This window comes from Aeribacillus sp. JST-2 (genome assembly GCF_056032925.1).
In genome coordinates, this window is sequence record NZ_JBVVUU010000014.1 from 1 (window position 1) to 57,671 (window position 57,671).

Annotated in this window: 44 protein-coding genes, 1 other RNA gene, 4 pseudogenes and 3 CRISPR repeat arrays (1 of these 52 running past the window's edge); of the genes and pseudogenes, 39 read left to right on the forward strand and 10 right to left on the reverse strand. The window is 39.7% G+C overall.

Translation table 11 applies throughout. From position 1 onward, the window contains the following. Positions 1 to 112: 112 nt before the first annotated feature. The 11 genes and pseudogenes from AC0KTX_RS09145 to AC0KTX_RS09195 form a co-directional block, all read left to right on the forward strand. Positions 113 to 265 (forward strand): annotated as a pseudogene (locus tag AC0KTX_RS09145) (type I-B CRISPR-associated endonuclease Cas1b); the annotation flags it as partial. A gap of 1 nt (position 266) precedes the next feature. Beyond that, positions 267 to 530 (forward strand): CRISPR-associated endonuclease Cas2, encoded by a 264-nt coding sequence (gene cas2 / locus AC0KTX_RS09150; RefSeq protein WP_474251905.1) that lies wholly within the window; start codon positions 267 to 269, stop codon positions 528 to 530. 173 nt (positions 531 to 703) lie between these two features. Beyond that, positions 704 to 1,255: a CRISPR direct-repeat array (repeat unit 29 nt). Positions 1,256 to 1,352: 97 nt separating this feature from the next. Continuing rightward, positions 1,353 to 3,261: direct repeats of the CRISPR family, unit length 29 nt; unit sequence GTTTTATCTGAACGTAGTGGGATATAAAG. Positions 3,262 to 3,296: 35 nt separating this feature from the next. Continuing rightward, positions 3,297 to 3,674: a MurR/RpiR family transcriptional regulator gene (locus AC0KTX_RS09155; protein WP_474251958.1), complete on the forward strand. Its 378-nt coding sequence runs from the start codon at positions 3,297 to 3,299 to the stop codon at positions 3,672 to 3,674. 147 nt (positions 3,675 to 3,821) lie between these two features. Next, a complete protein-coding gene (locus tag AC0KTX_RS09160) occupies positions 3,822 to 4,826 on the forward strand; it encodes a LacI family DNA-binding transcriptional regulator (RefSeq protein WP_474251906.1) in 1,005 nt (334 codons plus the stop codon). A 284-nt stretch (positions 4,827 to 5,110) separates the two neighbouring features. Beyond that, positions 5,111 to 6,121 carry a C-terminal binding protein gene (locus AC0KTX_RS09165; protein WP_474251907.1) on the forward strand — a complete coding sequence of 337 codons (1,011 nt, stop codon included), beginning with the start codon at positions 5,111 to 5,113 and terminating at the stop codon, positions 6,119 to 6,121. Further along, complete coding sequence (locus AC0KTX_RS09170) at positions 6,118 to 7,020, forward strand: dihydrodipicolinate synthase family protein (RefSeq protein WP_474251908.1); 903 nt, start codon at positions 6,118 to 6,120, stop codon at positions 7,018 to 7,020. The genes AC0KTX_RS09165 and AC0KTX_RS09170 overlap by 4 nt, the downstream gene beginning before the upstream one ends. 115 nt (positions 7,021 to 7,135) lie before the next feature. Continuing rightward, positions 7,136 to 7,807 carry a 6-phospho-3-hexuloisomerase gene (gene hxlB / locus AC0KTX_RS09175; protein ID WP_474251909.1) on the forward strand — a complete coding sequence of 224 codons (672 nt, stop codon included), beginning with the start codon at positions 7,136 to 7,138 and terminating at the stop codon, positions 7,805 to 7,807. Positions 7,808 to 7,842: 35 nt separating this feature from the next. After that, the gene (gene allD / locus AC0KTX_RS09180; protein WP_474251910.1) at positions 7,843 to 8,856 is read left to right on the forward strand and encodes an ureidoglycolate dehydrogenase; all 1,014 of its coding nucleotides are present in this window, start codon (positions 7,843 to 7,845) and stop codon (positions 8,854 to 8,856) included. Between the two features lie 713 nt (positions 8,857 to 9,569). Next, entirely contained in the window at positions 9,570 to 10,619 is a 1,050-nt protein-coding gene (locus AC0KTX_RS09185; RefSeq protein ID WP_474251911.1) for a TRAP transporter substrate-binding protein, read from the forward strand. Between the two features lie 26 nt (positions 10,620 to 10,645). Continuing rightward, positions 10,646 to 11,161: a TRAP transporter small permease gene (locus AC0KTX_RS09190; protein ID WP_474251912.1), complete on the forward strand. Its 516-nt coding sequence runs from the start codon at positions 10,646 to 10,648 to the stop codon at positions 11,159 to 11,161. Beyond that, the gene (locus tag AC0KTX_RS09195; RefSeq protein ID WP_474251913.1) at positions 11,158 to 12,432 is read left to right on the forward strand and encodes a TRAP transporter large permease; all 1,275 of its coding nucleotides are present in this window, start codon (positions 11,158 to 11,160) and stop codon (positions 12,430 to 12,432) included. The genes AC0KTX_RS09190 and AC0KTX_RS09195 overlap by 4 nt, the downstream gene beginning before the upstream one ends. Before the next feature lie 531 nt (positions 12,433 to 12,963). Here AC0KTX_RS09195 and AC0KTX_RS09200 read toward each other — a convergent pair. The 5 genes from AC0KTX_RS09200 to AC0KTX_RS09220 all read right to left on the reverse strand — a co-directional run bounded on the left by AC0KTX_RS09200 (position 12,964) and on the right by AC0KTX_RS09220 (position 18,494). Beyond that, positions 12,964 to 13,818, reverse strand: coding sequence for a Cof-type HAD-IIB family hydrolase (locus AC0KTX_RS09200; RefSeq protein ID WP_474251914.1), 855 nt, complete (start codon positions 13,816 to 13,818; stop codon positions 12,964 to 12,966). A gap of 121 nt (positions 13,819 to 13,939) precedes the next feature. Next, positions 13,940 to 14,839 (reverse strand): N-acetylmuramic acid 6-phosphate etherase, encoded by a 900-nt coding sequence (gene murQ, locus AC0KTX_RS09205; RefSeq protein ID WP_474251915.1) that lies wholly within the window; start codon positions 14,837 to 14,839, stop codon positions 13,940 to 13,942. A gap of 66 nt (positions 14,840 to 14,905) precedes the next feature. Then, entirely contained in the window at positions 14,906 to 15,967 is a 1,062-nt protein-coding gene (locus AC0KTX_RS09210; RefSeq protein ID WP_474251916.1) for a DUF871 domain-containing protein, read from the reverse strand. 163 nt (positions 15,968 to 16,130) lie between these two features. Beyond that, positions 16,131 to 17,531, reverse strand: coding sequence for a PTS transporter subunit EIIC (locus AC0KTX_RS09215; protein WP_474251917.1), 1,401 nt, complete (start codon positions 17,529 to 17,531; stop codon positions 16,131 to 16,133). 105 nt (positions 17,532 to 17,636) lie between these two features. Beyond that, positions 17,637 to 18,494, reverse strand: coding sequence for a MurR/RpiR family transcriptional regulator (locus AC0KTX_RS09220; protein ID WP_474251918.1), 858 nt, complete (start codon positions 18,492 to 18,494; stop codon positions 17,637 to 17,639). 1,383 nt (positions 18,495 to 19,877) lie between these two features. On the opposite strand from AC0KTX_RS09220, the gene cas3 reads away from it, so the two are divergent. The 9 genes and pseudogenes from cas3 to AC0KTX_RS09265 form a co-directional block, all read left to right on the forward strand. Continuing rightward, positions 19,878 to 22,307, forward strand: coding sequence for a CRISPR-associated helicase Cas3' (gene cas3, locus AC0KTX_RS09225; protein ID WP_474251919.1), 2,430 nt, complete (start codon positions 19,878 to 19,880; stop codon positions 22,305 to 22,307). A 428-nt stretch (positions 22,308 to 22,735) separates the two neighbouring features. After that, complete coding sequence (gene cas5c / locus AC0KTX_RS09230; protein WP_474251920.1) at positions 22,736 to 23,455, forward strand: type I-C CRISPR-associated protein Cas5c; 720 nt, start codon at positions 22,736 to 22,738, stop codon at positions 23,453 to 23,455. Next, positions 23,452 to 25,350, forward strand: coding sequence for a type I-C CRISPR-associated protein Cas8c/Csd1 (gene cas8c / locus AC0KTX_RS09235; protein ID WP_474251921.1), 1,899 nt, complete (start codon positions 23,452 to 23,454; stop codon positions 25,348 to 25,350). Before cas5c ends, cas8c begins: the two co-directional genes overlap by 4 nt. Position 25,351: 1 nt before the next feature. Next, the gene (gene cas7c, locus AC0KTX_RS09240) at positions 25,352 to 26,203 is read left to right on the forward strand and encodes a type I-C CRISPR-associated protein Cas7/Csd2 (protein WP_474251922.1); all 852 of its coding nucleotides are present in this window, start codon (positions 25,352 to 25,354) and stop codon (positions 26,201 to 26,203) included. Further along, positions 26,193 to 26,852: a CRISPR-associated protein Cas4 gene (gene cas4, locus AC0KTX_RS09245; RefSeq protein ID WP_130158742.1), complete on the forward strand. Its 660-nt coding sequence runs from the start codon at positions 26,193 to 26,195 to the stop codon at positions 26,850 to 26,852. Before cas7c ends, cas4 begins: the two co-directional genes overlap by 11 nt. Further along, positions 26,849 to 27,950: pseudogene (gene cas1 / locus AC0KTX_RS09250) on the forward strand (CRISPR-associated endonuclease Cas1). Before cas4 ends, cas1 begins: the two are co-directional and overlap by 4 nt. A gap of 9 nt (positions 27,951 to 27,959) precedes the next feature. Further along, the gene (cas2, locus tag AC0KTX_RS09255) at positions 27,960 to 28,250 is read left to right on the forward strand and encodes a CRISPR-associated endonuclease Cas2 (protein ID WP_474251923.1); all 291 of its coding nucleotides are present in this window, start codon (positions 27,960 to 27,962) and stop codon (positions 28,248 to 28,250) included. 169 nt (positions 28,251 to 28,419) lie between these two features. Continuing rightward, positions 28,420 to 32,612: direct repeats of the CRISPR family, unit length 32 nt; unit sequence GTCGCATCCTTTATGGATGCGTGGATTGAAAT. A gap of 1,065 nt (positions 32,613 to 33,677) precedes the next feature. Next, positions 33,678 to 34,019, forward strand: coding sequence for a transposase (locus tag AC0KTX_RS09260; protein WP_474251924.1), 342 nt, complete (start codon positions 33,678 to 33,680; stop codon positions 34,017 to 34,019). 171 nt (positions 34,020 to 34,190) lie between these two features. Then, positions 34,191 to 34,589: pseudogene (locus AC0KTX_RS09265) on the forward strand (amino acid permease); the annotation flags it as partial. A gap of 597 nt (positions 34,590 to 35,186) precedes the next feature. On the opposite strand, the gene yvfG reads toward AC0KTX_RS09265, so the two are convergent. Further along, positions 35,187 to 35,402 carry a protein YvfG gene (gene yvfG, locus AC0KTX_RS09270; protein ID WP_474251925.1) on the reverse strand — a complete coding sequence of 72 codons (216 nt, stop codon included), beginning with the start codon at positions 35,400 to 35,402 and terminating at the stop codon, positions 35,187 to 35,189. 257 nt (positions 35,403 to 35,659) lie between these two features. Between yvfG and AC0KTX_RS09275 the strand changes: the two genes are divergently transcribed. From AC0KTX_RS09275 to ssrA, 12 genes are all read left to right on the forward strand, one after another. After that, entirely contained in the window at positions 35,660 to 35,911 is a 252-nt protein-coding gene (locus AC0KTX_RS09275; RefSeq protein WP_474251926.1) for a glutaredoxin family protein, read from the forward strand. 121 nt (positions 35,912 to 36,032) lie between these two features. Next, positions 36,033 to 37,055, forward strand: a complete 1,023-nt coding sequence (locus AC0KTX_RS09280) for a sugar-binding transcriptional regulator (RefSeq protein WP_474251927.1) — start codon at positions 36,033 to 36,035, stop codon at positions 37,053 to 37,055. Positions 37,056 to 37,103: 48 nt separating this feature from the next. Further along, entirely contained in the window at positions 37,104 to 38,111 is a 1,008-nt protein-coding gene (gene gap, locus AC0KTX_RS09285) for a type I glyceraldehyde-3-phosphate dehydrogenase (RefSeq protein WP_474251928.1), read from the forward strand. Between the two features lie 131 nt (positions 38,112 to 38,242). Then, positions 38,243 to 39,427, forward strand: a complete 1,185-nt coding sequence (locus AC0KTX_RS09290; RefSeq protein ID WP_474251929.1) for a phosphoglycerate kinase — start codon at positions 38,243 to 38,245, stop codon at positions 39,425 to 39,427. A 28-nt stretch (positions 39,428 to 39,455) separates the two neighbouring features. Further along, the gene (gene tpiA, locus AC0KTX_RS09295; RefSeq protein ID WP_474251930.1) at positions 39,456 to 40,217 is read left to right on the forward strand and encodes a triose-phosphate isomerase; all 762 of its coding nucleotides are present in this window, start codon (positions 39,456 to 39,458) and stop codon (positions 40,215 to 40,217) included. After that, on the forward strand, positions 40,210 to 41,745 hold the full coding sequence (gene gpmI, locus AC0KTX_RS09300; RefSeq protein WP_474251931.1) for a 2,3-bisphosphoglycerate-independent phosphoglycerate mutase: 1,536 nt from the start codon (positions 40,210 to 40,212) through the stop codon (positions 41,743 to 41,745). The genes tpiA and gpmI overlap by 8 nt, the downstream gene beginning before the upstream one ends. Positions 41,746 to 41,789: 44 nt before the next feature. Further along, positions 41,790 to 43,082, forward strand: a complete 1,293-nt coding sequence (gene eno / locus AC0KTX_RS09305; protein WP_474251932.1) for a phosphopyruvate hydratase — start codon at positions 41,790 to 41,792, stop codon at positions 43,080 to 43,082. Positions 43,083 to 43,231: 149 nt separating this feature from the next. Then, positions 43,232 to 43,465, forward strand: coding sequence for a preprotein translocase subunit SecG (gene secG / locus AC0KTX_RS09310; RefSeq protein ID WP_474251933.1), 234 nt, complete (start codon positions 43,232 to 43,234; stop codon positions 43,463 to 43,465). A gap of 133 nt (positions 43,466 to 43,598) precedes the next feature. Beyond that, positions 43,599 to 44,339, forward strand: coding sequence for an alpha/beta hydrolase (locus AC0KTX_RS09315; RefSeq protein ID WP_474251934.1), 741 nt, complete (start codon positions 43,599 to 43,601; stop codon positions 44,337 to 44,339). Positions 44,340 to 44,357: 18 nt separating this feature from the next. After that, on the forward strand, positions 44,358 to 46,652 hold the full coding sequence (rnr, locus tag AC0KTX_RS09320; RefSeq protein ID WP_474251935.1) for a ribonuclease R: 2,295 nt from the start codon (positions 44,358 to 44,360) through the stop codon (positions 46,650 to 46,652). 126 nt (positions 46,653 to 46,778) lie between these two features. Continuing rightward, the gene (gene smpB, locus AC0KTX_RS09325; RefSeq protein WP_474251936.1) at positions 46,779 to 47,252 is read left to right on the forward strand and encodes an SsrA-binding protein SmpB; all 474 of its coding nucleotides are present in this window, start codon (positions 46,779 to 46,781) and stop codon (positions 47,250 to 47,252) included. 114 nt (positions 47,253 to 47,366) lie between these two features. Continuing rightward, positions 47,367 to 47,719, forward strand: a transfer-messenger RNA (tmRNA) gene (gene ssrA / locus AC0KTX_RS09330). Between the two features lie 505 nt (positions 47,720 to 48,224). Here ssrA and AC0KTX_RS09335 read toward each other — a convergent pair. Then, entirely contained in the window at positions 48,225 to 48,773 is a 549-nt protein-coding gene (locus AC0KTX_RS09335) for a hypothetical protein (RefSeq protein ID WP_474251937.1), read from the reverse strand. Positions 48,774 to 49,108: 335 nt separating this feature from the next. Between AC0KTX_RS09335 and AC0KTX_RS09340 the strand changes: the two genes are divergently transcribed. Further along, complete coding sequence (locus tag AC0KTX_RS09340) at positions 49,109 to 49,291, forward strand: hypothetical protein (protein WP_474251938.1); 183 nt, start codon at positions 49,109 to 49,111, stop codon at positions 49,289 to 49,291. 631 nt (positions 49,292 to 49,922) lie between these two features. On the opposite strand, the pseudogene AC0KTX_RS09345 reads toward AC0KTX_RS09340, so the two are convergent. Together AC0KTX_RS09345 and purU are read right to left on the reverse strand one after the other, a co-directional pair. Further along, positions 49,923 to 50,123, reverse strand: a pseudogene (locus tag AC0KTX_RS09345) (hypothetical protein); the annotation flags it as partial. A gap of 64 nt (positions 50,124 to 50,187) precedes the next feature. Continuing rightward, positions 50,188 to 51,087, reverse strand: coding sequence for a formyltetrahydrofolate deformylase (gene purU, locus AC0KTX_RS09350; RefSeq protein WP_474251939.1), 900 nt, complete (start codon positions 51,085 to 51,087; stop codon positions 50,188 to 50,190). Positions 51,088 to 51,322: 235 nt separating this feature from the next. Here purU and AC0KTX_RS09355 point away from each other — a divergent pair, with 235 nt between their 5' ends. From AC0KTX_RS09355 to AC0KTX_RS09375, 5 genes are all read left to right on the forward strand, one after another. Further along, the gene (locus tag AC0KTX_RS09355) at positions 51,323 to 51,634 is read left to right on the forward strand and encodes a MerR family transcriptional regulator (protein WP_474251940.1); all 312 of its coding nucleotides are present in this window, start codon (positions 51,323 to 51,325) and stop codon (positions 51,632 to 51,634) included. Between the two features lie 221 nt (positions 51,635 to 51,855). Further along, the gene (fumC, locus tag AC0KTX_RS09360; RefSeq protein ID WP_474251959.1) at positions 51,856 to 53,232 is read left to right on the forward strand and encodes a class II fumarate hydratase; all 1,377 of its coding nucleotides are present in this window, start codon (positions 51,856 to 51,858) and stop codon (positions 53,230 to 53,232) included. Positions 53,233 to 53,324: 92 nt separating this feature from the next. Next, positions 53,325 to 54,257 carry a bile acid:sodium symporter family protein gene (locus AC0KTX_RS09365; RefSeq protein WP_474251941.1) on the forward strand — a complete coding sequence of 311 codons (933 nt, stop codon included), beginning with the start codon at positions 53,325 to 53,327 and terminating at the stop codon, positions 54,255 to 54,257. Positions 54,258 to 54,479: 222 nt separating this feature from the next. Continuing rightward, positions 54,480 to 55,235, forward strand: a complete 756-nt coding sequence (locus AC0KTX_RS09370; RefSeq protein ID WP_474251942.1) for a FixH family protein — start codon at positions 54,480 to 54,482, stop codon at positions 55,233 to 55,235. 72 nt (positions 55,236 to 55,307) lie between these two features. Continuing rightward, entirely contained in the window at positions 55,308 to 56,639 is a 1,332-nt protein-coding gene (locus tag AC0KTX_RS09375) for a TrkH family potassium uptake protein (RefSeq protein ID WP_474251943.1), read from the forward strand. 196 nt (positions 56,640 to 56,835) lie between these two features. Here AC0KTX_RS09375 and AC0KTX_RS09380 read toward each other — a convergent pair whose 3' ends face one another. Beyond that, positions 56,836 to 57,051 carry a hypothetical protein gene (locus AC0KTX_RS09380; protein WP_474251944.1) on the reverse strand — a complete coding sequence of 72 codons (216 nt, stop codon included), beginning with the start codon at positions 57,049 to 57,051 and terminating at the stop codon, positions 56,836 to 56,838. A 331-nt stretch (positions 57,052 to 57,382) separates the two neighbouring features. Between AC0KTX_RS09380 and AC0KTX_RS09385 the strand changes: the two genes are divergently transcribed. Continuing rightward, positions 57,383 to 57,671: the 5' portion of an iron chelate uptake ABC transporter family permease subunit gene (locus tag AC0KTX_RS09385; protein ID WP_474251960.1), read on the forward strand. 41 nt of this gene lie beyond the right edge of the window; only the first 289 of its 330 coding nucleotides appear in the window; it begins with the start codon at positions 57,383 to 57,385; its stop codon lies off the right edge, out of view.

A 57,671-nucleotide genomic window follows, 5' to 3' on the forward strand; every position in this document is an offset into this window, starting at 1 on the left:
CGTCAATGTAAGATATACACATATTTAAGAAATAATGTTAGAAACTTTGTCGAAAAATATTTTTTTGACACCCCTGAGACGGCTACAACCGTTGATATATCAACATTTATAGAGGGAGTGGATGAATAAATTGCAAACAACCGTCAAACATCGGCAGTTAAACCGAAATGTTTCTTATCAGTATTTTATTCGTTTGGAATGCTATAAGCTGATCAAGCATTTTATTGGCGACAAACAATACAACCCTTTAAAAGCGTGGTGGTAATATGTACGTTATTATTACTTACGATGTAGCTGAAGATAGAGTTGCAAAGGTGCACAAAAAACTGAAAGAATATTTAATATGGACGCAAAATTCTGTATTCGAAGGTGATATTACAAGAAGCCTGCTCAAAAAATGTTTGTTTGAATTGGAAAATTTAATTGTAGATAGTGCTGACTCGATAAACGTTTATGAGATTGAAAACCCAAAGAATTTAAAAAAATATTCATACGGTATTGACAAATCATTTAGTGATATGTTTATTTGAAAATGCAGTGCATCGATGTTTTTGGGAAAAGCATATCAACCGTTGAATTTGCAGTGTTTGCGCTGTCTTTTTTGCAAGGGAAGAAAAAAAGACCGACGGTGTACTGCAAATTTCCGATTTGAAAAGTTCCCAAAATATTGATATAACTGCTTTCTTAAGCACTTTTTCGAAGGGTTTTATCTGAACGTAGTGGGATATAAATCCCAATGCAAGTGATAAAACGGAAAGTGACCGTATGTTTTATCTGAACGTAGTGGGATATAAATTGCTTTTTTGCGTATATGATTTTATGAGTAACTCCGGTTTTATCTGAACGTAGTGGGATATAAATATGGGAAAGCGGTTCGTGTTATTCGAAATGTTTATCTTCGTTTTATCTGAACGTAGTGGGATATAAATTTGTATAACCGTAAATCAATGCATGCAGGTATTTTGTTTTATCTGAACGTAGTGGGATATAAATTTGAATTGGTACTATAATAGTCATTAGATAACCAAGTTTTATCTGAACGTAGTGGGATATAAATGGCGAACATTGCAAGTTCTGCCGGGCAAAAGCGCAATGGTTTTATCTGAACGTAGTGGGATATAAATTTTCTCATATTAGAAGAATCAGAGATTCGATTGTTGTTTTATCTGAACGTAGTGGGATATAAATGATCAAGCAATTCAACGAATTGGCTCATGAAGATGATGTTTTATCTGAACGTAGTGGGATATAAATCGACAACGATTCGCGCAAAATGTGGAAACAATCGTGTTTTATCTGAACGTAGTGGATATAAATAATTTTGCACTGCCGATAATTCTTGTTTTATCTACGTTTTATCTGAACGTAGTGGGATATAAATCGACAACGATTCGCGCAAAATGTGGAAACAATCGTGTTTTATCTGAACGTAGTGGGATATAAATAATTTTGCACTGCCGATAATTCTTGTTTTATCTACGTTTTATCTGAACGTAGTGGGATATAAATAGATTTTCCCGCAATCTATTTCTTCATCAAATTCAACGTTTTATCTGAACGTAGTGGGATATAAATTTACGTTAATCCAACCCGAACTGTGCTTTGCTTTGGTTTTATCTGAACGTAGTGGGATATAAATTTGATAAGCGACGTGAGAATCTTAACGCCACTGTCAGTTTTATCTGAACGTAGTGGGATATAAAGCTTTTACAAAAGGAACACCGGCGCTAATACCGGTGTAAGTTTTATCTGAACGTAGTGGGATATAAAGGCTCAACATGTGGGTGCAGGCAAGGGTAACAGAGCGTTTTATCTGAACGTAGTGGGATATAAAGTTTGTAAAAGGGGAAGCTAAAACAGATGATAAATGGGTTTTATCTGAACGTAGTGGGATATAAAGAGTCAATGATGATGTTGATATGGATGCAGCTATTCAGTTTTATCTGAACGTAGTGGGATATAAAGGATTTCAACGCACCAGGAGCCGTGAAAAAAGGGGAAGTTTTATCTGAACGTAGTGGGATATAAAGTTCTTCCACACTTTCCTTGAAGCGATAGAACCATTCGTTTTATCTGAACGTAGTGGGATATAAAGTCATCGGTTTTGATCGTGATTGTTTCGCCAAATGGCGTTTTATCTGAACGTAGTGGGATATAAAGTTCGTAATGATGCCTTTACGCGATAAAGGAATACTGTTTTATCTGAACGTAGTGGGATATAAAGCAATACAACTTTTCGAAAGATGTGAACCCAAACGCTCGTTTTATCTGAACGTAGTGGGATATAAAGTTTTTGGGAATATTCCGAATACAACAAACCGAAACCTGTTTTATCTGAACGTAGTGGGATATAAAGACGTTTTCAAAATACCACACGCGAGGGATTTCGCCCGTTTTATCTGAACGTAGTGGGATATAAAGAGCGCTTATGATCGAAAAGGCACACCGTGAAAAACGGTTTTATCTGAACGTAGTGGGATATAAAGAATCCGCATATAGAAGCACAATTCCTTTTATCTTCGTTTTATCTGAACGTAGTGGGATATAAAAGCAGACACCTTCTGCTATGAATAGTCGGTATGTCGAGTTTTATCTGAACGTAGTGGGATATAAAACCGTTTCGAATCCATCACCTTGAACGAATTCCTCAGTTTTATCTGAACGTAGTGGGATATAAAAGTGGTATTCGGCAACGCCGGTTTCGGTGATGTAAACGTTTTATCTGAACGTAGTGGGATATAAAAAACAAATGCGAAATCGCATGCGGATACAGTCGCAATGTTTTATCTGAACGTAGTGGGATATAAAGGATGAAATGGTTTTGCTAGATATGTTCGGCGAAATAGTTTTATCTGAACGTAGTGGGATATAAAGAAATCAAAAACGAAAATTCCAAACAAAGCAAATTCGTTTTATCTGAACGTAGTGGGATATAAAGATGGAACGTTTGAAGATAAAATTGACACTTTTTCGTTTTATCTGAACGTAGTGGGATATAAAGTGGCCTGCAATAACAAATAAAATCACACTATCATCGTTTTATCTGAACGTAGTGGGATATAAAGTCAATAAATGGATAAAGAACATGCCGACAGTTGATCCGTTTTATCTGAACGTAGTGGGATATAAAGTGTTTATTTTCAAATGTGGTGCCAAAACTCATAATCGTTTTATCTGAACGTAGTGGGATATAAAGTCGTTCGTGCCGATGCCGGGCGTCGAGGACAGCTACGTTTTATCTGAACGTAGTGGGGTATAAAGCACTGATGATCCGTGGTTGATTCAGAAGAATCGGTATAAAATGTGATGCCAAACAGGACAGCCATTTCCAAGCGATGAGTGCAGCATTATTGACAAAAGAAGATTGTGCAATCGGCATTTCGGTTTCTGGAAGTACGAAGGATACGATTTATAGCTTGGAAATAGCCAAAAGAGCTGGAGCGAAAATTATTTGTATGACAAGCAATGGGAAATCACCCATTACGAAACTAGCCGATGTGGTTCATCTCATGTCGTCGAAGGAGAGTCCGTTAGAAGGAATTTCAATTATCTCGCAAATTGCCCAATTATCGGTAATTGACGTATTATGCGCAGCGATTATTCACAGAAGGGAACACATTGCGAGAAAGGTTCGCGAAATCACAGCAAAAACGGTATCGGAAAAATTATATTAACAGAGAAAGTGAAAAACGAGTGTTCAATATTAGGAAAAAAATCCAAAAAAACTATTGAAAAGCGCTTTCATTTTATTTATAATATCACTAAACCGGTTTACTAAACCGATTTAGTGATTTTTTTCAAAAGGATAAGGAAGACGCAAAATGAAAAGAACAACAATCGCAGATGTGGCAAAGCGTGCGAATGTTTCCAAAAGCACGGTTTCCCAATATTTAAATGGACGATATGAATACATGGGAGAAGAAACGAAAAAAAAGATTGAAGAAGCCATTAAAGAACTAAAATTTCAACCTAATATTGTGGCAAGAAGTTTAAAACAAAAGAAAACATCAACTATCGGCGTCATCGTGGCGAATATTTTGCATGCTTTTCAAACGGAAGTCATCCGAGCCATCGAAGATATATGCCATCAGCATGATTATCATGTAATCGTTTGCAACTCCGATGATGTGCCCCAAAAAGAAAAAAAATATATAGAAATGCTAATCGCCAAACAAGTAGATGGATTAATTGTTTTCCCCACTAACAGAAATACGGATCTTTACAAACAGCTTGTAGAAAGGCGATATCCGCTTGTCTTCATGGATCGATTCGTTAAGGATGTCGGGGTCGATACGGTCCTTCTTCATAATGAAAATGCTGCCAAAATGGCGATTGAACATTTTCTTGAGAAAGGATATGAACGAATAGGCGTTGTGACGACTTCGCTAGTTCATCAAACTACTCCGCGCGTCGAGCGGATAGAAGGGTATAAAAAGACATTGAATGAAAAGGGCATACCCATCCGGGAAGAATACATTATTGCATTGCCCCTCGAACAAATAAAAGCAGGATTGAAAAAAATGTTTTCTGTGGAAAATCCGCCTCAGGCGCTATTAGCCGGGAATGACTTAGCTTTAATGAAAATTTTAGAATTCACGAAAGAACAAGGGCTTTCTGTTCCTAATGATGTAGCTTTAATCGGAATCGACAATCCCTCTTTTGCACACATTTATCATCCCGCCTTGACAACCATTCGACCGCCCAGCTTTGAGATGGGAAAAAAAGCAGCGGATTTGCTGTTTGAAGCAATCACAAACAGAAAGTCCGATCAAACAGCCCGCATTTACCGGTTTGAGCCAGAGTTGATTCGCAGACAGTCTGTTTAACAGAACAACTGCAAGCCTTTAGGGGATCAAATGAATGGAATCCCACCTTCTATCATGCATGGTGTCCATCCCCGTAATGGAACCATAATAAAAACCACCAGCCTATTTAGCATACATTCTCTCCATTACAACATTAATAAAAGTGCAGCATCAAGTGCACCCATCACTTTCATATATCAACAGATTTAAGAAATATAGTTAAAAAGAGTGCCGAAAATGATTTTGGCACCATAAAAACGGCTGCAGCCGTAGATATTTCAATATTTCCAAAGGAAGTGAATAGAATGGGAAAATATAAAGTAGTCGTGACAGATTACGAATTTCAAACATTGGCTCCGGAAAAAGAAGTGCTTTCATCCATCGATGCCGATTTTATAGCGGTTCAATGCCGCACGGAAGAGGAAGTGATTCGCGAGTGCAGAGATGCCGATGCTATTTTGAACCAATATGCTCCTGTTTCGAAAAGAGTGATTGAAAAATTGGAGCGATGCAAGGTTATTGCAAGGTATGGCGTAGGTGTTAATACCATTGATCTTGAGGCTGCGACCGCAAAGGGAATCGTGGTGGCCAATGTGACAGATTATTCCGTAGACGAGGTATCAGACCGTGCTTTTGCTTTATTATTGGCGTTAGTCCGGAAAGTAGTCAAATTTAACAATGAGGTAAAAAACGGGACTTGGGATTTTAATTTAGGAAAGCCGATTTTTCGCCTTCGCGGCAGAACACTCGGGCTCGTAGGGTTGGGAAGAATTCCGCAGGCGTTGGCTAAAAAGGCGCAAGCTTTCGGTTTAAATGTGATCGCCTATGACCCGTATATTCCGGAGGAGACGGCCAATCGGTTAAATGTCAGATTAACAAAGTTGAATGATTTATTTAGACAATCCGATTATATATCGGTTCATGCCCCTTTAACAAAAAGCACAAGAGGAATGATTAGCAAAGAACAGTTTGATCTGGCGAAAAAAGACTTATTCATTGTCAATACGGCGCGTGGTCCAGTCATTGATGAAACCGCTTTAATTGCTGCTTTGCAAGCAAAAAAGATTGCCGGCGCTGCATTAGATGTTACAGAACACGAACCTATTCAGAAAGATCATCCTCTATTAAAGATGGAAAACGTTATTATAACCCCGCATGTCGCTTGGTACTCCGAAGAGTCCGAACATGAACTGAAGCGGAAAACCGCTCAAAATGTGGTCGATGTATTATCGGGTTATTATCCTAACTATTTGGTCAATCAAGATGTGAAAGAAAAGATAAAGTTAAGAGAAAAAGAAGGGGGAAAGATCGGATGAAAACAAAATTTTACGGAATTATCCCGCCGGTGCCAACCATTTTTAACGAAAGCTTGGAATTAGACCGGCGGGGAATGGGGAAATTAATTGATTTCCTCATTGAAGAAGGGGTAAATGGATTGTTCTTTTTGGGAAGCGGTGGCGAATTTAATCACATGTCTTTCGAAGAACGGAAGCAGGTTGCATCTTTTGCGACAGACTATGTGAAAGGGAGAGTGCCAGTTTTAATCGGAACAGGCGGAACCAACACCCGGGAAATGATTGCTCTTAATCGCCATGCCAAGGAAATTGGAGCGGACGGCGTTGTAATAATTAATCCATACTACTGGCCGCTGACGGAAGAGAACCTGTTGGCTCATTACGGCGAAATTGCCGAAAATACGGAAATTCCGATTTTACTCTATAACTTTCCTGATTTGACAGGACAGGATTTGTCTCCTGACATTGTATTAAAGTTAGTAGATCGATATCCGAACATAGTTGGAATTAAGGAAACAGTGGATAGCGCAGGGCATATTCGCGAGATGATTTTAAAAGTAAAAAGTAAGCATCCTCATTTTTCTGTTATGGCCGGCTTTGATGATCATCTGTTGAATACCCTTGCACTCGGAGGGGATGGAGCGATCTCCGCCAGCGGAAACTTTGCGCCCGAATTAAGCATTGGAATCTATCGGGCTTTTCAAACAGGGAATTATGAAAAAGCAATTGAGATTCATAAAAAGTTGGCATTTTTGCCTCTAATGTATAAGTTGGATTCGCCATTTGTAAATGTAGTAAAGGAGGCCATCAAACTAAGAGGATTGGATGTTTCTACATATGTGCTTCCGCCTGCCCGGACGCTGAGTGCGGAAAAAAAGCGGGAATTAGAGGACATTCTAAAAAAAGCCTCTGTTTTGTAAGTATTTTCGTATGAATCGGGGATCTGCTTATAAAGGGAACTTTTTCTTACATGTTTAAAACGATTGACCAAGAAAATGGATTCAAAATCCGGCATTCTTGGACTGGAAGCCGCATTTGCATCTGCCTCTCATTGCACCCGCAACTGCCGCCTTAAAACAGCTGCTCGTTCAGAATACTTGGCAGCGGCATTGCAATGGTGCCAATTATGATATAAGGAGTGTTGCTCAAAAAATGAAAACAATCCTTCAAACAATCTGTCAAGAAATTGAAACTGTCATATCAAGAATAAAAGAAGAAGAGGCATTGGCTCTTGCGGAAGAATTGAAAAAGGCAAAGCGCATTTTCGTTTACGGGGAAGGCAGGTCAGGATTAATAGGGAAAGCATTTGCGATGCGCCTGATGCACGGCGGATTTCGAGTTTATGTGGTAGGAGAAACGATTACCCCGGGTATTGGCAAAGACGATCTCTTAGTAGCAATATCCGGATCGGGTTCGACAAGCATGATTTACCATTTTGCCTTCAAAGCAAAAGAACAGGGAGCTAAAGTTTTTCTTGTCACAACAAACAGGGAGTCCAAAATCGCCGCCATAAGCAATAACGTTCTTGTCATACCGGCCGCTACCAAATACCGGCGTGCCGGGGAGCCGGCCACAATACAGCCATTAGGAAATCAGTTTGATCAGAGCGTGCACCTTGTCTTGGACGGCATCATTATCCATAGCTTGCAAGAAAATAACAACGACTTGCACGAGGAAATGAGGAAACACCATACAAATCTTGAATAATGTTGAAAATTGATCAGGAAAGGAACGAATCAAAAATGGCAGAAGTATTGATCAGACATGACGAGTTAAAAAGATTAGTAGTAAAAAAGCTTGCCGGAGCAGGCTTGCGCAAAGATCATGCAGAAGTGGTGGCGGATGTACTTGTACACGCTGATTTAAGAGGAGTAAGCTCACATGGTGTACTGCGTACAGAACATTATGTCAAACGGCTTGCAGCAGGAGGGTTAAACCCGGATCCCCATTTTTCAGTAAAAGAGACAGGCCCTTGTTCAGCCGTTTTTGACGGTGATGACGGATTTGGCCATGTGGTTGCGAAAGAAGCGATGGATTATGCGGTGAAGCTGGCTGAGAAAAACGGCATTGGCGCTGTCGGCGTTATCAACAGCAGCCACTGCGGTGCACTTTCTTACTTCGTCCAGCTGGCAGCGGAAAAAGGAATGATTGGGATGGCCGTTACCCATACCGACAAGGTCGTCGTCCCGTTTGGAGGAGCAAAACCGTATTTTGGGACCAATCCCATTGCCTTTGGATTTCCGGCAAAAGTTCATAAACCGGTCATTTTAGACATGGCGACAAGCAATGTTGCTTTCGGAAAAGTGCTTCACGCCCGCGAAGCAGGGACAGACATTCCTGTCGACTGGGGTGTTGATGAAAACGGAAAACCGACAACAAACCCTCATGAAGTATGTGCATTGTTTCCATTCGCCGGGCCAAAAGGCTATGGTCTCGCGATGGTGGTGGATGTCCTCTCAGGGTTGTTGACTGGTTCAGCGTTTGGCCCGCACATTACAACAATGTATGGCGATTACGATCAAAAACGTAAACTAGGACACTTTTTAATGGCCATTAATCCGTCAATGTTTACTGACGGTGAAATGTTTTTGGCAAACATGGATCGGATGATTGATGAAATTCACGAATTGCAGCCTGCAGAAGGGTTTACAAAAGTCATGGTGCCGGGAGAACCAGAGCAGATTCGTGAAGCGGACAGACTTGTAAATGGCGTTCCTGTTACACAAACCGTTTACAACTACTTAAACCAAGAATAAGGAACTGTAGAATTTTTCTTTATTTTAAATACTAACATCGGCAAAGAAGGTCTTATGATCCTGAAGGATGAATCGTTCTTGATGAGAGCTGCGAATCGGCAATTACTGCGGATCACTCGTTATGGTGATTGTCGCTGCAGCATCCGAAATAGATTGTCAATAGAAAAAGCGGGGAAAAATTGAGAAACTAAATGTCTTTTCCGATTTTCGGACAAATATTTTTAAAAATAAACTAAATCCCAATGTTTTTTCAATACAATTTTTGCGGAACGGGAGCAATATTTGCGGCAGCAACGACTCGTACAGCAGTGACGGAAGGAACATTTATGTTTCCTTCGGCAGCCAATCCTGAACCGTTGATAACGGGAGCTTTCCGTTGGCAAACGGAAAAATAAAAAATTTTATTGGCAAATGGACAGGGCTGAAATGTGTGGAACGCTTGCTGTCCAATGGCTAAGCTATGCCCTCATTGCCAGCAGAAGGTCTTAATGAAGGGTGGGTGGCCATTTATGAAGAGGCAGGTGCGGCGACAGCGGACTTTTCAATATAAACGGGACAACGATTGACATACAATGGCAGTTCAAGTTTCAAAAAAATGGCTGGGCAGGCATTACACCCTCATAAGGGGGTGAACGTCTATATTGAAATGGATCTTAACTGACGGGCAGGGATTGTAAAGATGGCCGCAGGCATTTTACGAGGAGTGATTTTTTATGAAATTGAAAGCGTTTTTAATCGTAGTCGCTGCGATGGCGGTTGCCATGGTTTCAACAGGCTGCAGTCTGCTCGAAAACGCCGGAAAGGCAAATGCCGATGGTGTAACCACCATTAAAGTCGCAAACTATTTTTCTGATTCACATCCGCAAAATATCGCATTAAGGGAAAAATTCAAACCGATCATTGAAGAAAAAACAAAAGGAAAGTATAAAGTGGAAATTTACCCGGCAAATGAACTTGGAGATGAAGCGCAATTTACGAGCGGCGCCCGCATCGGCTCGATTCAAATGGCGGTCGCAGGAATGGGATTGCAAACGGCCAATCCTAAAATTGGCGCTGTTGAATGGCCGTATTTGTTCGATAGCTACGAACAGGCCAATCGCATTTTAAACGGGAAAGTTGGAGAAGAGATTGGCGATGCCTTTCGGGAACTTGGCGTTGAACCGATTGCATGGACGGCAAACGGTTTCCGGGTTGTATCGGCCAATCGTGCGGTTAACACCAAAGAGGAATTCAAAGGATTGCGTCTCAGAATGCCGAACATCCCTATTTTTATCAATACAGGAAAAGCAATGGGAGCCAATGTCCAGCCTCTTGCTTTATCAGAAGTTTTCACCGCACTTGAACAAGGCGTAATCGATGCTCAAGAAAATCCGTACGTGACATTAAAGGAGTCTGGTTTATATGAAGTGCAGAGCCATGTGATTGAAACAAACCATATGTTCAGTCCGAATGTATATTTAATGAACAAGGAGTTCTTTGATCATTTAGATAAAGAAACTAAAGAAATCATCTTGGAAGCAGCAAAAGAATCGGCTCAATATGAGTGGAATTTGCTTCAAGAGTCTGAAGCAAAAGTGAAAGAAGAATTAAAAAAAGCAGGACTTGACATTATTGTACCGGATGAGGAATTCAAAACGGAACTGAAGAAATCGATGGAGCCGGTATATAAGGAGCTTTATAAAAAATACGATTGGGCAAAGGATTTTATCAATAAAATTGAAGAGGAAAAAAGAAAGCTGAAACTTGACGCCAAGCAGGGTTAAAGCAACAATTCGTGGGGTGATACGGGATGGAGAAACTGTTAAAAGCACTTAACGGCCTATTAAATGGAATCATTGTATTTGTTTTGGCATCCATGGTTGCGCTTGTTTTTTTCAATGTTGTTCTTCGTTACGCCTTTCACTTGAGCATTACTTGGTCGGAGGAAATGGCGCGTTATTTATTCGTATGGGTCATCTTTTTAGGAGCCGTTGTCGCATCAAAAGAGAAGAGCCATCTTGGAGTAGATCTGTTAATCGGGTCAGTTCCAAGGAAATTCCAAAAGATTTTATATTTTGTCTCTAATTCGTTAATGGTGTTTGTCCTCATTTTATTTATCGACGGACTGTTGAAAATGATCGAACTTAATAAGATGATATCGGGGCCGGCGACCGGAATTCCTGAAGCTGTCTTTTATTTAGCGGGTGTTGTCGCATCAGTATTAATGATTGCTATCTGCGCCGTTCAAACCATTCGTTTTGTGTTTTTTAATCAAGATGCGCCAGACTGGGCAAAACCTAAAAAGGAATGGGGGGAAACAAAATGATTTGGGTCTTCATTCTTTCTCTGTTTTTTTTCCTCTTGATTGGGGCGCCGGTTGCGATTGCGATGTTAAGCAGCGCAATTGTGATGCTGGTGGTATTAGGCCTGTTTGATACCGGTATTTTAGGGGAATATTTAATTAAAGGAGCCAATAACTTTTCGTTGATGGCCATACCGTTCTTTATTTTAACCGGTGAAATTATGAATGCGGGGGGAGTTTCAAAACGGATTGTAGATTTCGCCAGCGCCTTCGTAGGGCACATTAAAGGCGGCCTCGGATACGTTGTAATCATATCAGGCGTTATTTTTGCAGGGTTGTCAGGATCAGCGGTGGCGGACACGGCTGCACTTGGGGCCATTTTGATTCCAATGATGATGGCAAAAGGATATAATAAAAATTCTTCAACAGGTCTCGTGGCGGCAACTGGAATCATTGGCACTATAATTCCGCCAAGTATTCCGATGATTTTATTTGGAGTTGTTGGAGGCGTTTCCATTACCAAGCTATTTATGGCAGGAGTTGTTCCTGGGCTTATCATTGCGCTTGGGCTTATTGTGATATGGTACTTTGTTTCAAAAAAAGATCATAGTGCAACTTTGCCGAAGGCGACGGCTAAGGAAAAATGGACAGCTTTTGTCCGTGCTTTTTGGGCGCTGTTATTGCCGGTCATTATTATTGTCGGACTTCGCGGAGGAATTTTCACTCCGACAGAAGCGGGGGGAGTGGCGGCGGTCTACGCACTGATTATAAGTTTTTTCTATAAAGAGATTAAGTGGAAGCAGCTGCCTAAAGTATTTGTGGAAGCCGCTAAAACAACAGGTGTTGTTATGTTTGTAGCGGCAACGGCTATCGTTTCAGGCTACGCCATTACTGTTGCCCAAATTCCGAAAGAGCTTGTTGATTTCTTGAGCGGTTTAACAGCCAATCCAACGATTTTATTGCTCATCATTATGCTTTTCTTATTGATCGTTGGCTGTGTAATGGATTTAACACCAGCTATCTTAATTTTCACACCTGTACTTCTTCCTGTTGTGACGGCAGTGGGGATTGATCCCGTTTATTTCGGTTTATTAATGGTGATTAATTTGTCCATTGGGCTGATTACGCCCCCTGTCGGCACTGTTCTGTATGTGGGTTGCGGCATCAGTAAAATCAGCATCGTGGACATAACAAAAGGAATTTTTCCGTTTTTGCTCGTTCAAATGGCAATCCTCTTTTTGTTGGTGCTTTTCCCGGATTTAGTGACCGTTCCGTTAAGCTGGTTTACAGAATAATAGATTCCTTAAAACGCATGAAACTGGAACAAAATTCAGCCGATGAAGGGGAAAAAGCAGAAGAAAATGGAAAGGATTAAGTCCTGAATTTTGTGTAAAAAGGAAGTGGTTTGATTGGCCGGGAATTTAGGTTTACTGGTCTGGGAGTGTGATTTTACACATGATTATAGATATCAAATGAAGAATCGATATATCAACTCTCTTTATCAAATGGAAAAGGTTTTGCTGTAGATTTATCTTGAATCTTGTTATGCGCCAGCCATAAGAGCAACAGCTCTTTTAGAACTGGCGCATATTTTGTGCTATCTACCATTTGCTATAAAAATTCCTAAGAAACAAGTATTTTGATTAGAGAAAAAGAAGGCGGGCGATCTCCCAATTAAAAAACGGTTGAAAAGGAATTCAGCGCTTTCTTCCGTCAGTGGCACACGATCATCGTGAAAGGGCGGTCTGATTTCGACTGAATGGTTTACAGTGAAGAGTGCCGGCACCTGAAGTGTTTTTTGTAGGAAATAGGGCATCCTTTGATCTTTATACTTTCAGCATTTTCTCAATTGCAAAGGCCACACCATGTTCGTTGTTTGTTTTCGTGATGAAGTCGCAGATTTTTTTCACTTCTTCCTCAGCGTTTCCCATCGCAACGCTTTTTCCGGCTTTTTTCAGCATAGAAAGATCATTGAAATGATCGCCAATCGCCAAAACGTCTTTCATTGCCACACCTTTCTCGGCCGCAAACTTTTCGAGCGCTGCCCCTTTTTGGGCATTGGCATGATTGATTTCAAGGTTATTTCGGCCTGACGAGGTAACATGGAGGGTTTCTTCATGAGCAAGCTCATCTTTAATATTGAGAAGCTTTTCGTTTTCGCAAGAGAAAGCTAGCACTTTGTAAATTTCAATATTTTGTTCTAACAATTGATGGAAGCTGTTAATCAATTTTACATATCCTGAAGAAACATGCGCATAAAATTTTTCTATTACGTCCGCTTCATGAAAATGAAGATGGGCGCTTTTGGCTGAGGTGATCCTAGCATTAAGCGACTGTTCTTTACTGATTGAATAGATGCAGTGATTTGTGCATACTTCAAAATGGACGCCATGTTTTGTGCATGCTTTTTCAATTTTGATAAAAGATTCATAGTCAATCGTCTCACTGGCTAGCTGTTTGCCATCGTGATCGCGAATATCGGCTCCGTTAAGACATATGATGGGAACTTTTACTTTTGCTTTTTTCAGGAGATTTGCTGCTGTATAAAAAGTCCGTCCTGTAGCAATCACCACTTCTATTCCTTTTTCTTGGGCCCGTCGGATAGCCTTTGCATTCTCATTCGTGACCCGCTCACAACTGTCGAGCAATGTTCCGTCCATATCAATGGCGATCATTTTCATGAAATGCCCCCGCTTTCGCAAAAAATCGACTATTGTCATTCACACAATAAAATGTTTGTTTCAATCGGAATAGTTTCAAAAAGAGATCGATTTGACGATTGAATTTAACGCTGACGACCATTCACTTTAACTGCGATTCGATGGCGCTGCGCAAGTGTCCTTTATGTTGGCGAAGTACTTCAAAGACTTTTTCGCCTGTTAAACCAGTGATTAAAGAAAAGATGGCTGCTTTTGCAGATTGATAGGTTTTCAGTGCTTCCTCCGCTTCCGCTTCACTTGCATTCGTGAGCTCAACGATGATATTCTTTGCCCTCATGATCAGCTTTTCATTTGTAGGGACGACATCGACCATCAAGTTGCTGTACACTTTGCCGATGCGAATCATTGAAGCGGTTGTAAGCATATTTAATACAAGTTTTTGTGCTGTGCCGGCTTTCATTCTTGTCGATCCTGCCACAACTTCTGGACCTGTAAGAACGACAATCGGATAATCCGCTTCTTTCTCCATCTCAGAGTTTTTTGTGCACGTAATGGCTGCAACCGTTGCGCCGGCTGATTTGGCATATTTCATGGCCGCCAATGTATAAGGGGTTCTCCCGCTTGCAGCAATACCGACGACTACATCTTTAGGGTTCACGTTGATTTTTTTCATATCTTCAACGGCCATCTCCACGTTATCTTCCGCACCCTCCAAAGCGTATTGCAGCGCTTTTTCACCGCCAGCAATCACACCAATCACTTGTTCCGCCGGAGTTCCGTACGTGGGAGGACATTCGGATGCATCCAGCACTCCCAAGCGGCCGCTTGTACCGGCTCCGACATAGATTAAACGTCCGCCATTGCGGAACGCTTCAACAATCCGGTCGACAACATCCGCAATAACTGGCAGCGCCTGCTCAACAGCTTCCGGAACATGCTTGTCTTCTGCGTTGATTTTTTTTACAATGTCCAGGCTGGATAAAGTATCAATATTCATTGTGTTTGGGTTTCTTCTCTCCGTATCAATTTTATGAAGATCCATTTTGTTCTCTTCCTTTCTGACTTAGTGACTCGATCTTTCGTGAAAAAAGCTTGAGGCAACGCTGCATTATTTTGACACCATCATTTTAAATTTTCCGCCCGGATCGATGCAATCAATAAGCGGAATATCTTCCTCAACAATTCTTCCTAAAACATTGACCCGTTCATCTTTTGGCAAATTTCGCTTTGTGATTTGAAGTTCGCCTGCATATCGGCCGTACAAGTTATTGTCAATGGTAACAGAACCAATCAAACGGCTTGCGGCAGATGAAGGGTTGACCTTTATGCCATTGTTTTGGGCATAGTGTCTGGATTCTTGCGACCGGATGACATCTCTTGCCGGATCAGGCCGATTGGTATGAACGCCTTCGACAAGGGAACGAATGCTTTCATCGTTTTGATACAACAAAACCCTAAGAGGAATGATCCGTTCGGATAAAAGCGACAGCAGCGACAACGTGCTTTCCGTAGCGGAAACATCGCCTATAAACACGTTATCAACATGATATTGAAATAAAAGCTCTGCGCAGGCAATGTGCGGTTTTTGATGCCGATGCTTCTCCAATGTCGGAAGCCCTGCGAAAATTGGCCCCCTCAATTCATTGTCCCCCGGTATGAAAGCCATTGTGGCAATTCCGTATTGATGGAACATTTGGTTTCGTGCAATCAGAAAACGGTCATCGAGTCCTGTTTCGGGACGCGGGTAAAAATTGTGCCAAGCTTCTATGTTTTCAACGTTTAATCCTAATCGAATCCACTTTTGAATGGTTGCTTCGTTTACTGTACTGGCATTTATTCCAATCTTCATTTGCTTGGATAATTCCACTACTTCTTCGTCGGCGTAACCATAATCCAAGCGGATGCCGGACACGCCCCAGTCAAGGAGATCCTTTGGCTTGTTCATGTTCAAATAGGAAAACGATTTTGGCGACACATCAGCAAATAATTGCATGTCATTTTTTTGGGCGAGCATGCCTAAATGCTTTAGCCGTTTTGTATATTCTGATGGATCATCCTCCGGAATATGGAGGGAAGTAAAAATGGCTTGAAATTTATATTTTTTGGCTTTGGCGATTATTTGTTCCATGTCGTACTGTTGATTTCCTAAATATACTGAAATACCAAGCATTTTTTCACCTTCCTTTGATAAGAAGAAGCTGCCCCGGAAAGGACTGACCTCACGCAAATATCACAATATATAGTTCTTTTATTCCACTGTAATGTCCTATATATTGTGAGCTGCGGAGCATTCCCCTTTGCACTGAAGGCAGCTTTTGGGACAAGTGTGAGAATTAACTGTTTGTCATGACATTCGTTTGTTCATTTTTTCCAATATCTTTCGTCATTTCCTCTTTAAATCCGAAAAGATAAGTAAAAATAAATCCGAATAGATAAGCAATAAACAAACCAATGAGATAATAAACGATTTGATGGGCATTCACTAAAAAGGTCAATGGCAAACCGGAAACACCAATGGCAATCGTCGCAACATGAAAATACGCTTGGAAAGCACCTCCCAAGCTTGCACCCAGGCAAGCTGTAATGAAAGGTCTCCCTAGAGGCAAGGTGACGCCGAAAATGAGCGGTTCTCCAATTCCTAAAATCCCGACAGGAAGCCCGCCTTTAATGACTTTGCGAAGCTGAGCATTTTTTGTTTTGAAATAGATGGCAAATGCGGCACCTACTTGACCTGCGCCTCCCATTGCCAATATCGGCAATAATGGATCATCGCCGATGGAGTTGATGAGTTCCATATGCACAGGCGTCAACCCTTGATGCAGTCCTGTTACGACTAAAGGCAAGAAGGTTCCGGCAAGAATAATTCCCGATAATATGCCGCCAGCATCAATTAATCCTAATAATCCTTTTGTAATAAGATCGGAAATCCAGCCGCCGACTGGCTGCAGAACGATTAAAGTGGCTAAGCCTGTTATCAGAACAGAAATCGTAGGCGTTACCATAATATCAACTGAAGCCGGAACGAACCGGCGGACTTTCTTTTCAATCCATGCCATAAAAATGGCTGCCAGCATGACTCCTATCAGACCGCCCCGCCCGGGCACAAGCTTTTCACCAAAAAGCGTGATGTCCGCAAGTGCAGGGTTAATAATTAAAATACCGGCAATCCCTCCAAGAGCAGGGGTGCCCCCAAATTCTTTAGCCGCATTAATTCCAACAAAAATGCCAAGATAACTGAATAGCCCCCAACCGATAAAGTTTAAAATCGATATTACCATTGATTCCGGATCAGCCCCAGCTCTAACAATGACATTTGTAATACCGGCAATTAAGCCAGAAGCTACAATGGCAGGGATCAGCGGGATGAAGATGCTGGAGATTTTTCTTAAAAAAAGTTTAAACGGCGTTGCATTTTTCTTTTTCAAGTCTGCTTTCGTTTGTTCCGCAAGATTGGCGAATTCATTGGCATCCAGCTTTTCTATATGAACCCCGCTTAATTTTGAAACTTCTTCCGCTACTCTTGTCACAATTCCCGGTCCTAAAATGATCTGCAGCGTTTCTTGTTCGACAACGCCGAGAACACCGTCAATCTTTTTCAATCCATCGATATCAACTTTGCTCTCGTCAACAGGTGTGACTCTTAATCTTGTCATGCAATGTGTCAAACTTTTAATGTTTTGATAACCGCCCAATTTTTCGACAATTTCGTTTGCCAACCGTGTATGATTTCCCATTGTTCTCCCCCTTGTTCTGATGTTTTTTTGTAAAATAGGAAACGTTTTCATTTTTAAAATATGATAACTTCTTGAAAAGAGAGGCTGTCTTTTGATGGGATGCTTTTATTTATAATTCCGTTTTGACATTTTGACTGCTTCTCTCGTTCTTTCCAAAGCGGCGATGCTTTCATCATAATTTTGGCTCATGATGCCGACATAGAGGATATCAATAACGTTGAGTTGAGAAATTCTTGAACTCATCGCCCCGCTGCGGATGCTTTTTTCCAATGAGCTTGTATATAACGAAATATCAGCGAGATCGGAAACGGGATTCGATCCGAATTTTGTTAATGAAATAACTGTGGCGCCGTTATCCTTTGCCAATGTTAACGATTTAATGATATCTTCCGTTTGTCCGGAGTAGGAAATTCCGAAGGCAACGTCTTCCTCCGTCAGATTGGCGCTGATCATCCCTTGTGTATCATAGTCGAAGCCTGTTTCGCACCAACGGTTAATTCTCGTCAGCTTTTGCTTAAAGTCTTGCGCGATAACAGCTGAAGCTCCAATTCCGTAAATGGCAATCTTGCGCGCCTTGCTTAAAGCATGTATGGCTTTTTCGACTTCTTCCTTCGATAAAACCGACAACGTATCCTGAATGGATTGAATGTTGTTATTCGACACAGATGCGATGACTGAATCAACAGCCCCGTTTATCGGAACTTCTTGGTAGGAGCGGTTTTGTTCATTCCAATTGGCAAGATCCCCCGCAATTTTCAGCTTCAGCTCTTGAAAACCTTTACAATTCAACGTGCGCGACAAGCGTATGATCGTTGCCTCGCTGACATTTGCCCGTTGCGACAGCTTTTGAACAGAAAGGTTTACCACCTCGTCAGGGTGCTTTAAAATATACTCCGCAACTTTTCTTTCAGACGGTTTTAATGAATCAAGCGCTTCTTGAATACTAATTAAACCGCCTTTCATGATCATCCCTCCTTTCATATTTTGAATAGTTTTAAAATTTATACTCATTTTATGAAATTTTATTACAAAAGTCAATGATTTTTTTGAATTTTTATTTCATAAAATGTTACCAAGCCGACCCTTTCTGAAATGTGGGAATGTAGAGAGCGGTTTGTATAAGAAAATCATTTTTGGCTAATGCAGCTAGTGATGGAATTTGCAAAACAGCTTTATTTTGCATTTTAAAAATGGTTCTTACGCAATCTTGTTGAAAGGAAAAGACTAATGGAGAAACTGAGCGTGCAAATAAGTATTTTTAGCTCTGTGTTATCAATGACCTCGATTTTTCACTAAAAGAACGTAAGAACCTTAAAAGCAAATAGTTTTGCATTTGAAAATGTAAAGAAAGGCAACTTGACATGAAGGCTCTGTGGGCATGGTTCCTACGCCAAGAATCCAGCTATTTCAAGGGCTGGCATAACCAAGCTAGTCATTCATGCCCCCTTCCATGTAAAAATGTTTCAGATTAATTTCTTTGCAATTCTCTGCCCTTTTATGGCTCTTACACAATTTTGGTGATAAAAAGAGGCTAATTGCGAAAATTAGTGTGTAAATTGGAGTTTTTCAGCTTCTTATTCTCAATTATCTCGACTTTTCACCAAAAGAACGTAAGGATCACTTTTATTTTGCAGTACACAACAGCCGCCGACATTGAAAAAAGCTTATTGCCATTTGTGGATGAAACAAATTCGGACGGAATAATGGGGGAGAGGAATGGATTTGGTTTTTGGTAAATAAATTTTCTTGGTTAAAATAACTTTTCAAATTTGTAAATCTATTTGATATCTCATATAGATCCTTCAAAATTATTTGTTCGGTTTTCTTTTAAAAGGAGAGTCAAAGCTAGAGCTATTACGAGCTACTCGTTGTAAATATTGTTTTTTCTTGAACTCTTTTTACACTGACGCATTTTTAGGATCTTGTTATGTTTTTGAACATTGCAATGTCTCAAGCTTCAAAATGAGAAAATTTTTATGCATTAACTCTTCTTCCGAAGTATAAAGACGAATAGAATTTTCATATTTTCAAATACATTTTTTCCGAAGATTTGACAATTATGTGAGAAAAGGAAGTTACTGTTATCGTATAATAGTGATAGATAGTCTTCTTCTAGTTTATAAAGTTAATCATACCGAGATTTTAGGGAGGTACACCTTTTTTATGTAGGAAAAATGGTTTCAAATCGTTGGGAAGTTCAAAATAATATTTTTACATATTTAATAGCTAACATTGTAAAGCGAGTTCCATCAAAAAAAAGTCTTTGTGAAACTATTGAGAAACGCTCTCATTTTCGGTCGTTAACAGATTTTTAATAAAAATATATATCTATCAGGGGGAAGGTAAATGGATTTTATTGCCCATATCCGTGAAAGTGACAAAAAAATACAAACTGTTAAAGATCATTTATTAGAAGTAAAAAACTTAGCTGAAACCTACGGAGAAAAGCTAGGTGTAAAGCATTTAGCTGGTCTTGCTGGTATGCTTCATGATCTAGGAAAATGTACAAATGAATTTAGAGAATACATATTAGAAGCAGTTAATAATCCTGGTGCACCACCTAGAAGAGGAAGTGTTGACCATTCTACTGCAGGCGGGAAACTTTTATATGAATTTTTTCATACAGAGGGGAAAATAACTCGTTACAAAGGAATAGTGGCTGAGGTGATAGGAAATGCCATTATTTCTCACCATTCGTACCTTCAAGATTTTTTAAATCCGGATTTAGAATCAAATTACTTAAAAAGAGTTCGTGATAAAGAACTTCCTGAATTTGATGTGACAAAGCAATACTTTTTTGAGCATGTTATGAGTGAGACAGATTTTCATGATTATGTTGATAAGGCTGCTGAGGAACTAGAAAAATTTTTAGCGAAAGAATCTTCTGGAAACTATGAAAAACAACTAATGTTTTTAACTAAATTTGTTTTTAGTGCTTTAATTGATGCAGATAGAACGAACACAAGATTATTTGAAGAAAATAAAAGCAATGACACTGTAAATAATCATGAAGTGTTATTTGATAGATACTACGAAAGGCTCATGCGAAAAATCAATTCATTTCGTAAACAAAAGGATGCCAATACAGCTATTAATCTTTTAAGAACAGAGATGTCTGAACAGTGTGATAAATTTGCTGAGAAACCATCAGGAATCTATACGTTATCCATTCCAACTGGTGGTGGTAAGACATTAGCAAGTTTAAGATATGCTCTGAAACACGCTAAACTTTATAATAAAAAACATATCATTTATGTAATCCCTTATACAACTATTATTGAACAAAACGCGGAAGAAGTTAGAAAAATATTAAAAGATGATGCCAATATATTAGAGCATCATTCAAACGTTATTGAAGATATGAATGATGATGATGAAAATCAAGATGGCTTGATTAGTGTGCAACAAAAATTAAAATTAGCCAAAGATAACTGGGATTCGCCGATTATTTTTACAACGATTGTCCAGTTTTTGAATGTTTTTTACGCAAATGGGTGTAGAAATATTAGGAGGCTTCATAATTTAAGTGAGTCGGTAATTATTTTTGATGAAGTGCAAAAAATTCCTATTTCATGTGTATCACTTTTTAATCAGTCATTAAACTTTTTAAAAACTTATGGCCGTTCCAGCATCGTGCTTTGTACTGCTACTCAGCCTGCGTTAGATTTTGTTGAGCATAAACTTGAAATCAATGCGGAAGCAGAAATGATCAAAAACCTTGATTATGTAATTGATGCATTTAAACGGGTGGAAATCATTGATAAAGCAACAAATGAAACATTTAATAATGAAAAACTCTCCAATTTTATTGAGGCAAAAATAAGTGAAGTACAAAGTGTGTTAGTTATTTTAAATACGAAATCAGTTGTGAAAGATCTGTATACTCAATTGAAAATGAAGAAGTTAAATTTACCAACTTATCATTTGAGTACATCAATGTGTGCTGCTCATCGTAATAAAATATTAGGTGAAATAAAAGATCATCTGAAAGAGGGTAATAAAGTAATTTGTGTAAGCACCCAACTGATTGAAGCGGGGGTAGATGTTAGTTTCAATTGTGTGATTCGCTCATTAGCAGGATTAGATTCCATTGCACAAGCTGCAGGCAGATGCAATCGGCACGGTGAAAAGGACATACAAAATGTTTATGTTATAGACCATGAGGAAGAAAAATTGGATCGTTTAAAAGAAATAAAAGTTGGAAAACAAGTGTCAAAAAGAATTTTTATTGATATAAGTCGTGACCAAACAAATCATGGCGGGAATATCTTATCTATGCAAGCTATGGAAAGGTACTTTAAAGAGTATTATACGGAACTTGAATCAAATTTGAATTATTTTATACCAAAATTGAAAAAAGAAATGATTGAACTGTTAATGTCCAATAAGAAAAATAGTACTTATTATCAGGCCTATTATCAAAAAAATAAAAAATTGCCTCCATTATTTTTAGTAAACAGCTATAAAACTGCAGCAGAGCATTTTCGAGTAATTGATGATATTACAACTTCTGTTATTGTTCCGTACGGTGGTGGAAAAGAAATTATTGCTGAATTAAACAGCAACAGAACAATTAATGAGTTTGCACAACTTTTAAGAAAAGCCCAGCAATATATCATAAATATTAACGATTATGAACGAGAACAATTAGTGAAAAATGATGGATTAGTCAGCTGCCTAGATGGGAAAATCTTAGTATTAAAAGAAGGGGCGTACAATATGGAATTCGGACTTAATCTTGAAAATGACAGTCAATTTGTATTAAAGATGTTTTAAAAAATTTAAATTATAAAAGAGCTTCGCAGAGATCCAACGTGCGTCGGAATAGAATTCCAGTAAATGTCTACGATAAATACCCATAGTTTGTTAGATAGTCACAAATCTTCAAAAACATGTGAAAAGGGTTTGTCGAAAAGTTTTTTTGACACCCCGTAAATACGGAAAACCGTTGATATATCAATATATTTAGAGAGAGAGGCTCAAGTCAGCAATAAATGATCAAAAGGGTGCCAATTACTTTTGGTGCACCCTCTTTCAAATAATATATTATATTTTTCAATCCACGCTTTTAAAAGCGACAATTCATTATACCATAACCTCGATTCGAATTTTATATTTCATATAATATATAATTTTTTTATTGAATATTTTCTGAAAAAAAGTTATTATTGAATTATTAAAAAAACAAAAAGGAGGTGTCTGTATTGAGAAATGCTATTGAATTCGAAGTTTATGGAAAATATGCCTTGTTTACGGATCCTTTGACTAAACTAGGAGGTGAAAAGCTGTCCTATCAAGTGCCTACCTATCAGGCGTTGAAAGGAATTGTCGAGTCGATTTATTGGAAGCCCACCATACTTTTTATCATTGATGAGGTTCGAGTGATGAATGCGATTCGAATGGAATCCAAAGGCATTCGGCCAATTGAATATGGTGGGGGAAATACACTGGCTCATTATACATATTTAAAAGACGTTAGATATCAAGTGCGTGCACATTTTGTTTTTAATCCGCATCGTCCTGATCTTGCTTTTGATCGCAACGAACATAAGCATCACAACATACTAAAACGTTCACTGAAAGCTGGAGGACGAAGAGATATCTTTTTAGGCACTAGAGAATGTCAAGGGTATGTTGAACCGTGTGTATTTGGTGAAGGTAAAGGTTTTTATGATGATTATGGCGATATTCATCTAGGTACCATGGTTCATGGGATTAATTACCCAGATGAAACCGGTAGAAACGAAATGGAAGTCCGTTTATGGAATCCTGTGATGAAGAATGGAATTATCCAATTTATTAGGCCGGATCAATGCACACAAATCAGAAAAATCAAAGAAATGAATCCGAAGTTTTTCGATCAAACAAATGTGGAATCAGCGGATGAAATGCTCAAACAATTGGAAGGGGAGGTGAACGAATGAGCTGGTTATTAAATTTATATGAGACATATGAATCCAATTTAGATCGTGTAGGTGTAATGGAAAAAAAGCATAATGAACAAGAGTATACGTTGTTGCCGATTTCTCATACGACTCAAACCGCGCATATTGAAGTGAATATCACAGAAGACGGGCAATTTCATTCAGCAACAGTCATTAAAGAGGTGACTGTCATCCCTTGCACAGAAGATGCCGCGAACCGGACTAGTACGAAAATAGCTCCTTATCCGCTTCACGATAAATTAAGTTATGTAGCAGGCGATTTTGTTACATATGGTGGAAAAATAAAAAAAGAAGAACCTTTTAGCTATTATATTCAACAATTGAAAGATTGGGCAGAATCACCCTATGCAACAAAAAAAGTAAAAAGTATTTATAACTATTTAAGCCAAAAGCGGCTAATTAAAGATTTAGTGGATGCAAACGTTTTGTACTTAGATCCTAATGGGCATTTAATCGATAAATGGGATAAAAAATACGAATCTTTGTATGGGAGCAAACCGCCTATTTTTTCAGTCATTAGCGCTGGAGTGGAGAGTGCTTTTGTTCGTTTCAATGTTTATTCACCTCATACTATATTGACAAAGGTTTGGAACGATCCTGAAATGTATGATTCATTTATTTCTTACTACAAAGACCTCTTAAAGAACAACGACGAAGATTTTTGTTATGTAACAGGGAAAAAGTTGCCGGTCACTGATAAACACGCAAACAAAATTAGAAATGCTGGCGATAAAGCGAAACTAATTTCTGCCAATGATACGAGTGGTTTTACGTTTAGGGGACGTTTCCATGAAAGTAATGAAGTGGCCAGCATTAGTTATGATGTTTCCCAAAAGGCGCATAATGCATTGAAATGGCTGATTAACAGGCAGGGAAAAATCTTTGACCAACGCGTGTTTCTTGTATGGGGAAATGATGAAATTACTCTTCCAGATCCGACAGAAGATACTTTTGCCATCAATCCCATGTCATTAGAAAAAAAAGAAAGAAAATCGTTTACGAATCAGGAATTTGCCAATGAAGTAGCAAAAGCTTTGGAGGGTTATAAAGCGAATCTGACAACAAAGTCCGAGGTGAATATTTTAATTCTTGATTCTGCTACCCCGGGGCGTCTTGCAGTGCTTTATTATCGAAATATGAATAGGGAACTGTATTTACAACGACTGGTTGAATGGCATTCAACTTGCGCGTGGCTTCACCGTTATCGAAAAGATGAAGAAAAGAAAACGGTTCAATTTTATGGAGCTCCCGCGACTAAAGATATTGCGTTTGCTGCTTATGGGCCGAATGCAAACGATAAAGTAGTGAAAGGATTGATGGAGCGCATCTTGTCGTGCATTATCGATACGAAAGATCAAAAAATTCCTCTGGACATTATAAGAAGCGCTTTTTATCGTGCTTCAAATCCAGTGGCAATGGAAAACTGGGAATGGGAAAAAACGCTAAGTATTGCCTGTGCTTTAATTAATAAACAGGAGGGATTTAATGTGGCATTAGATACAGAAAATAACGACCGCGATTATTTATTTGGCCGTTTATTAGCAATTGCGGATGTGTTGGAAAGACGCGCTTTAGATTCCGATGAAACGCGAGCTACTAACGCCATCAGATATATGAACGCTTTTTCCAAACACCCCGCAAGAACATGGAAGACCATTCAGGAAAGTATTCAACCTTATCAAATGAGGCTTGGGACAAAAGGATTATATTTATCCAAACTAATTGATGAAGTGGCTTCTAGAATGAAATTTGAAGATTTTAATAACAAACAGTTATCTGGTAAATACCTATTAGGTTTTTATAGCCAACGACATGCATTATATCAAAAATCAGAAAAAAATACTGAACCATCTAATGAAGTAGGAGGAATGTAATATGTCAATCTTAGATCATAAAATTGATTTTGCTGTTGTATTATCGGTTAAAAAAGCCAATCCGAATGGAGATCCATTGAATGGAAACCGTCCGAGACAAAATTATGACGGACATGGAGAGATTTCGGATGTGGCCATTAAACGGAAAATCAGAAATCGACTGCAAGATATGGGAGAGTCCATTTTTGTTCAATCGAATGATCGAAAAGTCGATGATTTTAAAAGTTTAAAAGAGCGTGCAGAAGCACACCCGGAATTAAAGAAAATTATGAGTTCTAAAAACGGCTCAAGTGAAGAGTTTGCCAAGATAGCTTGCCAGTTATGGATAGATGTCCGGGCCTTTGGTCAAGTTTTTGCCTTTAAAGGATCCGATTTATCTGTCGGTGTTCGTGGTCCTGTTTCAATCCATACGGCAACAAGCGTCGACCCTGTTGATATTGTCAGCATGCAGATTACAAAAAGTGTAAATTCTGTAACAAATGAAAAACGCAGCTCTGACACTATGGGAATGAAGCATCGTGTTGATTTTGGTGTGTATGTTTTTTACGGCAGTATGAATACGCAATTGGCAGAAAAAACAGGATTTACAAATGAAGATGCTCTAAAAATCCAACAAGCTCTTGTTACATTGTTTGAGAATGACGCATCTGCTGCGAGACCTGAAGGAAGCATGGAAGTGCACAAAGTTTATTGGTGGGAGCACAATTCAAAACTGGGACAATATTCTTCCGCTAAAGTTCATCGTTTATTAAAAATTGAAAAAAATGTGGAAGAACCAAAATCGATTGATGATTATACGATCACTTTAAATGAGCTAGATGGTTTAAAAGCTGTGGTCATCAATGGTAAATAATGAGGAAGAAATTTATTTAATGTTGTCCGGTATTCAGCATTTTCAATTTTGTAGACGCCAATGGGCTCTCATTCATATTGAACAGCAATGGGAAGAAAATGTAAGAACGATTGAAGGACAATATCTTCACCGAAAAGCTGACAAGCCATTTATTCGAGAGAAGCGTGGCAATAAACTGATTGTTCGAGCAATGCCTGTAAAGTCAAATGAACTGAAAATTACCGGTGTTTGTGATGTTGTTGAATTTGTTAAAGATAATAATGGTGTAGAAATAGTGGGTGCTGAAGGAAAATATGTTGCCTATCCTATAGAATATAAACGTGGAAAGCCGAAAATAAATGATTCAGATATATTGCAATTAACAGCACAAGTTATGTGTTTAGAGGAGATGTTACTTTGCAAAATAAACACAGGATATATGTTTTATAACGAGATAAAACGGAGAGTAGAAATACCTATAACATTAGAAAATAAAAATAAAGTAAGGTCTATTGTCTTAGAAATGCATGATCATTATAAGCGCAAGTATACGCCTAAAGTAAAAACAGGATCCTTTTGTAAAAACTGTTCCCTCCAAAATATTTGTTTGCCAAATTTAATGAATAAGCGGACTGTAAAAAGTTATATTGAAGGAAAGATAAAAGAATGAAAAAACTGCTTAACACATTATTTATCACTCAATCAGATGTTTATTTATCATTAGACGGCGATAATATTGTCCTTTTAAAAGAGAATGAGAAGATAGGTAGATTGCCGCTTCATAATTTAGAATCAATCGTATCCTTTGGCTATACTGGTGCAAGTCCTGCACTAATGGGATATTGTGCAGAAAAAAATATTTCATTAGTTTTCTTAACTAAGAACGGTCGATTTCTGGCAAGAGTGATCGGAAAAAGCAAAGGTAACGTCATCCTTAGAAAGAAACAATATCGTGTGTCTGAAGATGAAGTTATGTCGATAAAAATTGCACGTAACTTTATTATTGGAAAGATTTATAACAATAAATGGATAATAGAAAGAATGACTAGAGATTATCCATTACGAGTGGATGTAGCTCTTTTTAAAGAAATCTCTCAACATTTATCATCTATCATTCATGATGTGCGAGAGTGTGAAGATTTAGAAAGATTAAGAGGTTTGGAAGGACAAGCTGCTATAAGTTACAATAAACTGTTTAATCAGATGATATTACAGCAAAAAGAGGATTTTTATTTCCACTCGCGGTCACGAAGACCACCATTAGATAACGTGAATGCAATGCTTTCATTTGCTTATACGTTATTGGCAAATGATATGGCATCAGCGTTGGAAGGTGTTGGTCTCGATGCATATGTTGGTTTTTTGCATCGAGATCGGCCAGGAAGAGCATCTCTAGCTTTAGATGTAATGGAAGAATTGCGGATACAGCCATATATACAGATGGCGATTGAAACGGGCATCTCTAGCTTTAGATGTAATGGAAGAATTGCGGGGCGTCTACGCAGATAAGTTTGTCTTAACATTGATTAATAAAAAAATTGTTAACAAAGAAGATTTTATAAAAAAAGAAAATGGAGCTGTAATTATGACAGATGAAGCTAGAAAGAAATTCTTATCTGCATGGCAAAATAGAAAACAAGACAAGATAACACATCCATATTTAGGCGAAAAAATAACTTGGGGATTAGTTCCACATGCACAAGCTTTACTATTGGCCCGTTATTTACGTGATGATTTGGATGAGTACCCACCATTTTTATGGAAGTAGGTGTGAATTTTGTTAGTTTTAATAACTTATGATGTTAGTACTGTAAGCAGTGCAGGACAAAAAAGATTAAGGAAAGTGTCAAAAGTATGCCAAAATTATGGCCAACGAGTCCAAAATTCAGTTTTTGAATGTAACGTTGATGCAGCCCAATTTACAGCTTTAAAATTAGAACTTACCAATATTATTGATGAAAATAAAGATAGTCTCAGGTTCTATCAAATAGGCAATAATTATAAAACTAAAGTAGAGCATATTGGGGTGAAAGAATCAATAGATTTAGAAGATCCAATCATTTTTTAGTGCGAATGAATAGCGAACATGAAATTCTTAGTACATTCGCACCTGATTTTTTATCAATTATTACCATATTTGGTAGATTTAAATAATGAAGTTTTATATTTTAATAAAGAAAATGGCGGTTTTTTGTCATAATTATAAAATTTTGAGTAATTTTGATGTGAAAATCGCTGTCGCATCCTTTATGGATGCGTGGATTGAAATCTTTGCTGCCAATCTATTTATACCCATCACGCTTGTCGCATCCTTTATGGATGCGTGGATTGAAATTTGTCCGTCCAGTTTGATTAATAAATTCCCTCATGTCGCATCCTTTATGGATGCGTGGATTGAAATTAAAAAAGAATTCGAAGAACTGAAAAAGAAAGTTGTCGCATCCTTTATGGATGCGTGGATTGAAATTTTTAAACTCGTTAATATTCTTGACGGTATCGGGTCGCATCCTTTATGGATGCGTGGATTGAAATTTTTTAAACCTAATTCACAGTAATACTCATCTAAGTCGCATCCTTTATGGATGCGTGGATTGAAATACGTAATCAAGGACGAAAGTTTGGGCGGAATATTACGTCGCATCCTTTATGGATGCGTGGATTGAAATTTTTTAAACCTAATTCACAGTAATACTCATCTAAGTCGCATCCTTTATGGATGCGTGGATTGAAATACGTAATCAAGGACGAAAGTTTGGGCGGAATATTACGTCGCATCCTTTATGGATGCGTGGATTGAAATAAAATTTCACGGGATTTTGCAACAGAAGAGTTTTGTCGCATCCTTTATGGATGCGTGGATTGAAATAACGTTAGATAGTCCGAGTTTTTACGTTTCAACGTGTCGCATCCTTTATGGATGCGTGGATTGAAATCATGGTGTACGTCGCACTATAAAAACGACTTTGCGTCGCATCCTTTATGGATGCGTGGATTGAAATAGCAAGCCAGCAACCGACGGTAAAGGCGGCTCGGACGTCGCATCCTTTATGGATGCGTGGATTGAAATAAATTAATATCGCGGCTTACGGAAATACAAGTCTGTCGCATCCTTTATGGATGCGTGGATTGAAATTTCGCGGTGTAATTGACGGTGATGGGTGGATACGTCGCATCCTTTATGGATGCGTGGATTGAAATATCAATTTGTGGCAGACTACCTTCTTGCTTACGGTCGCATCCTTTATGGATGCGTGGATTGAAATAAGTCAAATCGGAGTATTATGACGTCGAGCCTTTCAGTCGCATCCTTTATGGATGCGTGGATTGAAATACTACTCATGAATTAAATATGAAAAAAGTTAAAGTCGCATCCTTTATGGATGCGTGGATTGAAATATCATGCTGTCACCTTTAGCGCGTACAAAAAAGTAGTCGCATCCTTTATGGATGCGTGGATTGAAATAACATGAGAAACCTGAAAAGGCTAGGATACCTAGGTCGCATCCTTTATGGATGCGTGGATTGAAATGTAAAAGTAACAAAAATGAATCATATAGTAGAAGTCGCATCCTTTATGGATGCGTGGATTGAAATGCGAATTTGTTGAACGGCCAGTACCGGTTGACTGTCGCATCCTTTATGGATGCGTGGATTGAAATACATGGTCGGAGATCGAACAAGCCTACCTTGAAAGTCGCATCCTTTATGGATGCGTGGATTGAAATTGTCATCTGATTTATCTCCGTTGATATGGTGGACGTCGCATCCTTTATGGATGCGTGGATTGAAATATTATGTGAAGGTTTTAAAAAGTCGGCAATAAAGTCGCATCCTTTATGGATGCGTGGATTGAAATCATTACGTCCACTATCAAACGATAATGGACGTTGTCGCATCCTTTATGGATGCGTGGATTGAAATTATATTCATCCGTGTGCAAAATCAAAAGTTTTGGTCGCATCCTTTATGGATGCGTGGATTGAAATCCCTTACTTTTGCGGCATGTGTTGGCTTATGTATGTCGCATCCTTTATGGATGCGTGGATTGAAATAATCGGTGTGTATTCTGTAATTTTCACAAAAATCGTCGCATCCTTTATGGATGCGTGGATTGAAATCATTGTGATACGTTGATAATTACCATGTGTAAACGTCGCATCCTTTATGGATGCGTGGATTGAAATAACATCATGTATTATATGATTTATTGAACGGTTATGTCGCATCCTTTATGGATGCGTGGATTGAAATCTCTTTTAACCGTGATATGATGTTTTCAAAAGATGTCGCATCCTTTATGGATGCGTGGATTGAAATATACAGATTGAACGGCTCGATGCCATAATACTCGTCGCATCCTTTATGGATGCGTGGATTGAAATTTTTTCTTGATCTGTTATATTGTTATTTGTTTCTTCGTCGCATCCTTTATGGATGCGTGGATTGAAATAGTGATCATCATTAAAAATCATCCTTTCGTTTTGTCGCATCCTTTATGGATGCGTGGATTGAAATTTTCCTCTAATCCCATACTGCTATTATGTTTTGCGTCGCATCCTTTATGGATGCGTGGATTGAAATAAAAAACAAATAATTTACAGTAAAAACATCATGAAGTCGCATCCTTTATGGATGCGTGGATTGAAATAAAACGGAATTTACGTCAAGAGGTGTTAGGACGTCGCATCCTTTATGGATGCGTGGATTGAAATATTAGCCAAAAAGAAAAAGATCGTTGCATCCCGCAGTCGCATCCTTTATGGATGCGTGGATTGAAATCGATATGCACATTATTATTGTGAAACGGAAGATGTCGCATCCTTTATGGATGCGTGGATTGAAATAGCAAAGCGGAAGCATTACGTTTATATGAAAAAGTCGCATCCTTTATGGATGCGTGGATTGAAATACATGCTACGAAACGAGGGTATAAAGTTAAAGGGGTCGCATCCTTTATGGATGCGTGGATTGAAATCAACGTTTTGAATTGGGACGACACTGCCCATCCGTGTCGCATCCTTTATGGATGCGTGGATTGAAATGAACTGCCGGCCGACTGCGAACACCATACTTGAGGTCGCATCCTTTATGGATGCGTGGATTGAAATAAGTAAGCGTCTTGCTCGTTCTTGGTTAGCTTCGGTCGCATCCTTTATGGATGCGTGGATTGAAATGCAATGTCTGTGTTTGAATCGAAAATGCCTTGAAGTCGCATCCTTTATGGATGCGTGGATTGAAATCAACCGATTTTCGCTGCGTTGACGTACAAAATAACGTCGCATCCTTTATGGATGCGTGGATTGAAATACGTATTACGTTGATTACCGCTTCTAATTTCGCGTCGCATCCTTTATGGATGCGTGGATTGAAATGGTACCGTTTGACTTTTGCTATTGGAGCAACATAGTCGCATCCTTTATGGATGCGTGGATTGAAATAGCTTGTACAATTCATCTTTGGAACCAGCTTCATGGTCGCATCCTTTATGGATGCGTGGATTGAAATATGTATGCCTCGGTACTCCATTGCCTGCCTGCTTGTCGCATCCTTTATGGATGCGTGGATTGAAATAGGTTGGCATGGACCAGCGATGAAAACGAGTTTGTGTCGCATCCTTTATGGATGCGTGGATTGAAATATTTATTTGGAAACAACAAATGCATGAGGGAGCGGTCGCATCCTTTATGGATGCGTGGATTGAAATTAAAATGACTTGGCAATATTTTCGCTTGCCTGTTGTCGCATCCTTTATGGATGCGTGGATTGAAATATTAACTCGTCTCTCAAGATCTTCAATCCGGTTAAGTCGCATCCTTTATGGATGCGTGGATTGAAATTCTAAAAAATCATTTTAATTGCATTTTAGAAATAGTCGCATCCTTTATGGATGCGTGGATTGAAATTCATCTTGCCATGTGGGAAGCAAAAGCATTTGCTGTCGCATCCTTTATGGATGCGTGGATTGAAATTCTAAAAAATCATTTTAATTGCATTTTAGAAATAGTCGCATCCTTTATGGATGCGTGGATTGAAATTCATCTTGCCATGTGGGAAGCAAAAGCATTTGCTGTCGCATCCTTTATGGATGCGTGGATTGAAATAAAGAAAGTGCGGAAGAATGGAAAGAGGGTTAAGTCGCATCCTTTATGGATGCGTGGATTGAAATTGATCGTGGGTGGTTCGGTGGAGAATTTAATATAGTCGCATCCTTTATGGATGCGTGGATTGAAATCCCACCCCTCATCCGTCAGCGTGTGCGTCTGCTGTCGCATCCTTTATGGATGCGTGGATTGAAATAAAATAACGTAAATCTATCAAACATCGAATCTAACGTCGCATCCTTTATGGATGCGTGGATTGAAATTTTATAGGAAAATTAGCAATTACCCACTTATTGCGTCGCATCCTTTATGGATGCATGGATTAAAATCATACTCTTTATAAACTCTCAATTTAATCATTACCGTTGCAATCCTTTTGGTCAATAAGGAGCATTTTTTGCATATATCGTCACTTTCCAATCAATTAAGCAATTGTAGTAGTGTAGAAAGTTATTTTCTTACCTATAAGGAATAGAATTTTTTAAAGTATATCCGTGCCGTGTAATGACAATGAATTGAAAATTCCTTGCAGATATAAACTGGAAATCCAATGGGTTTTAGCCTAAAACTTAGAAATAAGTTTAACAGTGTGAAAGACAAATCGATAAATGAATGGGAGTGTTTTAGGACATCTGTGGATAGTTTGCGATTAGGTGGGAATAAGATGCTTCAGGGATATGATCTGAAATCTGAAACCAAAAATCCGCATTCAAGCAAAAATGAGTTCGTGTTTCAACCTTTTCACCAGCAGTTTTATGGTTGGAATACGCTCGATGATTCTAGTGGCCAAAGAATAAGTCTTCACCGCGTAGATTCGTTCAATTAAAGCACCTTTACATGATTTTTTCAACACAGCGAAAACCGTAAAATCGATATCAATAGCAGAAAAATAGGCCTCAAGCCGTTGGATAGGTTCTAATAATATAAATTTTGGATGTCAAAAAGGCTTCCTTGTCGATCTAGGATCTTTTACTGCTGAGTTGAATATATCAAAGTCAGCACATTACAATTTTGGTGTTTGCCGATCGGAAAGCAAAGGGAAAATTGAAAATGTGGCAGGGTTTATCAAAAGTAATTTTACCAAGCATCTTGTTTTCATAAATTAGGATAAGTGGAATGTGCAAGGATGGGAACGTTTGAATCGAACAGGAAATGGAAGAATTCATAACACGACTAAAAAGAGATCGGATGATGTGTTTGAACTTGAAAGAACACATTTACAACCGATCTCCCTATCAACTTGGCGTCTCAATCATCCAAGACAAAAAGCTTAAAAATAGCATAATAAAGGACTGTAAGAATTCATCTTGTTTTGTTCAGCAGAATTTAGATTTATAAGATTATAATGGATCCATAAAACTAGACACGAAATGAGGAGATGTTAAAGTAGGTTTATGAAAAGAAAAAATTATACACCAGAATTCAAGTCTCAAATGGTGTTAGAAGTTTTGAAGGAAGAAAAAACTATGAACGAAATTGCTTCCACTCATGGGATCCATGTAAATCAGATTCGCCGATGGAGAAATACTTTTCTCGAACAAATGCCGCAAATCTTTAGAAAGGAGAACAAAAAAGTCGATGAAATGAGAGCTGAATACGAACAGCAAATAGAAAATCTATATGCCGAAGTCGGCCGACTAACCACGCAATTGACGTGGCTTAAAAAAAATCTGGCCTTAAGGAGTAGGGCGGAAAGACTTGAAATGATCGATTGGGAAGACAAAGAATTGCGATAAAAACATAGGCTGAACTCCTCAGTCTAAACTGCTCAAGTCTTTACTATAAGCCTTAAGGCTCCTCTCCTGAAGAGGTATTTATTAAGCATCGAATTGACGAAGTCTACACGCAATACCCAATTTACGGTTCCAGGCGTATTACTGCCGTGCTCAATGCCAGCGGATTAACCATTAACCGAAAAGCAGTTACCTGGAAACGCTTTGTTTACATCAGCGTTTGTCATTTCTCTTGGGGCTCTGATGAGCAAACTGATTCCGGAGCAAGCCTTTAGCGTTGCGATCTGTTTTATTTGGGTTTGGGGGATTATATTAATTTCTCATATACGATATATCAAGACGCGTCCGGATTTACGGGAAAAGTCGATTTTTAAAGCACCATTCACTCCATTTATTAATTATGTCGTGCTGGCGTTATTTGTTTGTATTTTAATTATTATGTTATTTGCTGAAGCAACTCGTTTAGCATTATTAATGACGACTTTTTGGTTTGTACTAATATTCATCATGTATGCGTTGCAAAATAAAAAGTATAAAACAGTAACGGCTTTAAAAGTGATTTTTCCAAATTGATCATAGGGCTATCGATAAGCGCCAGTGGAGAAAAACAACTAGGTTTTCTCCACTGGCTTTTGTATGTTTTCGATTTTTGCCTGAAGGCAGCTGGCGGTTGCCACTACTTTCAGTATGTTGTGGGCTAATGCCACAATCCCATGATGATCTGCATACAGGCGGAGCAAAAAGTACAACAGCTTTTATGCGGAACTCAAGGGAGGTGTCCTAGGCTACCAAACCGAATAATGGCTGGGATCTATGCCAAACTGCAAATTCGCTGGGCTGGCGTGAATAGGTTGGATGGTAACGTTTCAAAAAGCGGCATTTGTTTTTTGCCATGTTTTTATAAGATTGTGAATGAGCAGGGATGGAGGAACCTCCGGAACTGGCTGTTGGTAAGCAGAGATCATGGCTGCTATCTTTAATGAAGGAGTAGAATTCAAAAGATTCCTGATCTGCATTTAGGGAAAGAGTTATAATTCAGTCAACGTTAATTGTTTTTCAGGAAAGTGGTTCATTTATATTGCAGATTGGGCAATACGATTCCTCTACAAGAACAAAAAACTATGAGGAATTAACTGTTTTCACAATTTGTTCTGTTGCTAAAAAACGCTGCTACTCCTCCTTCTTCACATGATTATACGCCTGGTCAAGGTTTTGCAGCCGTTTTAAAACTTCCGCGTTTTTTGTGAGCTGGTCGTAGATTAAAGTTGAGACGACGGAGCGGTAATAGCTGTTCATGGCGTCAATTTTGGATGATTTTCCTTTATTCATTTGAATGTATTGTCGAAAATTTTCTTCAAAGTAAGGAACCGAAAAAAGCTGCGACATCACAAGCCCTCCGTTTCATAAGTGCAGATGTTTGGGATTCCATTCAATAATCCAACACGTCAAAGATTCATAAATAGCGCCGCAGCGCTCAATCAGCAATCGATCAAATTGTTCCGTTTGCACCCTTTATTTTAACACAACTTTTTCAAAAATCCTTTGGAAAATGTCCCTTCCAGATAAAACGGAATTCTGCCGTTTGCCAAAATTTTCGACGGGCACTATAATATTTGTGAAAACTGGTAGAAAGGATTTGAACCGTGAAACAAGTGTTCCTCTATACGAAACAAGGGTGCCCGTTATGTGAGGAAGCGAAAAATTTGCTGGAAGAGCTGAAACGTGAATTTGAGTTTCAAATAAACGAGATCGATATTTATCAAGACGATGCACTGTTGGAAAAATATCAATTAATGATCCCGGTCGTCGAAGTGGATGGGGAAGTAGTGGCGTTTGGAAAAGTTGAAAAATATGTGTTGAGAAAGCGTTTGCTTGAAAGTACAAATGTTGATTAACCTATACACTCCTGCTACAATGTAATTTGTAAGGGATGAATTTTTTTGCCGCTAGCGGGACATAATATGTCATACAGGGACAAAAAAAGTCCCGGTGGAAATTCTTGAAAGGGATTTGAACATGCACTCATTAATTGAAGCGCAAAAAAAATTATTGCCTGATCTTCTCCAAATTATGCAAAAACGTTATCAAATCCTGCAAACAATCCGGCTGATGCAGCCGGTAGGACGACGGAATCTTTCCAATAGTCTAGGAATGAGTGAAAGGGTTTTGCGTGGAGAAGTTCAATTGTTCAAAGAACAAAATTTAATTGACATTCGCCCCTCCGGAATGACCTTGACGAAAGAAGGATCGGATTTGCTTCTTGCGTTAGAGGAAATGATAAAAGATGTGTTAGGTTTAACGTTTTTGGAAAGCACCTTAAAGGAAAAACTTCATTTGCAAGAAGTGATTGTCGTTTCCGGAGACAGCGACCAATCGCCTCTAGTCAAGAAAGAACTGGGTAGAGCTTGTGCAATGTGCATCATGAACCATTTGAAAGATCATGAGACAGTGGCGGTGGCGGGGGGGACAACATTAGCAACAGTTGCTGAAATGATGGTTCCCTTAAGTCATCATCAAGATATTTTGTTTGTCCCGGCAAGAGGCGGATTGGGGGAAAATGTTGAGAACCAGGCGAACACCATTTGCGCAAAAATGGCAGATCGTGCCCATGGGAAATACCGTCTTCTCCATGTTCCTGACCAATTAAGCAAAGAAGCGTATGAATCCATTATTGAAGAACCGTCGATTAAAGAGCTTTTATCCATTATTCGTTCAGCAAAGATGGTCGTACACGGCATTGGAGACGCGAAAACGATGGCGATTCGGAGAAAAACGCCGAAAGAAGAGATTGAAAAGATTGAAAAAAGAAAAGCAGTTGGTGAAGCTTTCGGATATTATTTCAATCAAGACGGCGAAGTCGTTCACAAAGTGCAAACAGTTGGCATACAGCTGGAAGACTTAAAAACGATTCCAAATGTCATCGCCGTTGCAGGCGGCTCTTCAAAAGCAAAAGCGATTAAAGCTTATATGAATCAATCGCTTGTAACCATTTTAGTAACGGATGAAGGTGCAGCAAACGAGTTATTAAGGGATTTTTGATTATATCCCTCAATATAAAAAATTCACACAATTAAAGGAGGACTAAAGATGGCAGTAAAAGTTGGTATTAACGGTTTCGGCCGTATCGGCCGCAATGTATTCCGTGCAGCATTAAAAAATCCTGATGTAGAGGTTGTGGCAGTCAACGACTTAACAGATGCAAACATGCTAGCCCATCTTCTTCAATATGACTCTGTTCATGGCAAACTGGATGTTGAAGTATCTGTTAACGGAAACAACCTAGTTGTTGATGGCAAAGAAATTAAAGTATTGTCTGAACGCGATCCGGCTCAGCTTGGCTGGGGAGATCTCGGCGTTGAAATTGTCGTGGAATCTACAGGACGTTTCACAAACCGTCAAGACGCTGCGAAACATCTTGAAGCAGGTGCGAAAAAAGTCATTATTTCCGCTCCAGCTAAAGAAGAAGACATTACAATTGTTATGGGTGTAAACGAAGACAAATACGATCCAAAAAACCACCATGTAATTTCCAACGCATCATGTACAACAAACTGCTTGGCTCCGTTTGCAAAAGTGCTTAATGAAAAATTCGGCATTGTCCGTGGAATGATGACAACTGTCCACTCTTACACAAATGACCAACAAATTTTGGACTTGCCGCACAAAGACTATCGCCGGGCAAGAGCGGCAGCCGAATCCATTATTCCGACAACAACCGGTGCAGCTAAAGCGGTTGCGCTTGTATTGCCTGAGTTAAAAGGAAAATTAAACGGCATGGCAATGCGTGTGCCAACTCCTAACGTTTCCATCGTTGACTTAGTAGCCGAACTTGAAAAAGATGTAACGGTGGAAGAAGTAAATGCTGCACTGAAAGAAGCTGCTGAAGGCGAATTAAAAGGTATTTTGGCATACAGCGAAGAACCGCTTGTTTCCAAAGACTATAATGGCGACAAACATTCTTCAACGATCGATGCACTTTCTACTATGGTGCTCGAAAACCGCATGGTGAAAGTCGTTTCTTGGTATGACAATGAAACTGGCTACTCCAACCGTGTAGTGGATTTAGCAGCTTACATTGCAAAACAAGGTCTATAATCTTTTGAAATCTTACTTGTGACGAATCCGTCAAAAAAGCTATAATGAAAAACGGGAAGGGGAAAGGGGACGTCTAACAATTCCCCTTTCCCTTTCATCTTGTAAGGCAATTGTAAAGGAGGGCTTTCGCCATGAACAAAAAAACGGTAAGAGACGTGGATGTTAAGGGGAAAGTTGTTTTTTGCCGCGTTGACTTTAACGTGCCGATGCAAGACGGAAAAGTGACCGATGACACTCGGATCCGCGCTGCACTGCCAACGATCCGATATTTAAGCGAGCAAGGAGCAAAAGTTTTGCTTGCGAGTCACCTTGGCCGTCCAAAAGGACAAGTAGTAGAGGAACTGCGGTTAACCCCTGTTGCGAAACGGCTCGAGGAGCTCTTAGGCAAAAAAGTCGCAAAAGCGGATGAAGCATATGGCGCTAGTGTCAAGGCTGAAGTTGAAAAAATGGAAAACGGCGATGTGCTTGTACTTGAAAATGTTCGCTTTTATCCGGGGGAAGAAAAAAATGATCCCGAACTTGCGAAAGCTTTTGCGGATTTGGCCGATCTCTATGTAAACGATGCATTTGGTGCAGCTCACCGCGCCCATGCTTCCACAGCAGGCATAGCAGATTACTTGCCGGCTGTTGCGGGTTTTTTAATGGAAAAAGAAATCAATGTTTTATCGAAAGCGCTTGAAAATCCCGACCGTCCGTTCACAGCCATTATCGGCGGAGTAAAAGTGAAAGATAAAATCGGCGTTATTGAAAATCTTCTCGACCGCGTCGACAACTTAATTATTGGCGGAGGGCTTGCTTATACATTTGTTAAAGCTTTAGGACATGAAATCGGCAAATCTTTGCTTGAAGAAGATAAAATCGAGTTGGCGAAATCGTTCATGGAACGGGCAAAAGAGAAAAATGTGAATTTTTATATGCCGGTGGACGTTGTCATTGCAGATGATTTTTCAAATGATGCCAACACGAAAATCGTTCCGATCGACAGCATCCCTAGAGATTGGGAAGCACTTGACATTGGAACGAAAACCCGGGAAACGTATGCAAAAGTGATTCAAAATTCCAAACTCGTTGTTTGGAATGGACCAATGGGTGTATTTGAAATGGATGCATTTGCGAACGGTACAAAAGCTGTTGCCGAAAGCTTGGCAAATGCGGAAAATACATATACGGTCATTGGCGGCGGCGATTCCGCAGCAGCTGTGGAAAAATTTGGTCTTGCAGATAAAATGGATCACATTTCAACAGGCGGAGGGGCTTCGCTCGAATTTATGGAAGGAAAAGTTCTCCCGGGTGTAAAAGTGCTGCAAGACAAATAAAATTTCGTCTCGAAAGGAAGGTGTGACCATGAGAAAACCAATAATTGCCGGGAACTGGAAAATGCATAAAACACTTGAAGAAGCAAAAAGTTTTGTCAACGAAGTAAAATCCCTCGTGCCGCCTAAAGAAAAAGTTGATTCAGTTGTATGTGCGCCAGCCTTATTTTTAGGGCAATTGGTGGAATTAGCCAAAGGAACCGATTTGCAAATAGGTGCACAAAACATGCATTTTGAAGAAATCGGCGCTTTTACAGGGGAAATCAGCCCGGTGGCGCTTAGCGATATTGGTGTAACATATGTCATTATCGGCCATTCCGAACGCAGGGAAATGTTTGCCGAAACAGATGAAACAGTCAACAAAAAAGTGATGGCCGCTTTTAAACATCGTTTAACCCCGATCGTTTGCGTCGGAGAAACATTGGCCGAACGCGAAGCCGGCAAAACGAACGAGATTGTCGGGGAACAAGTGAGAAAAGCCCTTGCTGGTTTAAATGAAGAAGAAGTTAAACAGACAGTGATTGCGTATGAACCGATTTGGGCAATCGGGACGGGAAAATCTTCTTCAGCAGAAGATGCCAATGAAGTGTGTGGACATATTCGTTCAGTGGTGGAAGAAGTCTTTTCCAAAACAGCTGCTCTCGAAATCCGCATTCAATACGGCGGAAGCGTAAAACCAGCGAATATCCGTGATTTCATGGCTCAGCCGCATATTGACGGAGCCTTGGTCGGGGGCGCGAGCCTTGAAGAAAAATCGTTTTTGCAGCTTTTGGAGGCGGGAAGCCATGAGTAAAAGTCCTGTTGCGCTCATCATTTTAGACGGTTTTGCCCTTCGGGATGAAGTGAAAGGAAATGCGGTGGCTCAAGCAAAAAAACCGAATTTTGACCGCTATTGGAATACGTATCCTCATTCCACGTTAACGGCTTCTGGGGAAGCTGTCGGTCTTCCGGAAGGACAAATGGGCAATTCTGAAGTCGGACATTTAAATATTGGAGCAGGCCGGATTGTTTATCAAAGCTTGACGCGTGTAAACCTGGCGATTCGTGAAGGAGAGTTTTTCGAAAACGAAACTTTTCTTGCTGCTATGAACCATGTGAAGGAAAATGGGACAAACCTCCATATTTTCGGTTTGTTGTCCGACGGCGGCGTCCATAGCCATATTCACCATTTGTACGCACTATTAAAATTGGCGAAAAACCAACAAGTAAAAAACGTTTACATCCACGGATTTTTGGACGGCCGCGATGTAGGACCGCAAACGGCAAAGCAATATATTGATGAATTAAATGAAAAAATAAAAGAATACGGTGTCGGTGAAATTGCCACTCTTTCTGGACGATATTATTCCATGGACAGGGATAAAAGATGGGATCGGGTGGAAAAAGCGTATCGTGCCATGGTGTACGGGGAAGGCCCAGCCTATAAAAATGCATACGAATGTATTGAAGATTCCTACGCCAATGGCATTTATGACGAGTTTGTCATTCCGTCTGTGATTACAAAAGAAGACGGCTCGCCGGTTGCGACCATCAAAGATAACGATGCGGTTATTTTCTACAATTTTCGCCCGGATCGTGCCATTCAAATTTCCAACACCTTTACAAACGAAGATTTCCGCTCTTTTGATAGAGGGCCAAAACATCCGAAAAACTTATTCTTTGTTTGCCTAACACATTTCAGCGAAACTGTGAAAGGATATGTTGCTTTTAAACCTGTCAACTTGGACAACACGGTTGGCGAGGTTATTGCTCAAGCGGGATTGAAGCAATTGCGCATTGCTGAAACTGAAAAATACCCGCACGTCACATTCTTTATGAGCGGCGGACGCGAAGAAAAGTTTCCGGGCGAAGAGCGAATTTTGATTAATTCGCCGAAAGTGGCAACCTATGATTTAAAACCGGAAATGAGTGCGTATGAAGTAACGGACGCTTTATTAAAAGAAATTGAAGCAGATAAGCATGATGCGATTATTTTAAATTTCGCCAATCCGGACATGGTCGGGCATTCCGGCAAACTTGAACCGACGATAAAAGCGGTCGAAGCCGTGGATGAATGCCTTGGCAAAGTGGTCGATTTAATTTTGGAAAAAGGCGGTGCGGCGATCATTACGGCGGATCACGGGAATGCCGATGAAGTTGTCACTTTGGATGGAAAACCGCAGACGGCTCATACGACCAATCCTGTTCCGGTCATTGTCACAAAACAGGAAATTGAATTGAGAGAAGGCGGCATTTTAGGTGATTTAGCACCGACGATGCTTGATCTGCTCGGATTGGAAAAGCCGAAAGAAATGACAGGTACATCCCTTATTAAAAAATAAATGTTTTTTGCATTTCAAAACAAATGAAAAGGAGACGATAAGAGATGCCAACGATTGTAGATGTATATGCTCGTGAAGTGTTAGACTCCCGCGGAAATCCGACGGTTGAAGTAGAAGTGTACACGGAATCAGGTGCTTTTGGCCGCGCACTCGTTCCAAGCGGCGCGTCAACAGGTGAATACGAGGCAGTGGAATTGCGCGATGGCGATAAAAACCGTTATCTCGGAAAAGGCGTTTTAACAGCTGTTAAAAACGTAAACGAGGTGATTGCTCCGGAACTGCTTGGGTTTGATGTAACAGATCAAAATGCCATCGACAAACTGTTAATCGAACTGGACGGAACAGAAAATAAAGGAAAACTTGGAGCGAACGCTATTTTAGGGGTATCCATGGCTGTTGCCCGCGCTGCGGCAGATTACTTGGGCGTTCCGCTATATCAATATCTTGGCGGATTTAATGCAAAAACTCTCCCGGTGCCGATGATGAACATTTTAAACGGCGGCGCACATGCAGATAATAATGTCGACATTCAAGAATTTATGATCATGCCCGTCGGTGCCGAAAACTTCCGTGAAGCGCTTCGCATGGGTTCGGAAATTTTCCATGCGTTAAAATCGGTTTTAAAAGGAAAGGGCTACAATACTGCGGTCGGCGATGAAGGTGGATTTGCTCCCAACTTGCAATCCAACGAAGAAGCATTGCAAACCATTATTGAGGCGATCGAAAAAGCCGGCTACAAACCGGGCGAACAAGTCATGCTTGCCATGGACGTTGCGTCTTCTGAGCTGTTTAACAAAGAAGACGGTAAATATCATTTAGAGGGAGAAGGCGTCGTAAAAACGTCCGAAGAAATGGTTCAATGGTATGAAGAACTCGTTTCAAAATATCCGATCATTTCCATTGAAGACGGCCTTGATGAAAACGATTGGGAAGGACATAAACTGTTGACGGAGCGCCTTGGAAAAAAAGTGCAGCTTGTCGGAGATGACTTGTTTGTAACCAACACGAAAAAATTAGCTCAAGGCATTGAAAAAGGGGTCGGCAACTCCATTCTGATTAAAGTCAACCAAATCGGCACATTGACTGAAACATTTGACGCAATCGAAATGGCAAAACGCGCCGGCTACACAGCGGTTGTTTCCCACCGCTCTGGAGAAACGGAAGACAGCACCATCGCCGATATTGCGGTTGCAACAAACGCAGGCCAAATTAAAACAGGGGCTCCTTCTCGGACAGACCGCGTAGCGAAATACAACCAGCTGCTCCGCATTGAGGACATGCTTGGGGAAACTGCTCAATATAATGGCTTGAAATCTTTCTACAACTTGAAAAAATAATGGTAGCACAGCTATGCAAAACAGGGTTCAGGCGTTCCGTTTGAACCCTGTTTTTTTGCTGAATTTTTTAGTTGTCTCTTACCAATCGTGACAGCGGATAATTTTTATGGTACATTAAAAACAACGGACGGAACGTGGAGGTGTGATGATTGCATATTTTTCTTACTGTGCTGCTTATTATCGTTTCTCTGGCTCTCATTGCAGTCGTGTTGTTGCAGTCAGGGAAAAGCGCAGGTCTTTCCGGGGCTATTTCCGGCGGAGCCGAACAGCTTTTCGGAAAACAGAAGGCCCGCGGATTGGATCTAATTTTGCATCGCATTACTATTGTCCTCGCTGTTTTATTTTTTGTTTTAACGATTTTAGTTTCATTATTTGGATTGTAAGGCAAAAGAAGGTCTGGTTGTCATCAGGCCTTTTTTATATGGTTTTCCCGGCCATTTCAGCAATTTTGGATCTTAATCGTAGACATGATAAAATGAAGGGCAAAAGATCATCTAAAGAGAGGAAGTATCAGCTATGAAAATTGTGGCTCCAACACCGTTTACATTTGAAGGAGGCGGCAGAGCCGTTTTATTGCTTCACGGCTTTACGGGAAATACGGCAGACGTTCGCATGCTCGGGCGTTTTTTGCAAAAAAAAGGCTATACGTGCCATGCTCCGCAATACAAAGGCCACGGGGTTCCCCCTGAGGAATTGGTTCACACAGGCCCTGATGATTGGTGGCAAGATGTCGTGAACGGTTACCATCATTTGAAAAGTTTGGGTTTTGAGAAAATCGCTGTAGCGGGTTTGTCTCTTGGAGGGGTATTTTCTTTAAAACTCGGTTACACTGTTCCTGTATTGGGAATTATTCCAATGTGCGCCCCGATGTATATCAAAAGTGAAGAAACGATGTATGAAGGTGTTTTAAATTATGCTCGGAAATATAAACAATTGGAAGGAAAATCAAAAGAACAAATTGAACAAGAAATGGAGCAATTTAAAAAGACGCCGATGAAGACGTTAAAAGGCTTGCAAAACTTAATACAAGATGTACGCAAACATATTGATATGATTTATGCCCCGACGTTTGTCATCCAAGCGCGCCATGATGAAATGATTAATCCGGAAAGTGCAAATATTATTTATAACGAGGTGGAATCCAACGTCAAAAAACTAAAATGGTATGAAGATTCCACCCACGTTATCACGCTTGACAAGCAAAAAGACGAACTGCACCAGGACATATACGAGTTTTTAGAAAGTCTTGATTGGTAAGGAAAGGAGGTTTTGCTTATGGCGGAACCTAATTTGGAATTAGTTGATAAGCTTCTTGCTTTTATGAGGGAGGAAGCCTATAAACCGCTGACTGTCCAAGAATTAGAAGAAGAATTTCAATTAAAGGACGCAGAAGAGTTTAAAGAGCTAATGATTACGTTGAATGAAATGGAAGAAAAAGGATTGATTGTTCGGACGCGCGCTAACCGATATGGGGTACCGGAAAAAATGAATTTAATCCGCGGGACGGTGGTCGGTCATGCTCGTGGATTTGCTTTTGTGGAGCCTGATGAGCATGGGTTTGATGACGTGTTTATCCCGCCCGGTGAACTTCATCATGCCATGCACGGTGACAAAGTGCTTGTCCGTTTAAGTCCAAAAACAAGCGGAGCGAGGCAAGAAGGTACCATTATCCGTATTTTGGAAAGAGGCGTAAAGGAAATTGTCGGCACCTTTACGGAAAGCAAAAATTTCGGGTTTGTCATTCCCGATGATAAAAAGATTGCCAACGACATTTTTATTCCGAAAAATGCCGCAAACGGTGCAGTGGAAGGACATAAAGTTGTCATCAGATTAACTTCTTATCCGGAAGAGCGTATGAGTGCCGAAGGGGAAGTAGTGAAAATTTTAGGGCATAAAAACGACCCAGGTGTCGATATTTTATCGGTGATTCATAAACATCATCTCCCTTTAAGCTTTCCGGATGATGTCATCGCACAAGCAAATGAAACCCCTGATGCGATTTCTGAGGAAGAAATTAAAAATCGCAGGGATTTGCGCGACGAATTGATCATCACAATTGATGGAGCGGATGCGAAAGATTTGGATGATGCCGTAACGGTTACAAAGCTTGATAACGGACACTATAAGCTGGGAGTGCATATTGCCGATGTCAGCTATTATGTTAAAGAGGGAACGCCCATTGACCGAGAAGCGTTTGAACGCGGAACAAGCGTTTATTTGGTAGATCGGGTGATTCCAATGATTCCGCACCGATTGTCAAACGGAATCTGCTCGTTAAATCCAAAAGTCGATCGATTGACTTTGTCTTGTGAAATGATTGTGGACGAATATGGAAAAGTTATTGAACATGACATTTTCCAAAGTGTTATTCGCACGACGGAGCGGATGACATACTCCGATGTAAATAAGATTTTAGTCGATAAGGATGAACAACTGAGAGCAAAATATAAGCACATCGTCCCAATGCTGACGGTTATGGAAGAGCTTTCCTCCATTTTAAGGAAAAAGCGGATGAGACGCGGCGCGATTGATTTTGATTTCAAGGAAGCCAAAATCCTTGTGGACGATGAAGGGAAACCGTATGATGTCGTCATTCGCGAACGCTCGACAGCCGAGCGGTTGATTGAAGAATTTATGCTGCTTGCCAATGAAACGGTAGCAGAGCATTTTTACTGGATGAATGTACCGTTCATCTACCGTGTCCATGAAAATCCGAATGAAGAAAAGCTGAGACGGTTTTTAGAGTTTATTACAAATTTTGGATATGTTGTAAAGGGGACAGGCAATCATGTCCATCCCCGCGCTTTGCAGAAAATTATTGAGGAAGTACAAGGAAAACCGGAAGAAATGGTGATTTCGACTGTCATGCTGCGCTCGATGAAGCAGGCAAAATACAATCCTGAAAGCATCGGCCATTTCGGTTTATCAACTGAATTTTACACTCACTTTACTTCGCCGATCCGCCGTTATCCCGATTTGATTGTCCACCGGCTGATTCGCACCTATTTGCTGGAAGGGAAAATAGATGAAAAAACCCGGGCGAAATGGGCGGCTGTATTGCCCGATATCGCTGAACATTCATCTAAAATGGAACGCCGTGCGGTTGATGCGGAACGGGAAACAGATGATTTGAAAAAGGCAGAATTTATGATTGATAAAATCGGGGAGGAATTTGACGGGATCATCAGCTCCGTCACAAATTTCGGAATGTTTGTGGAACTCCCCAATACAATTGAAGGACTGGTTCATGTCAGCTATATGACAGATGATTATTATCGATTTGATGAACGGCATTATGCAATGATCGGGGAAAGAACCGGCAACGTATTCAGAATTGGCGATGAAATAACCGTCCGTGTCGTCCAAGTAAATAAGGATGAGCGGTCAATTGATTTTGAAATCGTTGGCATGAGAAAAAAACGGAAAAAATCGCCTCGATTGGAAAAGCCAAAATTGATTAAAGGTGAATGGCACGATGGAGAAGAATGGTCAACGAAACCGCCGAAAACGAAAAAGAAAAAGTCTTATCAAAATGTGCCGAAAAAGAAGCGGAAAAAGAAAAAACGCTAATTTTTACCTTTGAACGGCCTCTCCCTGGAAAACGGCAGGGCAGGAGAGGCTAGTTTCCAATTGAGCAGGAGGCCATCATTTGCTATAATATCTTTTACCCCTAATTTTCACGAAAGGGTGGATGCAATGCCGAAGGGAGAAGGGAAACTGATTGCGCAAAACAAAAAAGCGCATCACGATTATTTTATTGAAGAAACGTATGAAGCAGGAATCGTTCTTCAAGGAACCGAAATCAAATCGATCCGCGCCGGACGCGCTAATTTAAGAGATGCGTTTGCAAGAGTGGAAAAAGGGGAAGTTTTCCTTCACAATATGCACATCAGTCCGTATGAACAAGGAAACCGTTATAACCATGAACCGTTGCGGACAAGAAAGCTGCTTCTCCACCGCAAGGAAATTCAAAAACTAATCGGTGCGACAAAAGAACAGGGGTATTCGCTTGTCCCGCTGAAGCTTTATATAAAAGATGGATTTGCCAAAGTGCTCATCGGACTTGGAAAAGGGAAAAAGAAATATGATAAGCGCGAAGATTTAAAACGAAAAGAAGCGAAACGGGAAATTGAACGGGCATTTCATCAAAAGCAAAAAGGGATGTATTAAATCTTTACAGCAAATGACAATTGAAAATGCAATCGTATTTGTTTATAATAAGAAATGTCCTTTACTGCCAGTTGATACGTTTTGTTCAAGCTTATGCTCGACTGCTTCCTAAACGGGGACGTTTCGGATTCGACAGGGATAGATCGAGCTTAAGCTGCGAGCCGGAGGGATCGTCTCCGTCATCAACGTCGCCTAAATATAACTGGCAAACAAAACAACTACGCTTTAGCTGCTTAATGCTAAAGGCTCCTTGCTTTCATCGCCCATGTGGAAGCAAAGGGGTTCAACTTCAGTGGGCTACGCCTGATTCTGCCGTCTGAGGATGAAGGAAGAGACGAATCAGACTAGCTGTCCGGATGCCTGCCGGCAGGCTATGGAACAGCGAATGCGAAATATGCCGGATACGCTCGTAGATGCTTAAGTGGCGATATCTCTGGACGTGGGTTCGACTCCCACCGTCTCCATTTGTTAAATCAAAATGTAGTGTGACATAAAGCATAAAATTTCCGTTTGGAAATTTTATGCTTTATTTTATTTTACGAAAATGAATATAAAAGAATTAGGCGTGTGTTCGATACACACGCTGTTTCCAACATTATTTATAAAAATGTACATAAGGAACCTTTAAAGACGGTTCAAGCGGTAAAAAATTCATGATTTACAAAGGGGGAAGATAGATCAAACTTGATTTGCCATTGAATTCAGTCTATTGAGTAAAGGTACATTAGAAAACATTTCAATGATTTTGTTTGTTTTTTGAAAATCGTTTTTCAGGTGATTCAAGCTCAAGCCACGTATGTATTAACTTCTAGTAAACGGATTTTTTTGAGGGTTGCATTATAAAGAAGAGTAAATGGAATAATAATCCAGATCTTTTAAAGATGTTCTAGTTCAAAAAGTGAACGGAGAATATCTTTACAAATATAGATTTTTCAGGAAAATTAAATGCCCCTTTTAATTTCAATTAAACCTTCATTTTAATGGTATGGATATTTCTCTATAGTCGTCAAAAATATTTTTATCCATGTAGTCAAAAGCATAATGGATAATTAATTTTTCAGATGAAACCCATTCTAATTTATATGCACCATCCGAAAATGGTTTGTATCCATCGTCGGTTCTGATGTCTGTTAAAAAGATCATATATAATCCTGAATTAGATACTTTGTAAAGTTGGCCAATACCTCTTTCAATCACAACAAATTTTTCTTCATTATCTGGAGAAGAAAAACTCGTATATTCTACGCCTGTCAATACATCAGGTAAAATATTCATGAAAATGAAAAATGTCCCTATTCCAATAATGATTCCTTTTATTCCTTTATCTTTTAACAAATAAACTGATGAAATTATAATTACAATAATTAAAAAAATCGTTAAAGCCTTCTGGCTGATTCCGCTAGGAGGAGTTCCTATTTGTACGTAAATGCCTTTTATATTTAAAAACACTAATAGAAGCAGAAGAAAAATACTACTACTAAGAACAATTATAGCAATATTGTTTCTTTTGATCGTTTCCAATTTTATACCCTCTTCGTTTTCAGAAAATTTCTGCTATACACCTAAAATTTTATGTGTATAGCAACATTTTCATTGCTTTTCCGATACTTTAAACTATTCAAATAAATAAATCAATATATAAAGGAAAAGCAAAATAGAAATTACTGTTTATGACATTGTTTTAATCCCTTTAATTTCAGACATTGTTGAAATGTTTAAACAAATCGGATTACCAAAGAAGTACTCTTCTTTAAATATCTATCGGTATTGGTTTCCTTATAGGAGCCATTTTTATGAATCCTGAAAATAATGAAATTATTGTCGCAGTTGCAAAGGAAGCTCTCAGAGGAGAATAAATGGGTGTGGAAGTTCCATACTATGAAGAAGATGGGGAAACAATCGCTAGAGCATTTTCCGATAAGATTTTAGATTTGGTAAGTGAAGAATCTATTAATAATAAGTCTCCCAACTCATTATTATTTGGAGATTTTTTTATTCGTAAGCTGTATTCAATTCCATCTCATTCGTTTCAAAATTAAAATCAATAATGTTGGTGTAATAGGAAAATTCTATATTGATTTGAAGTTGATTATCATCTTTCCAATTGAATGTAAAGTCTTGTTTACTCTGGAAAGTTGGGATTCATACGCTGTTTCGATTATTTGTTCTTTTACGACTTCTCCATCCTTTTTAAAATAAAACTTAATTTCATCTGATGAAAAAGTCCTTCTCCTAATTGTACAATTTCGACTCGATTCTTTTGATTTGGTGATGATTCTTCTTGAAAGGAAATTTCATCAGAAAAGTAATGATCAATAGTGGAAAAAATTTTATTTGGAATGTACTCTCCGAAAAAATAGATAAACCCGACGACCAATATTAGAATAATAGGGACAATTATGATATATCCTTTTTCGATTCTTATTTCTTGTCATTTTTATCACCACATTTATAACATATTATGAATGAAGTTAAACCTAATTCTTTTCGTATTGAATTTGTGGTACCATCAAGAATTTTGTGTAATGTAAGATAGATAGGGTATCACTGAAATGGATTGGGAATGGATAGGGGACTGGTTTCTTCCGCACAAGGGCAGTTCATTCCTTGATAAGCCTCTATCGGATTTGTGTCTTCCGAAAACCGTTCCGGGAAAGAGAATAAAACGTTTTATACATAGCTTTCTCCCTCCTTCGCTGGAGCCGCCGTAAACGGTGACCGGTGGCGTTTTACATAGGCATTGTTCTGTAGATGAAAGAAGACGGCTTCGGCTACCCGTTGGCCGTCTTCGTACACATATACACCGTGTTCGTCATAGCGGAGTTCAATCAATTGCCCGATGAAACGGGGTGTCAATTCATGCAGCTGTTTGGTTTTTTATTTTGAATGCTGCGCACGAAAAGAGCCGGACATAATCTTTCCAGCCCAGCTCTCTTTAAAAGACAATCGTTTTGTTTCCGTGAACAATGATGCGGTCTTCTAAATGCAGCTGTACAGCTCGGGCAAGCACGTCGCGTTCGATCGTTCTGCCCACCCGTTTTAAATCTTCTACATTATAGCGGTGATTGACTTCTTTTACTCCTTGCTCAATAATCGGGCCTTCATCCAGATCTTCCGTCACATAGTGGGAGGTGGCGCCGATAATTTTAACACCGCGCTCATATGCCCGCTCATACGGTCTTGCACCGACAAATGCCGGCAAAAAAGAATGGTGAATGTTGATAATGCGATGGCGGTAATGGCGAATGAATTCCGGTGATAAAATTTGCATATAACGAGCAAGAACAACGAAATCAATATTATATTTCTTCAACAGTTCAAGCTGTTGATTTTCCGCTTCCGGCTTATTGTCTTTATTGACTGGTATGTAATAATACGGAATTCCAAGTGATTCCACTGGTTCACGCAAATCGGGATGGTTGCTGATGACCAAAGGGATTTCACAGAAGAAATCGCCTGATTTGTAACGCCAAAGAAGATCAAGAAGACAATGGTCTTGCTTTGAGACGAAAATGGCCATCCGTTTTAATTGGTTCATATACGATATTTGCCATTTGATCTCCAATTCGTTTGCTGCTTTTTGCAGATCTTCTTCCAATTGTTTTCTTTTTTTCTCCATTTTCAGCAATTCAAATTCAATCCGCATAAAAAAAGTTCCACCTGACGGATCTGTCGAGTACTGATCCGACTGAACGATATTGGCGCCCTGATCGAAAAGAACTTTTGAGATCTTTGCCACTATACCGGGCTGGTCATTGCAAGTAATAAGCAGGCGCGCTCGGTCTTTATATTGGGTTAAAAATGATTCGAGATTTGTTTGTTTCGTTTGCAGCATAACCCTTTCCTCCAACAACAAATATAATCTCTACAAAGAATACTAATTGTAACCGTTCTTGTCAAATTGGGAAAGAATTTAAGTTCATCAATGTAAAAAGTTTTGCTTTGTATATAATTGTGTCAGAAAATCTAACAAGATAAATTAATTTTTTTTGAAATTAGTTGTATAATATGAGAAAAGACCTTTTGTGTGAATAAATATAACACATAATGTTATAAAAGGAGGTATAGATATGTCGGATTCATATAAAGATAAGAAAGTGATCACGATTGGAATTGTCAGTGAATTGACGGGGCTGTCGCCGAGAAAAATACGATATTATGAAGAACGAAAATTAATTTTTCCGGAAAGAACGAAACAAGGAACAAGAAAGTATTCCTTTTCTGATATTGAAACATTGATGGAGATTGCAGATAAAATTGAAGACGGTGTTCAAACTTTTGAGATAAGAAAAGAAATGCTGAAACGTGAAAAAGCAAAAACGTTTGACGAAAAGAAAAAAATGATTCAAGGCCAATTAAATGCACATTTCAAAATCCGCTAATCGGCATCGCCAAGTGGCTTTTAAGCCGCTTTTTTTATTTTCCAAAATAAGTTTCCAGCTTTCTGGGGTTTTCAATCAAATATCAAGTTTTTCGAAAATGTTCCCCTGAACATGTTTAAACTAGAAAGAGAGGAAAATTCCTATCAGAAAGAGGAACACCTTTCACAACAAAACGCTGGAAGCGGAACATGAAGTTCGTTAAAGGAGGAAGGAATTTGAAAATGGAATATCGTGTGGAACGGGATACGATGGGTGAAGTAAAAGTGCCGAAAAATCGGTTCTGGGGGGCTCAGACGGAGCGAAGCCGGAACAATTTTAAAATTGGCGAGGAAAAAATGCCGATTCAATTAATTCACGCCTTTGCCCTTTTAAAAAAAGGTGCGGCGATCGTGAATGAGCGGTTAGGAAAGCTGTCAAAAGCGAAAAAAGAAGCGATTGAACTTGTATGTGATGAAATCGCTTCAGGGAAGCTTGATGACCATTTTCCGCTTGTTGTCTGGCAGACGGGCAGCGGCACACAGACGAACATGAACGTCAATGAAGTCATTGCCTTTAAAGGGAATGAAATATTGCGGATGAAAGGCTTGAAAGAAACGATTCATCCAAATGATGATGTGAATATGGGCCAAAGCTCCAACGATACATTTCCGACGGCAATGCACATTGCCGGTGTTTTAGAAATTAACAACAGACTGCTGCCTGCCATTGACAAGCTGACAGAAACGCTTGAACGAAAATCAGAAGAGTATCGGGATCTTGTCAAAATCGGTCGAACGCATTTGCAAGATGCGACACCGTTAACATTTGGCCAGGAAATAAGCGGCTGGGTGCATATGCTCAAAAAAAGCAGAAAGATGATTGTGGATGCGGCGGAAAACATGAGAAATTTGGCGATCGGCGGGACGGCCGTCGGAACAGGAATCAATACGGACCCGAAGTTTGGCAAACTGGTGGCGGATGAAGTGAGCAAAATGGCAAATGAACCATTCCGCTCTTCCGAAAACAAATTTCACGCGCTCACAAGCCATGATGAAATCGTGCATGTGCACGGAGCATTAAAAGCTTTGGCAGCGGATCTTATGAAAATCGCCAATGACGTGAGATGGCTGGCAAGCGGCCCGAGATGCGGGATCGGCGAAATAACGATCCCAGCCAACGAGCCGGGAAGTTCCATTATGCCTGGCAAAGTCAATCCGACGCAAAGTGAAGCAGTGACAATGGTGGCCGTTCAAGTGATGGGAAATGATGCGGCGATAGGCTTTGCGGCAAGCCAGGGCAATTTTGAGTTGAATGTATTTAAACCTGTTATCGTTTATAACTTTTTGCAATCGGTGCGTCTTTTATCTGATGCTATACTCTCATTTCATGACCGCTGCGCCGCCGACATAAAAGCAAATAAAGAAGTGATGAAAAAGTATGTAAATGAATCTTTAATGCTTGTCACGGCATTAAATCCGCATATCGGCTATGAAAATGCGGCGAAAATTGCCAAGCTTGCCTATGAACAAGGATTGACCTTAAAAGATGCGGCTGTAAAGTTGAACCTGTTATCGGCTGAAGAGTTTGACCGTATTGTCAAACCCGAAAACATGGTGTAATAGATAAAAAGGCGTTCATATAATATTGAATTTTTCGACATCCGTAGTATAATCATCTTTATTCCTAATCAATAAAAATGAAGAGGTGAAATATGAACGCATTAGAAAAAATCAGCAAATTTTCGGGGGATTCTTTTTCGGTTTGGGTCATTCTTTTTGCCCTCTTAGGATTTCTTTTTCCTGAAGGCTTTACTTGGATTGGGAATTATATTTCGATCTTATTAGGCATCGTAATGTTTGGAATGGGAATGACTCTTTCCTTAAACGACTTTGCAGAAGTTTTCAAACATCCTGTTAAGGTGCTGATCGGTGTAGCGGCGCAGTTTGTCATTATGCCTTCGTTAGCTTTTCTGTTGGCAACTGTTCTGAATTTGCCAAAAGAGGTGGCGGCAGGTGTTATTTTAGTCGGCTGCTGTCCGGGGGGTACCGCCTCTAATGTCATGACCTATTTGGCAAAAGGGAATACTGCTCTGTCTGTTGCCATCACATCGTGCACGACATTGCTCGCACCATTTTTGACGCCTGCTTTGACCCTTTTGCTGGCAAGCAAATGGTTACCTGTTTCAGCAGGCAGCTTGTTTATGTCAATTGTGAAAATTGTTTTGATTCCGATCGTATTAGGAATAATTGTCAAATTGATTTTTAAAACAGGAGTTGAAAAAAGCATCATTAAGGTGTTCCCGCTTGTATCGGTGATTGCGATTGTGGCGATCGTTGCAGCGGTCATTTCTTCAAGCAAAGATCAATTGCTCCATTCTGGCTTGCTGATTTTTATCGTTGTCATTTTGCATAACGGTTTAGGTCTAGCGTTAGGCTTCTTCGTAGCAAAGGTGCTAAAACTGGACTATGCGGATCAAAAAGCGATTTCGATTGAAGTGGGGATGCAAAATTCCGGTTTGGGCGCTGCTCTTGCTGCTGCCCATTTCTCGCCGCTTGCTGCGGTTCCAAGCGCTATTTTCAGCGTTTGGCACAATTTATCTGGATCGCTTCTTGCCAACTATTGGGCAAGAAAAGCAAACAAGTAAGGATTCTCCTGAAGGAAACGATAGGTTAAGTCGGCCGATGCTCTTAACTGGCATCGGCTTGTTTATGATGAAGAATTCATGAAACATTCACAATTTTACCCACTAAGAAGTTGAAACCGGTTTGTTTTAAATTTATCCTTTTTTGTAAAGGATGGATGAAGAGGCGCTTCATTTTGTCTTCTTCCGGCTTTTTTATATGATATATAGAAAGGAGCATTGGTTTTGAAAAAAATCATTATTTTTCTAATGATGGTCTTCGTTCTTGTGGCATGCGGCCAAGCGGATTCAAACAATGGACAAGGTGAAGAAAAACAAGAGGTTTATCCGTTGAAAGTCGATTTGCAAGTTCCCGAAAAGGCCAATGTCCATGAAAAGGTGGCGCTCACCGCTGAAGTGACCTATGGCGGAAAAGCGGTCAAGGACGCAGATGAAGTGATGTTTGAAATCTGGAAAGATGGAACCAAAGATGAAAGCAAAATGATTGAAGCAAAGCACTCCAAAGACGGCCAATACACCATTGAATACACTTTTGATCAAGATGGCGTTTTCTTCGTTCAATCCCATGTGACCGCGAAAGATCAGCATAATATGCCGAAAAAACAAATTGTTGTCGGCCAATCGGAAGGTGCCGAATCTTCCGAAAATGTCAAGGAAGAACATGAACACGGACATCATTCCCACTCATCCGTCAGCGTTCAACTCGATAAGTCGAAAAAAATAAAAGTGAACGAGGAGGCTGTTCTGAAAGTGAAGATTCAAAAAGAGAACACCCCTCTATCGAAAGCAAACGTCCGTTTTGAGATTTGGAAAGACGGTTCGGAAAAACATGATTGGGTTGATGCAGCAGAAGAGAGCAGCGGGGTTTATCAAGCGAAACATCAATTTTCCGAGCCCGGAACATTCCAAATACAAGTTCATATCACAAACGATGAAGGTCTCCATGAACATTTGAAAGACACTTTAACGGTTCAGGAATAAAAAGCCGGTTTTTTCCGGCTTTTTTGGAATTTCAAGGAGCATTGCGTTTGTCAGGAAAAGGGTGAATCGGGAATGAACCATGATAAAAGCGGAAAGTGGATACATTTGAATCCTTCTCAATTGCTAGTATTGATTTTTTTGTTTGCCATTATTCTTGGCACCATTTTATTAAAATTGCCGATTGCAACGACGAGACCAATCAGCTGGATTGATGCATTATTTATCGCGACGAGCGCCATGACCGTGACAGGACTTGCAACGGTTGACCCCGGTACCACTTTTACAACATTTGGCCAGTTCATCATTGCTTTTCTCATTCAAATCGGCGGATTGGGCATCATGTCGTTTGCCGTGCTCATTATTATGGTGCTTGGCAAAAAAATCGGAATGAAAGAGCGCGTTCTAATTCAGCATGCCCTTAATCAAACATCCCTTGGTGGAGTAATAAGGCTTGTAAAATATTTGTTTATTTTTTCGTTTCTGATTGAGGGGATCGCCATGGTGATTTTATCGTTCAAATGGGTGCCTCAGTTTGGCTGGGGAAAAGGCTTGTTTTACAGCTTTTTCCATTCGATTTCAGCTTTTAACAATGCAGGTTTTGCATTGTGGAAGGACAATTTGATGCAATTTGTCGGCGATCCGGTTGTCATTTTGGTCATCTCGTCATTATTTATTTTAGGGGGCATCGGTTTTCCTGTATTAGTTGATATATGGAAGAAAAAGAAGTTTAAAAAATTTTCTCTGCACACAAAATTAATGATTATTGGAACAATTGCAGTTAATGCTGCTGCGATGGTTTTCATTTTTTTGATTGAATTTGATAACACGAAAACGTTAGCCAGCTTGACATGGGGAGAAAAAATATTGGCTTCTTATTTTCAGGCGGTAAGTCCACGTACAGCCGGCTTTAATTCAATTGATATTGGAGCAATGGAGGAGCCCTCATTGTTTTTAATTGTTCTTCTCATGTTTATCGGTGCAGGCAGCGCCTCAACGGGCGGGGGAATTAAATTATCAACAGCGATCGTCATTATTCTTTCTGTTATTGCCTTTTTAAGGGGAAGAACAGAAATGAATGTGTTGAAACGCTCGATTGGCATCGAAACTGTCATTAAAGCTTTAGCGATATCGATGTCCAGCATCGTCTTCATCATAACAGCCGTTTTTTTATTAAATCTTACCGAACGCCAACCATTTTTAAACATTTTATTTGAGGTTGTTTCAGCCTTTGGAACAACCGGTTTGTCAACGGGGATTACTGGTTCATTAACCGTTTTAGGAAAGATGGTTATTATTTTTATGATGTTTTTAGGAAAAGTCGGCCCGTTGACGCTGCTGTTTACTTTAGCTACAAAAGAACAACAGAAAATCCGCTATCCGAGCGAAGACGTATTAACAGGCTGAACATCCTGCGACAAAAAAGAGCTGGCTTGAGAGGAAGATTTCCATTTCCCTAGGCCAGCTCCATTTATAGTAGTGAGGGAGTTAAATCGCAAACTGCCCTCTTTGGCGTGTATTTTATTGTGCCAGTGTTTTTTGAAGGTCGTCAAGCGTTTGATTGGCTGTTAACACACCGCCGGCTGTGTTCCAAATAGCCTCTTCAACCGTTTTTGGCTGCATTCTCACTTTTCCAAAGAGGATCGCTTGTCTTTATTCCCTTGAGGCGCATAGTCGAAGGAAAAGATGATATGTCCATTTCAGGAATTATTTCTTTTCTCACTTCAACCGCAAGCTCTCCTAATGCATTTGCGTTAGTAAATAATTTTTCTTGTTGGGAGGCCAATAAGCCAAGGAAGAATTTTGATTTGTTTTTCATCCCTCTCAAAAAAAGTTGAAAATCATTATCAATTACATAATAATAGAAGTCAGAGAAATTAATTGAAAATGATTTTCATAATCATCATACTTTTGATATAATGGTAGAAGGATTTATGAAGTCTGACGGCAGGGAGAGACTGGATTTGGATTTATCAAATGTCCAAAAACAATCTTCTTTATTTGTCCGTATTGATATTCTTGAAAAGCATGTGTGCCGGCATTGTTTACCGTAACACAGATACGAACTGGGAAACGGCTTGGAATGCTTTTTTTCATTTTAACGGAAGCAATAAATCAAAACGTGCGGTTTCCAAGAGCAGTAATTGCCAGTGTGGTCGGCGCTTGTTGGAGTCTTCATGCAGGAGATTACGAAAAATCCGCCGGCCTTTCCCAGCGTCTTTGGTATAAATGCGGGAGCAGTTTTTTTCCTATTTTGCGTCGCCGGCTTGCATGCGTTTACTTGGTTTTCGGCCATTTCGGTTTATTCATCGGTTCTTTTGGGAAGAGAAGGGTTGACGCTGCTTAAACTGACGCTGGCAGGTGCGGCAATCGCCGCACTTCAAGGTTTTTTAGTTTTAAATGAAGCCGCTTTGGATCAAGTTTTGTATTGGCTGGCAG

What these genes read in the sequence shown, in the direction of transcription:
- cas2 (WP_474251905.1), top strand. Translation starts at nt 267, where the DNA reads ATGTACGTTATTATTACTTACGATGTAGCTGAAGATAGAGTTGCAAAG.
- AC0KTX_RS09160 (WP_474251906.1), top strand. Translation starts at nt 3,822, where the DNA reads ATGAAAAGAACAACAATCGCAGATGTGGCAAAGCGTGCGAATGTTTCC.
- AC0KTX_RS09165 (WP_474251907.1), top strand. Translation starts at nt 5,111, where the DNA reads ATGGGAAAATATAAAGTAGTCGTGACAGATTACGAATTTCAAACATTG.
- AC0KTX_RS09170 (WP_474251908.1), top strand. Translation starts at nt 6,118, where the DNA reads ATGAAAACAAAATTTTACGGAATTATCCCGCCGGTGCCAACCATTTTT.
- allD (WP_474251910.1), top strand. Translation starts at nt 7,843, where the DNA reads ATGGCAGAAGTATTGATCAGACATGACGAGTTAAAAAGATTAGTAGTA.
- AC0KTX_RS09185 (WP_474251911.1), top strand. Translation starts at nt 9,570, where the DNA reads ATGAAATTGAAAGCGTTTTTAATCGTAGTCGCTGCGATGGCGGTTGCC.
- AC0KTX_RS09190 (WP_474251912.1), top strand. Translation starts at nt 10,646, where the DNA reads ATGGAGAAACTGTTAAAAGCACTTAACGGCCTATTAAATGGAATCATT.
- AC0KTX_RS09195 (WP_474251913.1), top strand. Translation starts at nt 11,158, where the DNA reads ATGATTTGGGTCTTCATTCTTTCTCTGTTTTTTTTCCTCTTGATTGGG.
- AC0KTX_RS09200 (WP_474251914.1), bottom strand. Translation starts at nt 13,818, where the DNA reads ATGAAAATGATCGCCATTGATATGGACGGAACATTGCTCGACAGTTGT.
- murQ (WP_474251915.1), bottom strand. Translation starts at nt 14,839, where the DNA reads ATGGATCTTCATAAAATTGATACGGAGAGAAGAAACCCAAACACAATG.
- AC0KTX_RS09210 (WP_474251916.1), bottom strand. Translation starts at nt 15,967, where the DNA reads ATGCTTGGTATTTCAGTATATTTAGGAAATCAACAGTACGACATGGAA.
- AC0KTX_RS09215 (WP_474251917.1), bottom strand. Translation starts at nt 17,531, where the DNA reads ATGGGAAATCATACACGGTTGGCAAACGAAATTGTCGAAAAATTGGGC.
- AC0KTX_RS09220 (WP_474251918.1), bottom strand. Translation starts at nt 18,494, where the DNA reads ATGAAAGGCGGTTTAATTAGTATTCAAGAAGCGCTTGATTCATTAAAA.
- cas3 (WP_474251919.1), top strand. Translation starts at nt 19,878, where the DNA reads ATGGATTTTATTGCCCATATCCGTGAAAGTGACAAAAAAATACAAACT.
- cas8c (WP_474251921.1), top strand. Translation starts at nt 23,452, where the DNA reads ATGAGCTGGTTATTAAATTTATATGAGACATATGAATCCAATTTAGAT.
- cas7c (WP_474251922.1), top strand. Translation starts at nt 25,352, where the DNA reads ATGTCAATCTTAGATCATAAAATTGATTTTGCTGTTGTATTATCGGTT.
- cas4 (WP_130158742.1), top strand. Translation starts at nt 26,193, where the DNA reads ATGGTAAATAATGAGGAAGAAATTTATTTAATGTTGTCCGGTATTCAG.
- AC0KTX_RS09260 (WP_474251924.1), top strand. Translation starts at nt 33,678, where the DNA reads ATGAAAAGAAAAAATTATACACCAGAATTCAAGTCTCAAATGGTGTTA.
- yvfG (WP_474251925.1), bottom strand. Translation starts at nt 35,402, where the DNA reads ATGTCGCAGCTTTTTTCGGTTCCTTACTTTGAAGAAAATTTTCGACAA.
- AC0KTX_RS09280 (WP_474251927.1), top strand. Translation starts at nt 36,033, where the DNA reads ATGCACTCATTAATTGAAGCGCAAAAAAAATTATTGCCTGATCTTCTC.
- gap (WP_474251928.1), top strand. Translation starts at nt 37,104, where the DNA reads ATGGCAGTAAAAGTTGGTATTAACGGTTTCGGCCGTATCGGCCGCAAT.
- AC0KTX_RS09290 (WP_474251929.1), top strand. Translation starts at nt 38,243, where the DNA reads ATGAACAAAAAAACGGTAAGAGACGTGGATGTTAAGGGGAAAGTTGTT.
- tpiA (WP_474251930.1), top strand. Translation starts at nt 39,456, where the DNA reads ATGAGAAAACCAATAATTGCCGGGAACTGGAAAATGCATAAAACACTT.
- gpmI (WP_474251931.1), top strand. Translation starts at nt 40,210, where the DNA reads ATGAGTAAAAGTCCTGTTGCGCTCATCATTTTAGACGGTTTTGCCCTT.
- eno (WP_474251932.1), top strand. Translation starts at nt 41,790, where the DNA reads ATGCCAACGATTGTAGATGTATATGCTCGTGAAGTGTTAGACTCCCGC.
- AC0KTX_RS09315 (WP_474251934.1), top strand. Translation starts at nt 43,599, where the DNA reads ATGAAAATTGTGGCTCCAACACCGTTTACATTTGAAGGAGGCGGCAGA.
- rnr (WP_474251935.1), top strand. Translation starts at nt 44,358, where the DNA reads ATGGCGGAACCTAATTTGGAATTAGTTGATAAGCTTCTTGCTTTTATG.
- smpB (WP_474251936.1), top strand. Translation starts at nt 46,779, where the DNA reads ATGCCGAAGGGAGAAGGGAAACTGATTGCGCAAAACAAAAAAGCGCAT.
- AC0KTX_RS09340 (WP_474251938.1), top strand. Translation starts at nt 49,109, where the DNA reads ATGGGTGTGGAAGTTCCATACTATGAAGAAGATGGGGAAACAATCGCT.
- purU (WP_474251939.1), bottom strand. Translation starts at nt 51,087, where the DNA reads ATGCTGCAAACGAAACAAACAAATCTCGAATCATTTTTAACCCAATAT.
- AC0KTX_RS09355 (WP_474251940.1), top strand. Translation starts at nt 51,323, where the DNA reads ATGTCGGATTCATATAAAGATAAGAAAGTGATCACGATTGGAATTGTC.
- fumC (WP_474251959.1), top strand. Translation starts at nt 51,856, where the DNA reads ATGGAATATCGTGTGGAACGGGATACGATGGGTGAAGTAAAAGTGCCG.
- AC0KTX_RS09365 (WP_474251941.1), top strand. Translation starts at nt 53,325, where the DNA reads ATGAACGCATTAGAAAAAATCAGCAAATTTTCGGGGGATTCTTTTTCG.
- AC0KTX_RS09375 (WP_474251943.1), top strand. Translation starts at nt 55,308, where the DNA reads ATGAACCATGATAAAAGCGGAAAGTGGATACATTTGAATCCTTCTCAA.
- AC0KTX_RS09380 (WP_474251944.1), bottom strand. Translation starts at nt 57,051, where the DNA reads ATGAAAAACAAATCAAAATTCTTCCTTGGCTTATTGGCCTCCCAACAA.